This is a genomic window from Faucicola sp. SE7633 (assembly GCF_059264685.1).
Window position 1 is genome coordinate 1 of the sequence record NZ_JCADBW010000014.1, and the last position, 57671, is coordinate 57671.

42 protein-coding genes (1 of these 42 running past the window's edge) are annotated in these 57671 nt (G+C 51.7%); 11 read left to right on the forward strand and 31 right to left on the reverse strand.

Features of this window, described 5'->3' with window-relative positions; genetic code table 11:
• Positions 1-169 precede the first annotated feature (169 nt).
• The gene (locus tag AC5L4R_RS06435; RefSeq protein ID WP_494473145.1) at positions 170-454 is read left to right on the forward strand and encodes a helix-turn-helix transcriptional regulator; all 285 of its coding nucleotides are present in this window, start codon (positions 170-172) and stop codon (positions 452-454) included.
• A gap of 156 nt (positions 455-610) precedes the next feature.
• Here AC5L4R_RS06435 and AC5L4R_RS06440 read toward each other — a convergent pair whose 3' ends face one another.
• The 13 genes from AC5L4R_RS06440 to AC5L4R_RS06500 all read right to left on the reverse strand — a co-directional run bounded on the left by AC5L4R_RS06440 (position 611) and on the right by AC5L4R_RS06500 (position 18457).
• Positions 611-754 carry an AzlD domain-containing protein gene (locus AC5L4R_RS06440; RefSeq protein ID WP_494473097.1) on the reverse strand — a complete coding sequence of 48 codons (144 nt, stop codon included), beginning with the start codon at positions 752-754 and terminating at the stop codon, positions 611-613.
• Positions 755-1034: 280 nt separating this feature from the next.
• Entirely contained in the window at positions 1035-1283 is a 249-nt protein-coding gene (locus AC5L4R_RS06445) for an AzlD domain-containing protein (RefSeq protein ID WP_494473098.1), read from the reverse strand.
• Positions 1280-2023: an AzlC family ABC transporter permease gene (locus AC5L4R_RS06450; RefSeq protein WP_494473099.1), complete on the reverse strand. Its 744-nt coding sequence runs from the start codon at positions 2021-2023 to the stop codon at positions 1280-1282. The genes AC5L4R_RS06445 and AC5L4R_RS06450 overlap by 4 nt, the downstream gene beginning before the upstream one ends.
• Before the next feature lie 89 nt (positions 2024-2112).
• Positions 2113-3243, reverse strand: a complete 1131-nt coding sequence (locus AC5L4R_RS06455) for a hypothetical protein (RefSeq protein WP_494473100.1) — start codon at positions 3241-3243, stop codon at positions 2113-2115.
• Between the two features lie 13 nt (positions 3244-3256).
• Positions 3257-6166, reverse strand: a complete 2910-nt coding sequence (locus AC5L4R_RS06460) for a hypothetical protein (protein ID WP_494473101.1) — start codon at positions 6164-6166, stop codon at positions 3257-3259.
• Positions 6163-8469: an FtsW/RodA/SpoVE family cell cycle protein gene (locus AC5L4R_RS06465; RefSeq protein WP_494473102.1), complete on the reverse strand. Its 2307-nt coding sequence runs from the start codon at positions 8467-8469 to the stop codon at positions 6163-6165. The genes AC5L4R_RS06460 and AC5L4R_RS06465 overlap by 4 nt, the downstream gene beginning before the upstream one ends.
• A 42-nt stretch (positions 8470-8511) precedes the next feature.
• Positions 8512-9318, reverse strand: coding sequence for an RDD family protein (locus tag AC5L4R_RS06470; protein ID WP_494473103.1), 807 nt, complete (start codon positions 9316-9318; stop codon positions 8512-8514).
• Positions 9319-9441: 123 nt separating this feature from the next.
• The gene (locus AC5L4R_RS06475; protein WP_494473104.1) at positions 9442-11802 is read right to left on the reverse strand and encodes a hypothetical protein; all 2361 of its coding nucleotides are present in this window, start codon (positions 11800-11802) and stop codon (positions 9442-9444) included.
• A 47-nt stretch (positions 11803-11849) separates the two neighbouring features.
• The gene (locus AC5L4R_RS06480; RefSeq protein ID WP_494473105.1) at positions 11850-13637 is read right to left on the reverse strand and encodes a PP2C family serine/threonine-protein phosphatase; all 1788 of its coding nucleotides are present in this window, start codon (positions 13635-13637) and stop codon (positions 11850-11852) included.
• Positions 13637-14395: a vWA domain-containing protein gene (locus AC5L4R_RS06485; RefSeq protein WP_494473106.1), complete on the reverse strand. Its 759-nt coding sequence runs from the start codon at positions 14393-14395 to the stop codon at positions 13637-13639. The genes AC5L4R_RS06480 and AC5L4R_RS06485 overlap by 1 nt, the downstream gene beginning before the upstream one ends.
• 401 nt (positions 14396-14796) lie before the next feature.
• Complete coding sequence (locus tag AC5L4R_RS06490; protein WP_494473107.1) at positions 14797-16002, reverse strand: amino acid aminotransferase; 1206 nt, start codon at positions 16000-16002, stop codon at positions 14797-14799.
• Between the two features lie 136 nt (positions 16003-16138).
• The gene (locus AC5L4R_RS06495; RefSeq protein WP_494473108.1) at positions 16139-17344 is read right to left on the reverse strand and encodes a hypothetical protein; all 1206 of its coding nucleotides are present in this window, start codon (positions 17342-17344) and stop codon (positions 16139-16141) included.
• Between the two features lie 18 nt (positions 17345-17362).
• Positions 17363-18457, reverse strand: coding sequence for a WavE lipopolysaccharide synthesis family protein (locus AC5L4R_RS06500; RefSeq protein ID WP_494473109.1), 1095 nt, complete (start codon positions 18455-18457; stop codon positions 17363-17365).
• A 664-nt stretch (positions 18458-19121) separates the two neighbouring features.
• On the opposite strand from AC5L4R_RS06500, the gene AC5L4R_RS06505 reads away from it, so the two are divergent.
• Positions 19122-19553 (forward strand): MliC family protein, encoded by a 432-nt coding sequence (locus AC5L4R_RS06505; RefSeq protein ID WP_494473110.1) that lies wholly within the window; start codon positions 19122-19124, stop codon positions 19551-19553.
• A gap of 129 nt (positions 19554-19682) precedes the next feature.
• Here AC5L4R_RS06505 and AC5L4R_RS06510 read toward each other — a convergent pair whose 3' ends face one another.
• On the reverse strand, positions 19683-20741 hold the full coding sequence (locus AC5L4R_RS06510) for an RluA family pseudouridine synthase (protein ID WP_494473111.1): 1059 nt from the start codon (positions 20739-20741) through the stop codon (positions 19683-19685).
• 191 nt (positions 20742-20932) lie between these two features.
• On the opposite strand from AC5L4R_RS06510, the gene AC5L4R_RS06515 reads away from it, so the two are divergent.
• Positions 20933-22090, forward strand: a complete 1158-nt coding sequence (locus AC5L4R_RS06515; RefSeq protein WP_494473112.1) for an outer membrane protein assembly factor BamD — start codon at positions 20933-20935, stop codon at positions 22088-22090.
• Positions 22091-22298: 208 nt separating this feature from the next.
• Positions 22299-24521, forward strand: coding sequence for a DNA primase (locus tag AC5L4R_RS06520; protein WP_494473113.1), 2223 nt, complete (start codon positions 22299-22301; stop codon positions 24519-24521).
• Between the two features lie 2 nt (positions 24522-24523).
• On the opposite strand, the gene AC5L4R_RS06525 is transcribed toward AC5L4R_RS06520, so the two are convergent.
• The 4 genes from AC5L4R_RS06525 to AC5L4R_RS06540 are packed head-to-tail and all read right to left on the reverse strand — an operon-like array spanning position 24524 to position 29184.
• The gene (locus AC5L4R_RS06525; RefSeq protein ID WP_494473114.1) at positions 24524-25834 is read right to left on the reverse strand and encodes an ABC1 kinase family protein; all 1311 of its coding nucleotides are present in this window, start codon (positions 25832-25834) and stop codon (positions 24524-24526) included.
• 43 nt (positions 25835-25877) lie between these two features.
• Complete coding sequence (locus AC5L4R_RS06530; RefSeq protein ID WP_494473115.1) at positions 25878-26714, reverse strand: HesA/MoeB/ThiF family protein; 837 nt, start codon at positions 26712-26714, stop codon at positions 25878-25880.
• A 17-nt stretch (positions 26715-26731) separates the two neighbouring features.
• Positions 26732-27604 (reverse strand): peptide chain release factor N(5)-glutamine methyltransferase, encoded by an 873-nt coding sequence (gene prmC, locus AC5L4R_RS06535; RefSeq protein ID WP_494473116.1) that lies wholly within the window; start codon positions 27602-27604, stop codon positions 26732-26734.
• A 29-nt stretch (positions 27605-27633) separates the two neighbouring features.
• Entirely contained in the window at positions 27634-29184 is a 1551-nt protein-coding gene (locus tag AC5L4R_RS06540; protein ID WP_494473117.1) for an AmpG family muropeptide MFS transporter, read from the reverse strand.
• 236 nt (positions 29185-29420) lie between these two features.
• Between AC5L4R_RS06540 and AC5L4R_RS06545 the strand changes: the two genes are divergently transcribed.
• The 5 genes from AC5L4R_RS06545 to aroQ all read left to right on the forward strand — a co-directional run bounded on the left by AC5L4R_RS06545 (position 29421) and on the right by aroQ (position 36262).
• Positions 29421-30344, forward strand: coding sequence for a LysR substrate-binding domain-containing protein (locus AC5L4R_RS06545; RefSeq protein WP_067055205.1), 924 nt, complete (start codon positions 29421-29423; stop codon positions 30342-30344).
• A 26-nt stretch (positions 30345-30370) separates the two neighbouring features.
• A complete protein-coding gene (locus AC5L4R_RS06550) occupies positions 30371-31861 on the forward strand; it encodes a protein adenylyltransferase SelO (protein WP_494473118.1) in 1491 nt (496 codons plus the stop codon).
• A 279-nt stretch (positions 31862-32140) separates the two neighbouring features.
• Entirely contained in the window at positions 32141-34450 is a 2310-nt protein-coding gene (locus AC5L4R_RS06555; protein WP_494473119.1) for an NADP-dependent malic enzyme, read from the forward strand.
• A gap of 136 nt (positions 34451-34586) precedes the next feature.
• Positions 34587-35783, forward strand: a complete 1197-nt coding sequence (locus tag AC5L4R_RS06560) for a tRNA nucleotidyltransferase/poly(A) polymerase-related protein (RefSeq protein ID WP_494473120.1) — start codon at positions 34587-34589, stop codon at positions 35781-35783.
• A 14-nt stretch (positions 35784-35797) separates the two neighbouring features.
• Positions 35798-36262 (forward strand): type II 3-dehydroquinate dehydratase, encoded by a 465-nt coding sequence (gene aroQ / locus AC5L4R_RS06565; RefSeq protein WP_494473121.1) that lies wholly within the window; start codon positions 35798-35800, stop codon positions 36260-36262.
• Positions 36263-36272: 10 nt separating this feature from the next.
• Here the strand turns inward: aroQ and cysS are convergent, their stop codons facing one another.
• The 3 genes from cysS to AC5L4R_RS06580 form a co-directional block, all read right to left on the reverse strand.
• Positions 36273-37685 (reverse strand): cysteine--tRNA ligase, encoded by a 1413-nt coding sequence (cysS, locus tag AC5L4R_RS06570; protein WP_494473146.1) that lies wholly within the window; start codon positions 37683-37685, stop codon positions 36273-36275.
• Between the two features lie 142 nt (positions 37686-37827).
• The gene (locus AC5L4R_RS06575) at positions 37828-42564 is read right to left on the reverse strand and encodes a translocation/assembly module TamB domain-containing protein (RefSeq protein WP_494473122.1); all 4737 of its coding nucleotides are present in this window, start codon (positions 42562-42564) and stop codon (positions 37828-37830) included.
• Positions 42565-42610: 46 nt separating this feature from the next.
• The gene (locus tag AC5L4R_RS06580; protein ID WP_494473123.1) at positions 42611-45673 is read right to left on the reverse strand and encodes a BamA/TamA family outer membrane protein; all 3063 of its coding nucleotides are present in this window, start codon (positions 45671-45673) and stop codon (positions 42611-42613) included.
• Between the two features lie 373 nt (positions 45674-46046).
• On the opposite strand from AC5L4R_RS06580, the gene AC5L4R_RS06585 reads away from it, so the two are divergent.
• Entirely contained in the window at positions 46047-47408 is a 1362-nt protein-coding gene (locus AC5L4R_RS06585) for an MFS transporter (RefSeq protein WP_494473124.1), read from the forward strand.
• A 132-nt stretch (positions 47409-47540) separates the two neighbouring features.
• On the opposite strand, the gene AC5L4R_RS06590 is transcribed toward AC5L4R_RS06585, so the two are convergent.
• The 5 genes from AC5L4R_RS06590 to AC5L4R_RS06610 form a co-directional block, all read right to left on the reverse strand.
• Positions 47541-47873: a hypothetical protein gene (locus tag AC5L4R_RS06590; protein ID WP_494473125.1), complete on the reverse strand. Its 333-nt coding sequence runs from the start codon at positions 47871-47873 to the stop codon at positions 47541-47543.
• Position 47874: 1 nt separating this feature from the next.
• Entirely contained in the window at positions 47875-48516 is a 642-nt protein-coding gene (locus AC5L4R_RS06595; RefSeq protein ID WP_494473126.1) for a hypothetical protein, read from the reverse strand.
• 338 nt (positions 48517-48854) lie between these two features.
• A complete protein-coding gene (locus AC5L4R_RS06600; protein ID WP_494473127.1) occupies positions 48855-49604 on the reverse strand; it encodes a nitroreductase family protein in 750 nt (249 codons plus the stop codon).
• Positions 49605-49653: 49 nt separating this feature from the next.
• Positions 49654-50256 (reverse strand): aminotransferase class IV family protein, encoded by a 603-nt coding sequence (locus tag AC5L4R_RS06605; RefSeq protein ID WP_494473128.1) that lies wholly within the window; start codon positions 50254-50256, stop codon positions 49654-49656.
• Positions 50253-51281 carry an aminodeoxychorismate synthase component I gene (locus tag AC5L4R_RS06610; RefSeq protein ID WP_494473129.1) on the reverse strand — a complete coding sequence of 343 codons (1029 nt, stop codon included), beginning with the start codon at positions 51279-51281 and terminating at the stop codon, positions 50253-50255. The genes AC5L4R_RS06605 and AC5L4R_RS06610 overlap by 4 nt, the downstream gene beginning before the upstream one ends.
• Positions 51282-51346: 65 nt before the next feature.
• Here AC5L4R_RS06610 and AC5L4R_RS06615 point away from each other — a divergent pair, with 65 nt between their 5' ends.
• Positions 51347-51922: a glutamine amidotransferase-related protein gene (locus AC5L4R_RS06615; RefSeq protein ID WP_494473130.1), complete on the forward strand. Its 576-nt coding sequence runs from the start codon at positions 51347-51349 to the stop codon at positions 51920-51922.
• A gap of 32 nt (positions 51923-51954) precedes the next feature.
• Here the strand turns inward: AC5L4R_RS06615 and pepN are convergent, their stop codons facing one another.
• The 5 genes from pepN to lpxK all read right to left on the reverse strand — a co-directional run.
• Positions 51955-54600 carry an aminopeptidase N gene (gene pepN / locus AC5L4R_RS06620; RefSeq protein ID WP_494473147.1) on the reverse strand — a complete coding sequence of 882 codons (2646 nt, stop codon included), beginning with the start codon at positions 54598-54600 and terminating at the stop codon, positions 51955-51957.
• Positions 54601-54904: 304 nt separating this feature from the next.
• Positions 54905-55429 (reverse strand): tRNA adenosine(34) deaminase TadA, encoded by a 525-nt coding sequence (tadA, locus tag AC5L4R_RS06625; protein WP_494473131.1) that lies wholly within the window; start codon positions 55427-55429, stop codon positions 54905-54907.
• 17 nt (positions 55430-55446) lie between these two features.
• A complete protein-coding gene (ung, locus tag AC5L4R_RS06630) occupies positions 55447-56163 on the reverse strand; it encodes a uracil-DNA glycosylase (protein ID WP_494473132.1) in 717 nt (238 codons plus the stop codon).
• Between the two features lie 28 nt (positions 56164-56191).
• Positions 56192-56980 carry a 3-deoxy-manno-octulosonate cytidylyltransferase gene (kdsB, locus tag AC5L4R_RS06635; RefSeq protein WP_494473133.1) on the reverse strand — a complete coding sequence of 263 codons (789 nt, stop codon included), beginning with the start codon at positions 56978-56980 and terminating at the stop codon, positions 56192-56194.
• Between the two features lie 17 nt (positions 56981-56997).
• A protein-coding gene (lpxK, locus tag AC5L4R_RS06640; protein WP_494473134.1) for a tetraacyldisaccharide 4'-kinase crosses the window boundary here: on the reverse strand, positions 56998-57671 show its 3' portion. The gene runs 433 nt beyond the window's last position; only the last 674 of its 1107 coding nucleotides appear in the window; its start codon lies beyond the right edge, outside the window — the gene reads right to left on this strand; its stop codon occupies positions 56998-57000.

The following is a 57671-nucleotide window of genomic DNA, read 5'->3' on the forward strand; positions in this document are numbered from 1 at the left end:
GGTAAAACTAGCCAATAGACGTTAATTTACGGCAATTTAGGAGGCTTTTATGCCAATTCGGTGACTTTCTTCACTTCTTTAACACCAATTCCAGTTTTTAGTTGAGTTTGAAATTGGTGTCGAGAGATGGTCGCTGGTTTGTGCAAAGGTCTCTATTATAAAAAATGATATCAGTGCAGAACATACACTAGAGTCACTTGCAAAGGCTGCTTGTCTTAGTGAAAGCCATTTCAAAAAAGCTTTCAAGAAACAATTTGGATATACACCTAAAGTTTATATTACTGAACTTCGTATGCAAATGGCTAGAGGTCTGATTATTAATACGGATATGCCTATCGCTATTATTGCTGAGAAATGTGGCTATCAAAATCTTTCAGCATTTATCAGGCGCTTTTCTCTTTATTATCATGTGACACCCCAGAAGTTTCGAGCTAAAAGACAGTCTTTATCTTAAACGGCTGTGGTAAAAATAACAAGTTTTTCTAAATACCCGCCTAAGCCTTTGCCTAATCGAAATAGCCTCAAGTTAGCATCTTTTTCTCATGCTGTCTTTTCTTTTTTTACCTCAGCATACTTTTCAAACCACGACCAACTTGTTTCATGGGTTTAATTAGCGTAACCCTAGCTTTTGCACCAAAACCATATAAAACGCTGTCCCAATCAAAATCGACAAAAACATGTTACGTCGCCATAAATGCAGCCCCACCACCAATAGCCCTGCTAAAAACTCAACCACACCGTGATACTGACTCAAGATATCGACGTTTTTATCATTCGTTGCCGTAAACCTGCGACTTCAGGCGGTGGATATAAGGCAATTGTTAAATGCGATAAGTTTTGCTATGCTCATCTCACTATATTCAATGTCTTACATTCCACAGTTAAGTTAAGACTAAATTGCGAGTACGCAGTGACTTAACTGGTAAGACGTTTCCAAACACACACTTAAGCTAATTCGTGTCTATGACAATCCTAACGGTAGGATTAGCTTAAAATAAGAACCTAAGATGTACGGTGTGTCGTACGGGCGGTTGCTATTGTCTTAGGTTTGCGGCAGGTCTAACCGTCTTGCAGAAGGAATCCCCGAACGATAGGGAGGGGAGGAAGTCAAAGCAATAAATGACCAACATGCCAAAAACTGCAGGCGGCAACGCCCTCCCTAAATATTGGATATACAGTGGCGTGGGACGGTGCGCAGGAAAGAGCCAAAATGGCAACCAACGACAGAGCTGTAATGCCGCGATAACCACCCCCAACGTCAAAAGTTGTTGGGATAATATCATTTTAACTCCTTTAGCTTATGGCAATTATTAGCATGTGGGGGCTGAAATTTGCGCTGAATTTGCTTGCGTCGTACGGTCAAAATCAGCAAAATTATCACCATCGCAGGAAATAAGAATATTTTTTCACCAAATACCCCTAGGCACAGCAAGGTTACCAGTAAACCTATCAACGAGCTTTCATGGGATGGCTCTTTGAGCCATTGCTCCAAAAAAATCACCAAAAATAATCCTGTCATGGCAAATTCAGCACCTTTTAAGCTAAAAGGCAAATAATCGGCTACCAGGCCACCCAACGCTGCACCTGCCACCCAGTATATCTGCAACAACGCCGTGACAAAAACCATATACCAACCATCATGGACTTGGTTTTTATTTACCGCTGCGTGTTGCAAGATGGCGAACGACTCATCGGTGGTGGCTGATACCAGATAGAATTTTTTATTACCCGCTTGATGAAAGCGAGGCAATAAGGCAATGCTGTAGAAAATTTGGCGAGCACTTACCATCAGCGTAATGACAAATACATACAATGGATTAAACGCCGATAACAAAAAACTTGCCGCAATAAACTCGACCGAACCTGCATAAATCAACGTTGCCATTAAAATTGGATAAATAGCGCCAAAACCTAAGCTTCGCATATAGATACCGTAAGCCATTCCCAACACAAGATATCCCGATAGGATAGGCAGCGTATTTATAAAAGCGCGTTGCAAAGATTTTTGTAGTAAATTTTTCATCAAAAGGATTTAAATTGGATGTCAATATTTGTTCGATCCACGCAAAAGTAGCCGCCTTATCCAAACCGCCTTTCGTGTACCGTTAGAAATCAAACCACAAACTTCACGCCCAAATTCAACTGACTTGGCAACACCGTCCCCGATTGTAACGCGCTATGCTCACTTGCGCTGGCTTTCGCAGCCGTCTTAAGCCCAAACGTCATATCCTCGGCAACAGCCACCCCCATCGCCTGTAGCTTGGGCTTTAAAATCTCATACCCGTAGGATACCAAACCAATCGCATCAGCCGCGGCTTGCCCCTGCCCTTGCGCTTGACTGGCGGCGGCGTTAAAACTGGCAAACATCTGCTCAACCCATGCCAGCGTCAAGCCATCGGCAGGCTTAAGCGTGATACTGCGCACGGTTTGCCCGATGAGCTGGGTGTGTTTGCGCTCGGCTTCACGCACAATCACCTCGGTCAAATAGCCGTAATGTGGCTTGGCACTGTGGGCGATATTGGGCAGTGGTGGGCGCGGTGCACTTGGTGCAGGCGGTGACGGTTGCGGCTGGATGGATGGTTGGTGTTGTGGCGGATTTTGCTGATACGGCGGCGCGGTATAGGGATTTTGGCTAACGGGTGGATGGATGGGCGCAGGCGCGATGGGTTGTGGCGGTTTTGGTATCGGCTGTGGTTGGTACGCTGGCGGATGGGGTGATAAATGTTGGGCAGGTACGCGCGTTGGTGGTGCAGACGGGCTTGGGATGGCTGGCGCAATCGGTGGCAGGCTGGCGGCAGGTGCGCTGGGCGCAGGGTATAGCCCGTTGTCGCTGCGTTCGCCATGAAATTGGGGCAGCAGCTTGCCAAGGGTGCGCTGGTACAGGCTTGGCGTGGCAAACTCGGCATCGGTGTCCGCGTCGTCCTCGGCGATGTGCTGGATCAGCAAGGTGAGCGTGTTGGCAGGGTCGGTTGCAGGATTTTTTTGTTTGGCGATAGACAACGGCAAGATGTGCGCATCAGGTACGGTGTAGCGCACGCCTTGGATAAACTGGCGATAAGCGGCGGCAAGTTTTGTGTTGTCTTCTACGTCAAAATTGGGCGGCACGGTGAGCTGTAGGCTTAGGTGGCGTAGGTTATCGACGGTTGCGCTGTACAAGCTAAAAAAATGCGTCAGCTCGCCAAAGACATCGCTTGGGTGGTTGTCGTCAATGATAAAGTGGTGTTGGGTGGTGATATATGCCATGCTGGTGATTGCCTTATGGGTGGTCGTTTGCCAAATTTGGGTTTGTTGCGTCGTACAGTTGTTTGGCCAATAACATGCCTGCTTGTACGGCGCGGTTGATGCCGTCGCGCGGATCATCAACCACGCCTGAGGTTTGCCAGTTACGCTCAACAAGCACGGCAACGGCTTTATCCCATTTGCCGTGGCGGTCTTTGATGCCATAAATAAACCATTTGTACGGGCGACTGTAGCACGATGCAGGCAAGGTTTTGGGTGCTTTGGTGGGGTTGTTGGCGGTTTTGGGGTTGCACAGGCTGGCAACTTGGCTGGTGGTGACATTGGCGGTGTACACCGTGCGCCCGTTTTGCCGTATGGGGTAGTTAAAGCCTGGTGTGCCTGTTTTACCAATCACCACACCGCGCGTCCAAGAACAGTCACCAATGGCTTGCTGACACGCGTTATACGCTGTGCCTGCGCGTCCGCTAAGCCCCGTCCCTGCCAGCAGCGTGCCTGAAACCAAGCTTAACGCGCTGTGGGCATCGCTTTGGCTGATGCGCACGGGCAGCATGGCTAAGTGGTCGTATTGCCCTGCTGGGGCATCACCGCGCCACGCTTTAGGGCGCAGCGGTATTTGCCCCACGCCCCACACGTCATCAATGAGGTGCGCACCCCGCCGCTGGCGGTCGCCGTTGTCGGCAATCAATAGGTTGGCAAACATATCTGCCGCGCCCAATACCGACACCTTGGCATTGCCTGCGCCAAAGACTTCATTCATGCTGGCATTGAGTAAGTCGCCACCGCGCCGACAGCTGCCATTCATGCGCCCACCGTTGGCGCTGACGCAGCTTTGCACCTGTTGTGGCGTGAATTCAAGCTGTTTGGCGGCATAGTCATGTTTGCCATCGGTGAGCATCACGCCTGCAAAATAACGGCTTTGTAGCATAGGCTTGGCGTTGTACGGCTTGCCAAATAGCAGGTCTTTAAAGCCACAATTTGGGTTGTTGGCTGTGGATTGACAATTGGCACTTAGGCCGACATCGTCGCTGGCTTTTTTGAGGGCAGGCATAGCACGGCACACACCGTCTTGCCCGCGTGGGACAATCAGTTGGCTGGTGGTGGTTTGGCAATACAAGAAGTTTGCCACCCGTTCGGTCGATGAGCTTGCCATGACTTGCTTCAGATAGCGGTAGGCTGCGCTGTCGGGATTTTTAAGGACAGGATTGGCGCGTACCAATGCCAACGCTTGTACGGTTTTGACAATTGAGCCTGGGTGTACGGTTTGGTACAGGGCGTGGTTCATGAGGTTTTGGCGTGTGTAGTCGGTCGCCCACAGGGTCGGGCATTTGGTCGATTTGGCTTTACCCAAATTGCTGTTGGCCAAACCGTCGCCATTGTCCTGCCGATAACACGCCGAATCGCTGCTGGCCAATGCCAATACGCCTTGGGTTTTGACATCCAGCACCGCAATGCCAACGCTACGCGCCAGTGCGTGTTCATACATTTGATTGGCGGCTTGCTGTAGGGCTGGTGACAGCACGTTGCGGCAATCGACATCGGCATACGGACTGTTGGTAAAGCAATCGGCGATATTTTGCGCCGCGGCTTGGATGGTCGGGTCAAGCGTCAATGCCATGTTGTAGCCGATTTTGATAGGCGCGCCATCAAGCGTGATGGTATTGACGGGCGGTGCAAACCAGCGTTGCCAAAAGTGGCGTTGGTCGGTTTGGCGTTGGTAGTGCTGGTAGGCATCTAGCAGTTGGCGGTCAAAGTGGTTGGCATGAATGTTGGACAGCTCGCTATACATCGTGCCAAGGTTGGCAGGCAAGGCGATCTGCTGGCTATCGGTGGATGCAATCACAGGCGCGTCGGATGTACCAAGCGCAGGGCTTAGCTTTAAACCGTTTAAGCCTGTATTTAGTGCGCTGCCAAGCTTGTCAAGTTTGTCAAGTTTGTCAAACGCGCTATTGGGTAAGCCGTTGTCCTGTTCAGGGGTGACCGCCCTGCCCTGTGCGTCGTCAGTTGTTGGCACAGCCTTGGTATGGTATGCCGCTTGTGCGACACTTGGCGGTACAAGTTTTGGGTGGTTGCACAGCTGATTTTGCGCGCCTTGTGCCCCACCAACAAACGCATAGCCACTATCAGTCGGCGCTTTGATGTACACGCAGCCTGCCAGCCCGTACCATGGGTTGGTTTGGGTCAGCCAGTTGGGTGGCAATTCGGCGGCACTAAGCGTGCCATCGACAAGCTGACGGCGCGCGCGGTTGGGGCGCTGCTCAAGCCACTGTAGCTGCATGAGCTTGTCGGGCGTTAGGGTGTTAAAGGCAAACGTCAGCGCGTCGGTGCTCACGCCTTGTTGGCAGGCGGCTTGCCACAGTGTGGTGGGCGCGATGTGGTAATGGTTGGCAAGGCGTTTTTGGCGTTGTAAGTCGGTCAAACGCTGGTCAAGGCGTGTGATGGCGGCTTGATACGGCTGCTGATTTTTGGTTTGGCTAAACGGGCAATTTGCACCATCGGGCGCGGCATTGATCGCGTGGGCGGCGGTGTTGCTGGCTGTCGTGACAGGCTCGATACTGCCGACCACCAGCGCCAACGCGTTTTGGTACTGCTCGGCATTGTAGGTGGTGTTTTGTGCGGTCAAAGGCGACAAATACCACAGCAGCCACCCACCCAAACCTAAGATAAACAGCACCAAAATTACAGTCAGGTTGGTTAAGATGGTATTGTATAACGCTTGGCTAAGCCGAAAATTGGCAGGCGCGCGGCTGTCGTCGCGCGATTTGCTCAGCGTGGTGGATTTGGACACAGCCGTATTTACTGGCGTGTCAGCTGTATGTTGCTCTGCCAAAGCGTCATCTATAACCGCATTCGCGGACACATCTGGCGCATCGTCCAACGTGTGCGCGTTTGGCTTGTCGTTTTTTGCAGAAATTTGCTTGTCTGTCATCGGCTTGCCTTGTTGCTTGCATGGTTGGCAGGATGGGTGGCAAAATTTGCCAACATCAGTTTGGGGCTAAACAGCGTTAGGCTAAACAGCGCGGTATTAAACCACAAATTGCTTGTCCCATAGCTGATAAACGGCAGCGTCACACCCGTCAGCGGCAAGAGTCCCAAATTGCCCGAAATCGTCACCAACGCTTGAAACACCGTCACCACCACCCACAGCAAAATCAACCACGCCAACCAAAAATAGCCGCCGTGTTGTAGCTGCGCCTTGATTTGCTCATTGCCATAAGCCAGTTGCTGGCGCGCCATCAGCCACAGCCAACCAAAATACACCACCATCAGCGCGATGGCAGGCGCGACCCCAACCACCGCCATCACCGAGGTAATCGTGTAGTCACTTTGCATTTGCAGCGGCACACCTTGGCAGCCGCTGAGCCGATAGCCGCACCACGGAATATGCCCAAGCCCATAACCCAAAGGCGGCACACTTTCACGAAACCAATGCAAAATCGCCATTTGGTCATTGCTGGCGATAAACGGATTGATCCACGCATTGACACGCTCGGCCGTGCGCGCATCAAACCCACTGATATTGACCAACGCCGTCAAAAGTAGCAGCAAAATCGCCGTGCTAGACAGCACGCCAAGCACATAGCCGCGCCCACCGCGCTGAAAAATCAGATTCGACAACGCCACACCGAGCAAAAACGTCAGCATAAAGCCGATGACCAGTAGCGTGCCTTTTTCATTGGCCAACAGCAGTGCAGCCATAGGCGGCAGCAATGCCCACGCCAATAACGCTGTCATCTTGTTACGTTTTGGCAAGATTTGCCCAATCAGTTCGCGTTGGTTGATTGCCAAAAACACCGCCAAAAACACCAGCAGCCACGCTTTGGCAAGCTCAGCAACTTTGGCACTGTCTGCGCGCAGCAGCACCGCCAGCCCCAAAAACCCGACCAATGCCGCGCAAAGCCACAGCCCTGCCTTGCGTCGCTCAGGCAGGTGCGTATCCCACAGCGCGTGCAGCAAGTTGCGCGCTGCCAAATTTTGCATTGCCCACGCCACAAGGCTTGCCAACGGACGCGCAAGGCTGACCATGACAAAACACCAAAACAAATCTTTAAAATGGTTTAAAAATAAATAACGTAACGATAAATAACTGCGCGTGCTCAAATCAAACACAATCAGCAGCCCAAAACAAGTAAACCCAACAAACAACGGATACAGCCACGCACTGGTTTTAAGCTCGCGGTTATCAGGCAGCCGTAGAAGCCTGCGCTCAATCGGCGCAAATGCACCTGCCGCGCACCACGCCACCCCCACACAAAACAGCACAATACCCACCTTAAACGGTGCAACCACGCCATGGCTGATGGCAGCCATCACCACACCCCATGCCACCAGTGCTTGCCCAATTGCCAAGACAGGGTGGCTGCGCTGCGCCAACACCAACAACGCCCACGTCACCCATGACCAAAGACACACCTGCGTAAGCAGCCCCAACGCGGTGAGGTTGCCAAACAGCGGCAGCAAGGCGCGTGCCTGCGCGGCTTTGGTTTGGTTGGCGTTGGTGTCATACACGCGCGCCACATCACTGGCAGCTTGGTTGTATAGCGCGGCTTTGGCAGGGTCATCGGCAAACAATTTGGAATACACAAAACGGCGGTTACCATCCGCCACCGCAAGCCATGCCAAAGTCTGTGCCAAACTCGCACTGGCGGTCGGCTTAGCGGCCAGTAGCGTTGCCACGCTGTCTAATTGCCCATCAGCGTTGAGGTTTAGCCAATCTTGCCGACTGTGCACGCGGTCTGCGCCAAGTATCACGCCTGTTTCGTTGCGCACCAAATCGGTTTGGCGTTGGTCGCGGCGCACCGTTTGCCATGCTTGCGCCAACGCGGTTTGCACACTATTGAGCTGCTCACGCGCTTGCGCGATACTGGTTTGGCGCGTGGCGGCATCTTGTAGGCTTGGGCAGGCCTGTGCCAACGTGCTGTTTGGGTCATATCCTTGCGCCAACGCACGGGCAAGGGTGGTTAAAACCTCGTCACCGCATACCGTGGCAAGCAGTTGTGGTTTGCTCACCCCATCGGTCGCGCTGGCAAGTTCAAGCGCGTACCGCTGCGATTTGCCCGATGTGCCATCACCATAACCTGCCAGCAAAAAGCCCACCACAAGCACCAGCCACACCAGTGCCAAACACAACGCTTCTTTTACCAATTTGGCACGGGTAGCCGCCGCTGTGTGTTGAACCACAGGCAATGCATGGCGCGAACGGGCAAAATGTGGGGAGCTAGGCGTACGCACAAAGGCCCTCCTTGTTAAAAATCACGTAAACGTGCGAATCAATCAACGATCAAACAATACCACCGTGCCTGCCAGCAGGTCATGTAGCGTCTGCTTACGCGCGGTGAACCACAAAATAAACGCAAACGGCAGCAATAGCGGCTTAATCAGCTCACGCCACAGCGCGCGCAGTAGCCCAATGCGTTGCCCCTGCATATCAAACACCCAAAGCCCCATGATGATTTTGCCAATGGTGGCTTGGCGCGAAAAACACGTCAAAACCGCATGATACAACCAATAAATACCAAACCCTGCCGCCATCAAAGCCTGCTCGTTGAGCGCGCGGATTTTAAACTGTGCCAGTAGCGGCGGCAAGGCAAACTGATACGCCAGCGCAATCAACACGCCAACCATCACCCAATCAAACACCAACGCCAACGCCCGACGCATAAAACCTGCATACACCATGCGGCTGGCAAGCCGATTGGCAGGCGTGGGCAAGGTGTCGTTCGCTGCATAAGACGCAGGCATGGCAGAATACGGCGCAGGCTGCTCATACGCAGGTGGATTGGTTGGATACGTGGGCGTAACCACAGGCTCAGCGGTAGGCGCAAACGGTGGCGGATACACCGCCGTGTTGGCATAGTCATGGGTCGGTGGGTTGGTGGTTGGATACGCATGGGCAGGCGCGGACGTGGGCGCGCTGTCATAAGCTTGGCTAAATGCACGGGTTGGCGGCACGTTGGTGGTGGCAGTATGGGGGGCAAGGCTGCGATTGCCGCAATTTGGGCACATCACGGCGGTTTTGGGCAGCACTTGCTGACAGGTTGGGCAAATCAAGGTAGACATGACGGGCAATGACTCATCCATTTAAGCAGGTAAGTGAGAAACTGGCGTGGGCAATCAGGCGCAAACGCATCAAAAATCGGCATATTGTAAACCAAATTCACCCTCACGTTTAAGCCGTTCATCGCTGGGTTGGCTCAAGGCAGTTTATGACCGCGTCCACGCATACGGCGGTTGGCAATTTGACGGCAAGCGGATGGCCGTGTGCTCAGCTTGGCGATTGAGCGTATCAAGCACACGCTGCGCCACGGGCACCAAATCAGGATAGGTCTTGGGATAATTCAGCAGCGCAGCGCAGCGTTTTGCCTTGTCATCAAGCAAATAAAACTGCGCCAAAAGCGTGCCCTCAGCAAGGCGCGTATCGCCATGTTGTTGTGCCAATGCCGCCGCCAATTCCATCATGTAAGTATTGGGCACACGGTTGGCGGCGCGCGGTGTTTGCAAGGCATACATGACAAACGCGCGCGCGTTAGGGTAGTTATTTTTTGCCAAATAAAACGCCAAATTTGCGCTGTATTCGCCATGTGTCGGTTGATTTTGCACCGCATGCGCTTGTAAATACAACGCAGCAGCAGGGTCACGCTTGTTCCAGTAGGCGTTACGGGCAGCAGTGTTGAGCTGTTTAGCCAGTGATTTGCTGTTGGCACTAGTCGGTAACTGATTAAAATACGCCATATCTGCCCTGCGAAACGCCTGTTGCGCGGTTTGTTCAAGCTGTGCGATGTCCTCGGCACTGTTTAGCTTATGCGCTAAGTTGCTTAAGGTTTTTAAATCGCGCTGACCGCTATTCTCGGTTGCCAACACACGATCAAAAAACTCGCCTGATAGCCCCAACGTGTCGGTATACAATGCGCGCGCGTCACGTTGCGCCCGACGGCTTGCCAGCCAGCCCGATTCGTTGGCAGGGTGCTTTTTTGCAAAGGCGGCAAGCTCGTGGTTGATTTGGCGGCGTGCGTCGGGTAGCTGCTGATTGATGGCCGCAAAACTGCGCGCGCTGGCGGTGTTGGCAGTTTGGGCTTGGGTGGTGGGTGTGCCATGGGTGTTAGGCGATGACATGTGGCTATACGCCCACAAACCGCCCGTACCCATCACAAACGCTGTGATAAAGCCCATCAACGGCGCAAGGCGGCTTTTTTTAGCCCGTTTTTTAATCGGCTGATTTTGGCTTGGCGAAGCCGAGGTGTCGGCTTGCGGTCTTTGATCGGTCGTTATTTTTGCTGGACGTGATGATGCTGTATTTGTTGCTGTGTCATTGGTCGTATCATTTACTGGATGAATGGGCGCGCGCTTGGCAGCATTTTGCGCTTGGTTAAATTCAGGAATAATCGGCACAGGTGACGCGCTGGGCATCGTTTGATTTAAACTGGGTTGGGTTAAATGTGTTTGGCTTGGTGCAGGCGTGGCGGCTGGGCTAAATTCGCCTGCGCCCAACAAAAAACATCGATGGCACGGCTTGCCCAAAAAATGGATATGGCTGGCATCATCAGGAAATGCGCGACAGGCAACAAACTGCCGCTGACGGCTTAGTTCACGCAGATGCTGCTCCCAGTCATGCGCTGTCGGGCGGTCATCGGGGTTGGGCGTTAAAAACGCGCGGTCGAACATCTGGCGCGTGCCATCATCCCAAAACGTGTGAATACTCGCCTTAAGCGGTGCAATCTCGGGATGGCCTGCTAAGCCATAAGCATACAGGCGTTCTTTGATAAACTGGTCGGTGTTGCGCTGGGTTAAGTTGCGCAGCCGCTCAGACAACGGGATAAAATAAAACGGGTGAATGCCAAAGTTTAAAATTTTAAACAGCTCAATTGCCAACACAAAGCGGTCATGGCGTTCATCAAGGCGGCTGATGTCCTTGTGCTCGTGGTATTCAGGGCTGGTCATCTCAGGCGAAATCACAGGCGCAGGGTACACCTGCCCGTGTTCATCGGTGATGCGGTAGCTATCGCAATCGATAAACCCAACGATAAAGCCCTTGTACGCGTCATTGGCTGGCGTGCCTGCCTCGGGCATCAAGCGCAAATTTTGTTCTTTAAAATCAATAAACGCATGGCCATGCGCGTGCAAATCTGCCATCAACGCGCTGATATTGGCGCACAGTTGCACGCGGTAATTTAGGCTGTTTTGGTAGGGGGTCAGCCGCGCCGCCTCGCGCGGATACATGAATGGATTGAGCGAAATGGAGCGCTCAAAGTCCAGCTCGGGCATGGCATAGCCCATCAGCCGCCCGTCATCGGCAAACACCAAATATTGCACCCACGCAAATTGCGTGTAGCGTGTGCCGTTGATGAACTCTTGCACATGCGCAGGTGGACGCGCCAGCATGGTTTGTAGCTTGGCAAGGCTTGGGTTTTTGGGGTCATCGCGGCGTTTAAATACCTTGGCAACCAACCGCCCCGTACCAAACAAATCACCGATACGATACACCACGCCCATGCCACCTGCGCCAATTTGCTGGTTGGGCGCAAGAGACAAGGGGTAACGTTGGGCGTTGTGTAGCAAATAGGGCATGGATGGTTTGACCTTTTTAACTGGGCTGATTGAAGGACCATACAAATTTATTGTGCGACGGGCTGACTGACGGCAGCACTGGCAGGCACATTGGCTTGCGTGATATCAAACGATGGCGGTAAATACCACACGCGGCTTGTGCCAAGATAATTTGGCGTGAGCACCTCGCCCACCCCGTGTGGCAACACCAACGCGCGCGCATCACCAGCCGCGATGGCTTGGGTCGGCTGCAACATCAAGCGGCAATAGCGGCGGCGATGGTCGCTTGTGACATCGGGCAACGGCACGCCGACACGGGCAAGTGTTTGGTTTTCGGCAGGCGTGACCTCATGGCAAGCGATATCATAAGTTAGCTTAATATCGTCGTTGGACAAGCTTAACGTATGCCATGGCAAAATTTTGGCAGCAAGGCTTGGTGGCGCGGCGTTGGACGCTTGTACGGCGCTGGTGGGCTTTGGCTCAATCGCTGATTGCGCCGTTTGCCCAGCCACGGGCTGCACCGCCGATGCGCTTAGGTTTTGGTCGGTGCTATCATCGATGATAAACTGTAACGTCCATGACTGGATAATGCCGCGTTGGTGCAAGCCTTGCGGCGGCAGGGTCTGCCACATCGCCAGCGGCTGTGTCGGTGCAAAGCTTTTTGTGGCGGTGGTCATCACAGGCAATGCTGGCCTAGGCTGTGTGCTGGGGTTGCTGTTCGCTATCTTGGGGGCTACCTCATTTTGCCTGTGGTCAGCATTCCACAGCAGCGCACCCAGCCCTGCCAGCACCGCCACACTTGCCAGCACCGCCACATTGCGCCGCTGTTTGGTTGCGGCTGTTATCACAGAGTCGGCAGGCAAGGCAGACACGGGCGCGCGGTTGATGGTGCTGGCAGAGGCAGAGGGCGCGGCTGAGGTTGGCGGCGTTTTGGCAGAATTTGCCGACACCGTTGCCGATATCGGGGTGATACCGCGATAGCGTTCAGGCTGTCTTAGCAGCACGACTAAACTTTTGTCATCGCCTGTCAAACGGTAGGTGGCAGGGCTGGCAAGCGCGTCTTGTAGCATGGCCTCACCATCCGCGCGTGAGGTACTGGCGCACAGATTAAACACGACATTGCCAAAAAACGGGCGATACACCTGCGTTTGTGTGCTTGCCCCCATAAATACCAAATCACCGCAGCCGTCCGACATCAATGCCAACAAATCCACCGCGCTGATATCCAACCAGCGTAGCGTCAGCTGGTTTTGCCAATCGGCTTGGGTGATAAACTGCGTTTCATTGACATATTCACCATTCTCACCTGCCAGCACCTGTAAATCGCTAAAATAATCCACCTGCGCCGCTGGATTTTGTCCTGTATCGGTAGCACGGGGCACAAAACGGCTGGCCATCAGTGGGCTATCACCGATTTGCACCAACAGTGCGGTATCGGCAACCAACAACACAGCGGTGAGCGTGGTATGAAAATCACGCAAACTCTGTCCTGCTACCATCTGCTGCGCCAGTTGGTCGCGAATGTGACTGAGGCGTTCTAGCACAGTTTGACTGACCGCTTGGCGTGCCTGTGCAGCGTTGTTATCGACCAAACCCTGCCCGATGGCAAACAACGCTTGCCCCACCGCTTGGCAAAAATAATCCGCGCCCTGCTCACTGTGCTGCGCCGAGCCCGCCCCGTCACACACCACCGCCACCGTCACGCGCGTATCCTGCCACACGCCTGCGCGGTCTTGGTTAGGTAGGCCGCTGTCGATATGCGCCTTGCCGATGCTACTGGCAACAAACGCCTGCCAAACACGGTGTTTTATGGTCGCATCCTCTGTGGTCTTGGGGTGTTTAAAAGCGGTGGTCATCAGTTTTGTATCGTTGCCCAAGGCGAGATGCTACCAAGCTGCACGGTTTCGCCGGGTGCAGATTGCGACATGGTTTTGAGGCTTGCCGACAGCCACACAAAAAACTCAACAAACTTCACCGAATTGAGCGGCATCGGTGGGGTCAGCGTTGATAACTGGCGCAACGTGTTAAGCTCTTGCGTGCCTGCGTCAATGGCAATCGGATAAATGATACACTGCCCGTTTTGCTCAGCGGCTTGGCATTGCTGCGCCGCCGCTTGCCACACGTCGCGGTTATCGGTCGGTAGCCCGTCGGTCATGGCAATAATCCACGGGCGCGTGTAGCTGATGCCATTGTCGCGCAAATTGGCGCGTTCATCTTCAATCAAATTTAATGCCAATAACATCCCCTGCCCGAGCGGTGTCATACCGTTTTGGCGAAACACAATCGGCATAAAATCCACCGCATCTGTCCACGTCATCATCAATTCTGCCGTGTCATTGGGGCCGCCAACGATCACAATCGCCAGTCGCACGCGGTTACGCGCCGTTTCATCGGTCATCAGGTCATGATAAAACGCGGCAATGCCTTCGTTGAGCATATCAATACGCCGTTTGCCATTGCCTGCCGCGATTTCCATTGACCCCGACAAATCCAGCACCAACACACACAACGTGCGCTGGGCGACGTTGTTGCCGTAGTCAATCGGACGAAACTGGCTATTGCCTTGGGGGGCGTGGGTTTGTGACGGGTAAGGGTTGGCAGGCGTGGGCTGCATACGGATGCTCCTTGTTTGCAATTTAGGCTTGGGCGTTTAGTGTAGCAAAGTTGGCAAGCAGGCGGCGGTTGGGTGGAAGCAATTTGGCTAAATTTTTTTAAATCATCAACAAAGTATGGACCATGCAAACACCGCCTCTACCCAATGGCCATACTAAAAGCAGCTAAAAAACGGGTGAATGACAAAACGCTCATCATAGCCAACCTATGTACAAGCAATTTTGCTGCTATGGCTGACTTTGGTAAACCAACCACACTCACCCAGATAAAGCCGCGCCACTAAGCCACCAAACAAGCCACCAAACAAGCCACAAAATCAACCGACAATCACGCATAGACAAATCCCCCTACACACACGCGTAAGGGGATTGTTGATTCACGAACACTGCGCCTATCGGACGATTAGGCCTGCTCATCTGCCAATACCGCCGCCATGGCGTTGGCGATATAATCGATGTTGCGTGAATTCAAGCCTGCCACACACATCCGACCGTTGCCTACCATATACACGGCAAAATCATCTTGCAAGCGTTGGACTTGCTCAGGTGTAAGGCCTGTGAAGCTAAACATACCGTTTTGCTTGGTGAGGTATTCAAAGCTGCGCCCTGGGACTTTTTGCTCAAGCACGTCGCGTAGCTGTGCACGCATGGCGCGGATGCGGTCACGCATGGCGTATACCTCGCCAACCCACTGCTCAAACAGCGCGTCATCATTCATCACGATATCGACCACATGCCCACCGTGTGACGCTGGGCTTGAGTAGATGCGGCGGATGGTGTATTTAAGCTGTCCATGCACCAACTGCGCTTGTGCCGCATCTTGGCACACCACCGACAAGCCGCCCACGCGCTCGCCATACAGCGATAGGTTTTTAGAAAATGAATTGCTAACAAAAAAGCTTAGCCCCATATCCACCGCGCGGCGAATGGCGTACGCATCGGCGTCCATATCCTCGCCAAAGCCTTGATACGCGATATCCATAAACGCAAGCAGACGTTTGTTTTTGATGACCTCAAGCACCTTGTCCCATTGTTCGCGCGTCAAATCCACGCCCGTTGGGTTGTGGCAGCAAGGGTGCAACAATACCACATCATTGGGGTTTAGATTATCCAAAAACGCCAGCATATCATCCATGCGTACGCCGTTGGTGGCAGGGTCATAGTACGGATATTTGCCAACCTCAAAACCTGAGCCCTCAAAAATCCCGATATGGTTGCCCCATGTTGGGTCACTGACATAGCATTTGGCTTCAGGAAACCACGCATGGATAAAATCCGCACCGACTTTAAGCGCACCTGAACCACCAATCGTTGCTACGGTTGCCACGCGGCCATCTTTGACCACTTGCGCATCTTTGCCAAATAGCAAACGCTGGCACGCCGCCCGATAGCCTGGCAAGCCATCCATCGGCAAATACGGACGCGGCTTGATGGGGTTAGCAATGCGTGCTTCGGCTTGTTTGACCGACTCAAGCACTGGCAAGCGTCCATCGTCGTCGTAGTACACGCCCACGCCCAGATTGACCTTATCTCCGCGCAAATCTTCGTCATGCTTTTGCATCAAGCCCAAAATCGGGTCACCAGCATACGCCGTTAAATGGCTAAACATGTTAGCTCCTTGTGGTGGTTAGTAAAGGTTGTTTATCGTCATGCCAAATCTTAAAAAATGGGCATAGCATAGCACTTTGTCAGCCAAACATAAAGCCTAGACCAAATTTTGCCAAAAACCTCAAGGCACGCGGCCTTTAACGAATGGCCACCCAACTGTAATTTTTGAGCATTCTGCCCAAGCCGTTTTTCCAACCGCGCGCGCTTGGCATATAGGCTTGGGCGTGGTGTAATTCAAAGCCGTATGCCTGATTGCCATACGCCATCAAAAATTCGCCATCCAAAAAGCCTGACTGCCCGATGACAAAACCGCTGCCTTGATTAAACTTAGCCTGCGCGGCATTGCCAAGTAGGGTGGCATTGATGACCGTATAGCCATGACCTGCATTGTGATTGGCGGTTGCCTTGGTGATGTCAATGCTGGCATGATGACGGGCAAAAAAACCGCCCAAAGTATTTTCATTGGCCATACAGCGATTGGCAAGGATGCGTCCGCCATTGTCGGCAAAAAAACCATAACCAAAGTTTTGATACGCATTGGTGCGCCGATTGATACTGTTGGCACTTAACACGCCATTGTGCAATGCCAAATAGCCATAGCGGTTGTCATTGGCACTGCTGTCATGACACCACAACGAACCATTGGTAAGCGCGTAAAAGCCTGCCTTGTGGTTATGCGCCGCGTTGCTACAATCAGCATTGATAAATCCGCCCGATTCCGCGCAAAACCCAAAACCCAAATCCTCAACCAAATGCGCGCAATGATACGCCTCACAATGCTGGGCATCCATCGAGCCTGCATACGCAAAAAATCCAACATCGCCAGCAAATTGCACAATCACCCCAGGCTCACAGCGGACACTTGCGCCATACCGCGCCGCAACCCCATAATAAAAATGATTGACGCGTACCTTTGAGCCGACCAGCAACTGGCTATTATAAGCGCACATAATACCTGCGCCATAGCTTTCGTCTTGCCAATGCCCGTAGCCCAAAAACCCCCCATGCCCATTGATGGTCACGCCATCGATTTTATAAATCCCATTACCGCGCTGCAGCAAAAACCCACAGCGATTGTGCAAACTGCTAAAATGTAACTGTACATTTTCTGGCTGGTTGATATTGCCGATAATCTCAACCTTGTCACTAAAAAAATCAATCTCAATTTGGTCGAAATAATACTCACCATCGGCGATTTTGATTTGAAAAAAGCGTTCATCGCCATAATCGGTAATTTGGCGTTTGCAATAACTGAGCGCATCAGCAATACTGGCAAATCGACTGGGAACGGCGAGTATCTGAAAGTCTGGCTGACCAAAACTTAACTGCTGAAAACGTGCCATAAGCCTGACCGCGCCTATCTAAGGATACAGCCGCGCCAAAACATTATGCCGCTTGGGTGGGTGTTCGCGCTCAAACGCCACACGCGCCGCGCGTTTTTGCCGCGCCCTTGCCTGCGCGTGGGTCAGCCTTGCCGTATCGGGATTGGGCAGTTGCCAATAGTCACAAAATATCTGATACCAATCATCATGGCTGATACAATTAAGCCGCATAAATTCATCGCTATACGCCCAGCCGTATTTTGGCAACGCCAGCCCAAACTCTGCCGTATCAAGTACAATGACATGACGCGCCAAAAAATCTTGGTGCGCTTGCAAAATCCTTGGCGTGATTTGGTTATAATACGCTGGCGTGACAAACCCCTGTGCATGGGCATAATGCGTGGCAATGTGCTGCTCTACCGCCAGCCGCGTACGAAACGCATCGTTGCCGTAGCTTGCCTCTATGTCATGCGCATGATACTCAAAATAACGCGCATCCGCCTCACGCATCAGCGGCACCGACCAATACGCCTGCAACGCCGCCGTGGTAGCAAACTGTGCCCAATCGCTGATATGATACGCCATGTGCTCATACACATTCGGGTCAATGGTGAACAAATGCGGCACGACAATCGGCTCATACGGTGGCGTTGGGCTTGCGTGGATGGGGGTAGACGCGTGTTGGGGGTTGGCCAAGGTTTGACTGGCTAAGTGACTGGCTAAGACGCGTTGCTGATAGTCTTGATAGTAGCCAAGTAGGTGATCGCAGGTTAAATAGCTATCTGTACGCAGCTTGATGGCATATGGCGTGGTTACTGCCTGTAGCCCTGCTGCGGTGGACACAATTTGCCGATTGACATTGTTGGGTGCATGATAACCAAATTTGATATTTGGCAACCCACCGGGGTCAGGCGAGCGCACGATGGCATCAATACCCAGTTGTTCCGCGGTTGCCAAATCAGCGGGCAGTGCCACATTTTGCCACGTTGATAAGATGATTTTGGCGTGTGGATAAGCGGCTTTGGTACGCGCCACATTGTATAAAAAATCGCTGCCATCATCCCTGTTTGTGCCAAGGTGTCGCGTATTGACCCCACCTTGAAAAATAATACTAACTTGATTGCTCTCTAGCATTACAGTGTTCCAAACCTTTGACTTCCTGCCCTCGCTAACCAAAGGCTGGGGATTTTTTACAAGACGGTCAGACCTGCCGCAGGCCTTAGCCCGTGGCAACCGCCCGTGCAACACACCGTACACCTAAGGCTCTTATGTTAAGTTGGTGCGACCGTGAGGGTGGTTGTATGGATAGCGCAGCAGACACAAAACCCACTTAAGGGTGTTTGCTAACGGTTACCCGTTAAGTGACGGCATCTGCGTAATCTGGTCTTAATCTAACGGTTGTTTGTCAGACATGGTATAGTGTGTAACGAGTATAGCAGCACGGATGGTATTTAACAAATTTTTGTATACCAGCCCTATGCCCCTAACGCAGCGTGCGTAATCTTCCGTCCAAATTAAGGGTTATTGGGCGAGATGTTAGCCGCATTGTGTGGTATCATGACGACAAAGGTTGTCGTCAATGTAAAAACCAAACATTGATGACGCCCAATCTGTTTTGCTGACGCGCTAAGATTTAGTGCTGCGTAAAACTCTCCCCATGCCAATAGCATTTAGCGATGGTGGCATGGCACGCGGTGGCAACCTCTCACGTTGCCATCGGTCGCAAAAACCTCCCCACTAGACCTAAGGCTGTTGGGGGAAATAGGTCAAGTCATTTTAGCTTTTGAAGGACAAAACGATGAAAACATTGCTACATATCACCACCGTAACTGCCTTAAGCGCAGCGGCTTTGGTTGGCTGTAACTCAACCGCCCCCAATAACGCCAAAACCACCACCGCGGTGCAAACCACAACCACCACCCAAAATGTAACCCAAACCGTCGCTCAGCCTGTCGTCGTGCAAACCACCCAAGCTGCCACGCGTACCTTCCGCTGCCAAAACGGCTTTATGCCCAAAATCACCTATCTAAACACCAACCAAGCACAAATCAGCGTGCAAGGTAAATCTCAGGTGCTAAACATCGCCACGTCAGGGTCTGGCGCGCGCTATGTTGCAACCACAGGCTTGTGGGGCACAGGGGCAGAATGGCACGAAAAAGGCAACGAAGCCATATTTAACTTTAGAGGTACAGACGGCTCAACCGTAGAAACCGCTTGCCAAGCGCTATAATGGGTTCAGGTGTTTAGCCAACGGGATTAATCAAGTTTAGATTAATCCTTTACGCATCATCTTTGCCACTTAATGGTTTGAAAACCTTGAAAACAAAGTTATTCCAGCAAAAATTTTTATAAATTGGCGTCACGATAAACCATTGACCAACACCTGCATATCCGCTGCCAGTGGTGCTTGCACGCGCACCGCCTGCCCAGTGACGGGATGGACAAAGCCCAGCTCATACGCGTGCAACGCTTGGCGCGCAAAACCATGGATCAATGCCTGCTGTGCTGCGTCAAGATTTTTTAGCAACGCTGCCGTTTGGCGTGCCGAGCCATAGACAGGGTCGCCCAATAGCGGACAGCCAATATGCGCCAAATGCACGCGAATTTGGTGCGTGCGGCCTGTTTCTAGGCGTAAATCTGCCAACACCAGCCCATCGGTGATGGCGGTTAGCTTGTCAATATGCGTTCGCGCAGGCTTACCGCTGGATGTCACCGCCATCTTGGTGCGCTGACTGGTGTGCCGTCCGATGGGCGCATCAATCGTGCGCGGTAGGCTGGCAAGCGCGGCGGTATCAGTCAATACCAATGCTTGATAACGGCGGTACACGGTTTTGTCTTTGAGCTGCGCTATCAGTGCCAGCTGGGTTTTGTGGTCTTTGGCGATGATTAACAGCCCTGTGGTGTCTTTGTCAATCCGATGCACCAACCCTGCGCGCGGCAACAGGCGACTATCAGGGTAGTGGTACAACAGCGCATTGACCAGTGTACCTGTCCAGTTGCCTGCCCCTGGATGCACCACCAGCCCTGCAGGTTTGTTAATCACGAGTAAATACGCATCTTCAAAGACGATGTCTAAAGGAATGTTTTCGGGCAAATCCGTTTGCGCGGCGTGCAATGTCGCATGAAGTGCAATCACGTCACCTGCCTTGACACGGTATTTGGGTTTTTGTGCGGTGCTATTGACGGTCAAATCACCGTCGCTCAACCAGTTTTTGACCTGCTCACGCGAAAAATCTGCCAACCAATGGCTTGCAACCTTGTCAATGCGTTCACCTGCTTGTGCGTCATCCACTGTCATGGACTGCTGCAACCGCTGCGCCATCTGGGGCACGGCAGTCGTAAGTGTGGGCGCAAGCGCGTCGCTGTCGTCATCAAATTCGGTTTTGCTATCGTCAAAGGCGGTTAAATCGGTGGTCATGGTACGCTACTTGGCTAGACGGGGCTAAAGTGGTCATTATAGCATGGTTATGGGTGTTGAAATTTCACTACAGCCCTGCCGCCAAAATATGCTAGACTTAGCAGAATTTTTTACGGTTCATTGTTGCGGTTGTTTGCAGTTTTTTTAGACAAAGGGCGTGAGCAAAACGCGCCAAACAAGAGGTTGTCGCCATGCGGTTAGGTCAAGTTAATGTCATCTCAGTACGCTTGCTGGCGTTGGTGCTGGCGTGTTCGGTTGTCACCACAGGCTGTCAGACGGTCAAGGGCGTATTTGGCACAGGCAAAAAAGACGACATCCCAGCCACCCAAGCGCGTACCACCCAACAAGGCTACTACAGCGAGGCACAAAACTACCTTGCCAAAGGTAGCTACGCGCGCGCCATCGCCACCTTAAAGGATTTGCGCACGTTTTATCCTGCAGGCGAGTACGCCGAGCAAGCCTTACTTGACCAAATGTATGCCGAATTTCAACATGGCGACTATCTAGACGCGGTGGCAAGTGCCGAGCGTTTTATCCAATCTTACCCAAGCAATCCGCAAATCGCGTATGCCTACTACGTGCGCGGCGTGGCCAACATGCAGGTTGCCAATGATGGTTTTTCTAAATACACCAACCTAAACCCTGCCCACCAAGACATGGGCTATTACCGTGTTGCGTTTGCCAATTTGCAAGAGCTGATTGCACGCTATCCCAATAGCCAGTACGCACCCGATGCCGCGCTACGCCTGCGCTATTTGTACAACCTTTTTGCTGAGCATGAAATGAACGCCGCGCGTTGGTACATCAAGCGTCAGGCGTACGTCGCCTCTGCCAACCGCGCCAAATGGGTGTTTCAATACTACCCACAAAGCGAGGCCATCCCTGAAGCCATCGCAACCCTTGCCTACAGCTACCAACAACTGGGCATGACCGACACCGCGCGGCAATACCAACAGCTGCTTGCCATCAACTACCCACAGCTACTTGACCGCAACGGCAACGTACGCCTAGAAGAAGCGCGTACAGGCTCAAACTGGCTCAACAAAGCCACGTTGGGCTTACTTGGGCAAAGCGCGACCAACCGCGACCTATCAACGGCCCAACCTGTGACCACAGGCGCGACCAAAACGCAAGTCATCCAACCGTCTTTGCAGCAACAAGCCGCCATTCAGCAAGCGGCAGGGCTGCGTCTAGCCGACACCACCAACACCGTGCCGAATGTACCCACCACCGCGCCGCGTGCAACTGTACCAACTGCGCCAGAGGCTGACCCTGCTGCCACCAATCCCTTGGACAATATCAACTTTGGCTTAGGTCTGCCGCCTGATAATACCAGCCCTGTCAAATAAGTCTTTGTAAAAAACGCCACGACCCCCATTTAAGTTCATCCAGCTTGTGCCCAGCGCGTTTGTGTCATTGACAGATACAGACGCGCGGCTTTTTGTCTTTAAAATTCTTTGTGCTTAAAATATGGTCTAAGCTAAACTGTTTGTTGATAACAACGTTATCATAACGCGTCATTTTCACTTATCGCCATCTGTCATCGCCCAATCAACCATGAGCCATCCCATCATCGAGCAAATTCTTGCCAATGCCGATATCGTGCAAATCATCGGCAAGCATGTCGAATTAAAACGCTCAGGCAATGAGTACAAAGGCTGCTGCCCGTTTCATGGCGAAAAAACCCCGTCATTTTTTGTCAATCCACAAAAAAATCTCTACAACTGCTTTGGCTGTGGTGCAAAAGGCAACGCGCTCACCTTTTTAAAAGAGTACGAAAACCTAACCGCAGGCGAGGCGTTGCAAGTCCTGTCACGCCAAACAGGCATCGAGCTACCTAAGGACAAACCCAAAAACGTATCGTATCCGCGTAAGCCCATCCCACCTGCGCCTGTGGCATCGACCAATCACGTGCCGCCGCCTGCCCCAACGCCTGCGCCGCATTCATCGCCCAACGGGCAAACGCCTGTTGGTGCTACCGCGTTTAGCGTGGCTGATGACAATTGGACAAATCAAGACCCTGCTGGGCAAATATATACGCCATCTTTGCCCGATGATTTTGCGCCCAATCGTTTAGCGGAGCAAGCCTTAGCCCAACCCAATGACACCCAAGGTGATTTATACAAACTGCTAGAGGCGGTTTGTCAGTTTTATCAAACTGCCTTGCAGCATAGCGCCATCGCCCAGCAGTATTTTGCCAAACGCGGCTTGACTGCCGACACCGTCGCCACATTTGCGCTGGGCTATGCGCCGCCTGATTGGCATCATTTGGAACAAGCCTTTCCCCGTGATATCGAGGGCTTACGCGTTTTGGGACTGGTGCGCCAGTCAGAAAAAACGGGCAATTCCTACACCCTGCTGCGCCATCGGGTGATTTTTCCGATTCGCGACAACCAAGGGCAAGTGGTAGGTTTTGCAGGGCGCGCGCTGTCTGATGATGACAAGCCCAAATACATCAACTCCAGCGATTCGCCCGTATTTCATAAGCAGCATTTACTGTATGGCTTGTACGAGGCACGTAAGGCAAAAGCCAATAACTGGTTGGTGGTTGAAGGCTACATGGATGTCATCAGCTTGTACCAAGCGGGCGTGTACGGCGCGGTTGCCAGCATGGGTACAGCGATTGGCGCGGCACAAATTGAGCGTCTGCTACAGCTAAACCCTGTTTTGACACTCAGCTTTGATGGTGATGAAGCAGGACAAAAAGCAGCATGGCGCGCGATGGAAACAGGCTTACCTGCGCTTAGCGATGGCAAAGAGCTGCGTTTTTTGACTCTACCCGACCAGCACGACCCTGACAGCTTTGTCAAAGCCCATAGCGCAGATGCCATGCGCGCGCAAATCCGCCAAGCCGTGCCGCTGTCACAATATTTATTCTCAATTTTAAGCCGTCGCTATGATATTACCAGTGCTGAAGATCGCAGCAGAATTTTACGCCAAGTTGGTACGCTGACCCAAAAACTACCCAAAGGCAGCTATGGTTGGTTGTTGCGTGAGGACATCCGCACACGGTTGGGACTTGGTCGGCGACAACAGGCGCGACAAGCCCAAGATGCCCTGATTAACTTTGCCAGTAAAGTCACCGCACAAATCCAACTTCAGCTGTGTTTTTTGTATCATCCCGAATTGCTGGGCGTAAACGTCGATGGTGCCCTCAACCAAACGCTGCTGACCCAAATCTATCACGATAGCCGCGCGTATCGGGCGTTTATTTTACCGCCGCGTTTGGCAAAAAAATTCGCCAATACCGCTGACCATCGCGTATTTGCTCAACTAAAATTTTTGCCGACCAGCCCACCAAACCACCGCGCACCGTATGCGTTTGGGCACAACGCACACGCGGTCAATCGGCTGTTGTTTCGGCATTATCAGCCGCATTATTTGTCATGGCAAAGCATCGCAGATGATGAGCTGCTACGCCTGATTGCGCGTATTCAGCAAGTGCAGCCCAACCTTAGCACGATAAACGATGACGATACGCTCACCACCAACGAACGCACAGACGCAAAAGCCTATTTTATTTTGGCAGGGTTACCGCCCGAGCAGCAGCTGGTACTGCTGCCGCATTGGCTAAATTTTGCCGCTGACTTAGAGGCGCGTATGGTGGATGATTTGACCGTGATGGTCAATGAAATCGTACTAAACTTGATGGTCAATGCGCTAGAAGAACAAAGCAAAACCATCCCCAAAAGCCAACTGCTCACCGCGCAAACCCATCGCAATCATTTGACCGCAATCACCGAATGGCAGCGCGCATACCACCGCCTATTGCTGCAATAATATCAGCGTTGCGTCATCTGGATACGCGCATCTTGAAACATATCCATCTCAGGCGCAAGCACCTTCATAAAGCGATCAAAATACAACATCTGCTTGGTCAGCAGGGCAAAATCGCGCGGAAAATGAATCCCATGCCGCTTGCCTACCTCCACCATCTCAAGCAGCATTTGGTTAATCTCCTCGGCATGGTCTTTAAGCTGCGTTGGGTCATGTTGGTCAATGGTTTTACCAATAAACAAGCTATCTTCTGCCAAAATCTGCCGCATGACGTGGCGCAAATCTGCCGCCAGCGTATCGACATCAACCGCCCCGTGCTCATGCGTCATGCCCATATCAATCATGTGTTTTGCCATACCGTGATAGTCTTCTGCGGCAAAACTTGTCATCATACCAACGCACGCTTGCCACGCCTCAGGCTTGAGCCGCCCGACAATGCCAAAATCAATAAACCCAATCCGCCCGTCCGCTAGCAACATCAAGTTGCCTGCGTGCAAATCGGCGTGAAAACTCTTGCTTAGCATAAGACTAGCAAACCATGTGTTCAGCGTTGTCGCCATCACATCGGCAGGATTGGCACAGTAGCGGCGCATAGCAGCTTCATCAATCATCGACACACCAAATAACCGCTGCATGGTCAGCACTTTTTGGGTAGATAACTCGTGATACACACGCGGCGCGACCACACGTTGATTGTCGGTACGCTGCAAAAATTCTTGAAATTCATCAATATTTTGTGCTTCTTCGATAAAATTGGTTTCTGCCAGCATACGCAAACGAATTTCATCAATAATCGGCGCAAGACTGGCAAATTTTAATGACGGCGTGAGTGCCTCAAGCAGCTTACTTGCCCCATACAATACGCCCAAATCGGTATCAATCGTGGTAGCAACATCGGGCTTTTGTACTTTAAGCACAACCTTATCACCATTTTTTAGCACAGCAGCGTGTACTTGCGCAATTGATGCCGAAGCCAGCGGTGTCTTATCAATACTGGCGAAAATATCATCTAGCGTTTGGCCATCGCTTTCAAGCTCATCGCGTAACACGCCCTCAATATAATCAAATGGCAAGGGTGTGGTTTGATCCAAGCAGCCTTGAAACGCCTCAACGTATTCACGCGGAAACAATGATGGCGTACTGGCAATAAACTGTCCGATTTTGATATACGTGGTACCCAACTGCTCAAAACTTTGGCGCAATAATTGGGGGCTCATTTTTTCGCCACGCGCAAGGTGCAAGCCCGTTTTTGCCGCCACATTGGCCGTCTGTCCGATACGTTGGGCAACGTTGAGTGATTTTTTGATAAAATTCATAAGTGTTTGGCTAAAAAATGCATGATGGTTTAGTTTAGCATATTTATTGGACTCGTAGTGTGCTATGGGCTTGGTTAGGTTGTGCGCAAACCGGGCATTGTGGATCTTGCTGATAGCGCAATTTGCGTAAGTTCATAGTTTGTCCTTGCCACAGTAACAGCTGGCTTGCGATGGAATTTTTTTGCAAGCCTAAAAAAGCCAGTGCCGCTTGCGCTTGTAGATTTGCCATGATTTGGGTGGTACTGGCAAGTACGCCGCTGGTCGCGCAGTTGCGGGTATCCTCTTGCGTGCCTGTATCAGGAAAGACGCACTGATAACAGCCTGTGCCCAAATATGCCTCGTATAATGCCAGTTGCCCCTCTTGCGCAATCGCTGATGCGCTAAGTAACGGCAGTTGGTATTTGACGGCAAGGCGGTTAAGGTGGTTTCTTGTGCTGAAATTGTCTGTGCAGTCGCAGATTAATTTACTTAGGCTATTTTGATTAAACTGCTTAAATATATCATCGGCATTGGTCTCATCAAGGCGCGTGTGGTAGGCAGTCACTTGACAAAATTCATTGATCGCCTGTAAACGCTCACGCGCGACCAGTGCTTTGGGCTGCCCGACATCACGGGGCAAAAACAGGCTTTGACGCTGCAGGTTACTGACATCTATCACATCGTCATCCAGTAAGGTGATGTGTCCAATGCCTGCTCGCGCCAGTGTCTCTGCCAGTGGACAACCCAGCCCACCCACACCGACAATTAACACGCCACTGGTTTTTAGGCGCTGCTGTGCGTCGATATCCCATTCATCAAGCAGGATTTGGCGTGCATAGCGCATCAGCTCGGCATCGCTTAGGGTGTGATTCAAGTTGTTATCGTCTGCTATGGTGTTCATATGATTTAAAAATGTATCTAACTGTTGTTGTCGGCAGTGCCAAACGTCACGCGCTCATTGCCGCCATAATCGCGCACGGTTTGGATAGCATGAAAACCTGAATTCGCCAGTAGTTCACGCACGGCCCTGCCCTGCTGATAGCCGTGTTCAAACGCCAGCAGCCCTTGTGGGTTTAAAAACGCGCGACTTTGTGTGACAATCTGCGCGATATCTGCCAGACCATCGTCCGCGGCTACCAGCGCGCCAAGTGGCTCAGCGTGTAGTTGCGGTAAATGTGGGTCATCGGCGGCGATATACGGTGGATTGCTGATAATCACGTCAAACTGTGGGCGTGGCTGCATGTTAGCAAACGCCGCCAGCCAGCTGCCCTGCACCAACGTGACGTTATTTGCGCCCAGTGCGGTTACGTTTTGCTGCGCCATGTGCAGCGCATCGGCAGAAATATCCACTGCAGTGATGTGCCAATTTGGCAATTCTAATGCTAGACTAATAGCCAGACAACCGCTACCTGTGCCCAAATCTAGCAGTTGCTTTGGTGAGTTTGTGTTTGATTTACTTAGGCTATTTTTAGCGTTATTTATCCATTTAAGCACGGTTTCAACCAAACGCTCACTGTCGGGGCGCGGTATTAAGGTGTGGGCATTGACCAAAAATTCATGCCGCCAAAATGCTTGCCGCCCGATAACATACGCCAGCGGCACGCCTTGGGCAAGTTTTTTTAATCCTGCGTGGTATTGCGCCAAGACTGCCTCGCCAACTGCCTCATCACCGTGGCTAATCAGATAACCAAGCGGCTGGTTGAGACAGTATAGCAGCCATTGCTGCCGGGTATGGCGTTCAACGGGGCTATCTTCGGCTAATAGTTGCTTGATGGTTGTTGGATTTTGCATTTACTTAGGCTATTTTATGTTTTAACGAACTATTTTACCGCTGTCGGGTCATCAGATTTTGCCATCACGGTTTTATCCACCCAATAAATCAATGCCAAAATCGGCAAACCCAGCAATGTGGTAAAGGTAAAAAACCACGCATAGCCCATGTTATCAACAATCGTGCCTGAATAGCCGCCCAATACCTTGGGAATCAGCGTCATCAGTGAGCTAAAAATCGCATATTGCACAGCGGTAAAGCGAATACTGGTCAATGATGACAAAAACGCGATAAACACCGCACCTGCCAGCCCCGAGGCAAGGTTATCCATGATAACCGCCAAGTACATCACCAACGGATTGTGCCCAACACTTGCCAGCCACACAAACATCAAGTTGGTCAGACACGCCAACACACCGCCAATCATCATCGCCTGCATGATACGAAAACGCTGCGCGACGATACCGCCAACAAAGCCGCCAACAATCACCATAATCACGCCATATAGCTTGACTGCCGTGGCAATCTCAGACTTGCTAAAGCCCATGTCTTCATAAAACACGTTGGAGATGACCCCTGCGACGATATCTGAAATACGATACAACCCTATCAGCAGCAGCAGCAAAAACGCGCTTTTGCCATAACGGCGAAAAAAGTCTAAAATCGGCTCAACCCACGTGGTCACCGCGACCTGTTTTTGCACCACGCCTGCTTGTACCAGTGCCGTGCCCACGCCCAAGGCTGCCGTCAATGACGCAACCAGTGTCACCGCCTCCAACAAAAAACCCGCCAACACGCCCTCAACCTCAGGCAACACCTTGCCCAGACCTGCAAAACAAGCGACAAATGCCGACACCGCACACACAAATACCAACACCAACCGCGCATAATCACCCACAGGACGCTCAGACGGTGCCCGATTGACCGCAGGTTCACGAATCAGCAGCGTCGTTGCCACACCCACGCCCATCACCGCCGCCATCACCCAATAGGTATTGCGCCACGCTTCATAAACATACGCGTCTTTGACTGAGCCAAAATACTCTGCCAAAAACAACGCCCCTGCCCCTGCAACAATCATCCCAATGCGGTAGCCTGCGTTGTAAGTGGCAGATAACACAGACTGCATTTGGGTATCAGCAAGTTCAATGCGGTAGGCGTCAATCACAATGTCTTGCGTCGCTGACGAAAACCCAAGCCACACCGCTCCCACCGCCATGGCAAACAGCTGCGCACCGTTGGCAGGATTGACGCTTGCCATCCACAAAATCGCGCCAATCACCATCAGCTGCGCCACCAACAGCCAACCACGCCGCCGCCCAAGCGCGCGCGTCAAAACAGGCAACGGCAAGGCATCAATCAGCGGTGCCCAAATAAACTTAAATGAATAGCCCAACGCCGCCCAGCTAAACATCGTCACCGTGCTACGATCTACCCCTGCCTCGCGCAGCCATAGCGACAGACTTGAGAAAATCAGCAAAATCGGAATGCCTGCTGAAAAGCCCAACAAGGCCATAATGCCTGCACGTTTATCGGCATACGCGGCAAGCGCCTGATGCCATGATGTTTGGCGTTTGGGGGAAGCAGATTGGCGAGCCATGCAAAATACCTAAATTGTGTTGTTTAACGAAGAAAAAAACGCGCGTGCTGTGCTAAATCTTGAGCAAAAACCGTGCTATTGTAACCTGTTTGCCGCGCTGCACAAGCACAAATTTTGCCTTAGGCTGTGTTATACTGCAGGTTGGCTTTATATTGGCTCGGTGGTGTTTTTTTGCTTAGGCTATTATAGTATAGCCAAGTCTTTAGCCCAAATTTTGTATCTCAACAAGGACATCTATGGCGATTCAGGTGGTTATCAATCAGCGGCATTTACAAATTCAGCTCAAACAGCTTGAAACCGTGTGGCAAACGGTCATCAACGATTATAACCTCAGCCAAGCCGCTAAGGTGCTACACACCAGCCAATCAAGCCTGAGTAAGCACATTGCCGCGCTAGAAAATCAGCTCAAAGCCGATGTGTTTATCCGCCAAGGCAAGCGGCTCGTTGGGTTATCGCCGATTGGCGAGCAGCTGTTGCCGCATATTGAGAAAATTTTTGTTGAAATTCGTACGATTGAAAATTTAACATTGGATTTTCAAAACCCTGACACAGGCGAGCTGGCGATTGCCACGACGCACACGCAAGCACGCTACGTGCTGCCGTGGGTGGTCAAGCGGTTTCGCGAGCGTTACCCCAATGTGCGCTTGATTTTAAGCCAAGCTGATCCTGAGTCCATTGCACATATGGTGGCACAAGGGCAAGCGGATATCGGCATTGCTACCGAGTCACTTTTAACCAAAGACAATTTGCAATGCACGCGCTATTATGACTGGTATCATCACATCATTGTGCCTGAGGGTCATGCGTTGGCGGCGCAAGACAGCGTGGATATCGCTACTTTGGCGCAGTATCCGCTGATCACCTATCACGGCGGCTTTACGGGGCGTGGGGCGATTGATGCGGCGTTTGCGCGCGCAGGTTTGCAGCCCAATATTGTTTTGACAGCACTGGATGCCGATGTGATTAGCACGTATGTTGCGCTTGGCATGGGGGTGGGTACGATTGCCGAGATGGCGTATGCACCCAATGCGCGTGGGCTGGTAAAAATCCCCACCCAGCTGTTTGGCAAACATGTGACGTGGATTGCGACACGCGCCGATAGTGATTTGCGCCATTTTGCCAAGGATTTTATTGTTATTTGTCAGCAGCAGTTTGCTTAGTTTTGCCACCACCATGAGAATTGCCCATGTTACGTTTTCATAATACCTACGCAACCTTAGATGCGCGGCTCTACCATAAGCAGCCGCCAACCGCGCTTGCCAATCCGCAAGCAGGGCATTTTAATCGTAAGCTAGCCGCTAGGTTGGGTTGGTTGGATGATGATTTTTTGATGACCAATTGGGTCGCCATCATTGGTGGCAAGATTGTGCCAAACGGCTTTGCACCACTGGCGATGGCGTATGCAGGGCATCAGTTTGGGCAATGGGCAGGGCAATTGGGCGACGGGCGCGGCTTGTTGATGGCGCAGGTGTTGGACACCGATGGGCGTTTGACGGATTTACACCTTAAAGGCGCAGGACTCACGCCGTATTCGCGCATGGGTGATGGACGCGCGGTGATTCGCAGCGTGGTGCGTGAATATTTGGCTGGGCACGCGCTCAATGCGTTGGGTATTCGCGCAAGCAATGCACTGGGGTTTGTCATCAGCGACACACCCGTGCGCCGCGAGCGAATGGAGCGTGGCGCAGCGTTGTTGCGTACGGCTGATAGCCACATACGCTTTGGGCATGTTGAATGGATTGCTGCGTTCGCGCCTGATTTGCTGTTGCCGTTTACGCGCTATGTCATTGCGACTTATTTTGACGAGTGCTTGGCGATGAATATGCCTATCACAGCGTTTTTGCAAGCGGTGGTCGATGCCACCGCACAGACGCTAGCGGCGTGGCAGCTGGTCGGTTTTGCCCACGGCGTGATGAATACCGATAATTTATCCATCACAGGCGCGACGCTGGATTTTGGTCCATTTGGCATGATGGAGCGTTTTAACCCGATGTGGATTAACAACCATTCAGACTACAACGCGCGTTATGTGTATCAAAATCAGCCATCGATCGCGCTGTGGAACTTATCACGCTTAATTACCCATTTTTTACGCCTTGATGGGTTGGCACTTAGTGAACAACACGCGCGTGAGGACTTAAGCCGCGAGGTTTTGACCGATATTTTAGACAGCTTTGGCGAGCGTTTTTATGCCGCGTATGAGCGCGGTTTGTGCCAAAAATTCGGCTTGCCTGTCAGCGCAGCTAACGCGGCGGTGGCATTGCGTTATTTGGACATCATGCAGCAACATCGCTTGGATTATACCAACAGCCTGCGCGCATTATTGGCGATCGCAAGCGATGAGGCAGGCTTGCATGAACAGGCACTGCTAGCAACCTTAAACAACGAGCTGGCAGCAACACCTGATGGGTTGGCGGCATGGAGGGCGTGGCAAGCCGATTATCGCGCGCTCAACCCCGACGCGGCGCAAATTTCGCAGTATAATCCTGTGTATGTGCTACGCAACAGCATGGCGCAAGCGGCGATTGAACGCGCCGAACAAGGTGACATGCGTGAGGTGGCGCGGTTGTTTGAGCTACTGACCAATCCGTATGCGGTTTCACCCCTTGCTCGCGCCGAAGATACGCTACCACCTGCGCCCGATGCGGCAGAAATTTGTGTCAGTTGTTCTTCTTAAATGGTTGCGTGGTTTTGTCTGGCGGTCAAAAATTTTTTGTCAAGCCATTGACCACCGTCATCCCATGCCCTGTGCCATGGTCAGTCAGCCAACAATCATCCCAACGGTCATTTTCATCTATTTACAGCGGCAAAATTGGTGTTAGAATACCACAAACGCGAGTATTTATTTTTGTTATGCCAACGTATTCGCGTATTTGCTGACGTTATAAAGCTGCTAGTAAGCCGAACATCATAAGCAATCATACCTTTGGATATTTTAACATCATCAGGAACTCTCATGGAAAATACCAAAACCGCGCCCACCGCGACAGAAAAGGAACAGTTTGAACAAGCCGCCCTCCACTACCACGCCAACGGTCGCCCTGGCAAAATCTCAGTCACCCCGACCAAAGCCCTTGCCAACCAACGCGATTTGGCACTGGCGTATTCGCCAGGGGTGGCAATTCCGTGCTTAGAAATCGAAAAAGACCCCAAAAAAGCCGCGCTATATACCGCACGCAACAACTTGGTTGGCGTGGTCACCAACGGCACAGCGGTGCTAGGGCTTGGCAATATCGGGCCGCTTGCCTCAAAGCCTGTCATGGAAGGCAAAGGCGTATTGTTCAAAAAATTTGCAGGCATTGATGTGTTTGATATCGAGGTGGCGCAAAATGACCCCGATAAATTCATTGAAGCGGTTGCCGCGCTTGAGCCGACCTTTGGCGGTATCAACCTTGAAGACATCAAAGCGCCCGAGTGTTTTTATATCGAACGCGAATTGCGCAAACGCATGAATATTCCCGTGTTTCATGATGACCAACACGGCACAGCCATTATCGTCGGCGCAGCATTGCTCAACGCCTTACTCATCAATGGCAAAAAAATCGAAGATATTCGCGTGGTGTGCTCAGGTGCAGGGGCGGCGGCGATTTCTTGCCTTGATTTGATTTGCGCCTTGGGGGTGAACAAAGACAACATCGTGGTGGCAGATTCCAAAGGCATCATCTCAACCAGCCGCAGCAATTTGGATGAATCCAAACAGCGTTATGCACGCGACACCGATGCCAAAGTATTGGCAGATGTGATGGCAGGCGCGGATATGTTTTTAGGCTTGTCGGCGGCAGGTATGCTGACGCCCGACATGGTCAAGCAAATGGCGGACAACCCCATTATTTTTGCGTTGGCCAACCCAAATCCCGAGATTTTGCCTGAAGATGCCAAAGCCGCCCGTTCTGATGTCATCATCGCCACGGGGCGTTCAGACTACCCAAACCAAGTTAATAACGCGCTGTGCTTCCCCTATATTTTCCGCGGTGCGCTTGATGTGGGCGCGACCACGGTCAATGAAGACATGAAAATCGCCTGCGTACGTGCGATTGCCGCGATGGCACACGTTGAGGCCACGCCTGTTGCTGGGCAAAAGGCGATTGATGAAAGCAAACGCTTTGGGCGCGATTACCTGATTCCCGGCCCGCTTGAGCCAAACTTGATCATTGAAATTGCACCTGCTGTTGCCAAAGCTGCGATGGACACAGGTGTTGCTACCCTACCTATTCATGATATGCGCGCCTATCGCCAAAAATTGTCTGAGTTTGTTTATAATTCAGCGTTTTTGATGAAGCCAATTTTTGCCAAAGCGCAAAAAGACCCCAAACGTATCGTATACTGTGAAGGCGAGGACGAAAACGTACTACGCGCGGTGCAAGTGGTGGTTGATGAAGGCTTGGCAAAACCAATTTTGGTCGGGCGACCTGCCATTGTTGAGCGTCAAATCAAGCTATTGGGCTTGCGCTTGACGGCAGGCACGGATTTTGAGCTGGTCAATCCTGAAAGCGACCCACGCTACAAAGACTACTGGCAATTTTATTACCAAAAAAATCAACGCCGTGGCGTCACCGTCGAGCTTGCGCGCCGTGATGTGCGCCGCAAAACCTCATTGATTGGCGCGTTGTTGGTTGAATTGGGCGCGGCAGACGGCATGATTTGCGGTACATTTGGCTCATACCACTTGCATTTACGCTATGTGCAGCAAGTCATTGATAAAGCAGAGCATGTCAAAGATTTTTACGCACTAAATGCCTTGCTCATTCAGGGGCGCAACCTGTTCATCGCCGACACCTATGTGCAAGAAAACCCAACACCTGAGCAATTGGCAGAAATGACAATCTTGGCAGCACAAGCGGTGCGTAACTTTGGTATCACACCGCGTGTGGCATTACTGTCGCATTCAAATTTTGGCTCGATGGACACCGAAAGCGCGCGCAAAATGCGCCGTGCGCGTGAGATTCTCGCTGAGATGGATGTGGATTTTGAATTTGATGGCGAAATGCACGGCGATACCGCGCTCGATGAGCGTATCCGTAAAGCCAACTACGACTTTACCACGTTGACAGGTTCGGCAAACTTGCTGATTATGCCTGATTTAGACGCGGCAAACATCGCCTTTAACTTGCTAAAAACTGCGACCAACAGCGTGACGGTCGGTCCGATTTTGTTGGGTGCAAGCCGTCCTGTGCATATTTTGACCACATCAGCAACTGCGCGCCGTATCGTCAATATGACCGCCGTTGCCGTTACACAGGCACAACAAGCGACAAAAACATTTTAAGTATTTTTTATTTTAAAAATTCTTAAAAAAATGTAAAAAATCGTGTATCAATAGGGGTTGGCGGTTTGCATTACGCTGACCCATTTTTATATAAAATTTATGACGCTGTATTTACAAGCCAAAAGGAAATCGGCCCATGCAGGTGTATTTGGTTGGTGGGGCGGTGCGTGACCGCTTGCTGGGTGTGACGAACCATGAGCGTGATTTTGTCGTGGTCGGCGCACTACCCGAAGATTTGACCACGCTCGGCTTTAGCCAAGTGGGTGCAGATTTTCCCGTGTTTTTGCATCCCGATACCCACGAAGAATACGCGCTGGCGCGCACCGAACGCAAGTTTGGGCATGGTTATTTGGGCTTTCATGTGTATGCTGACCCAACGGTGACGCTAGCGCAGGATTTGCAGCGCCGTGATTTGACCATCAACGCGATGGCATTGCCCGTTGCAGGTTTGTTTGATAGCACGATTACAGACCACACGGTGATCGACCCATACGGTGGGCAAGCGGATTTGGCAGCACGCCAGCTGCGCCATGTATCAGCGGCATTCACCGAAGATCCCGTGCGTGTGCTGCGCTTGGCGCGATTTGGTGCGCGCTTTGACGCGTTAGGGTTTACAGTTGCTGAAGACACGCGTGCACTGGTGCAAACCATGCAGGCGACAGGTGAATTGGCGCATTTGGTTGCCGAGCGTGTATGGCTTGAGACGCACAAGGCATTGCGCGAGGCGCGCGCTGATACGTTTTTCACGCGTTTGCAGGACTTGGGGGTGTTGGTAGATATCATGCCCGATTTTGCCGCTGCTTTGACGCAGGCACAGGCGCGCGGCGATTGGCAAACGCTTGCAGCAGCGTTTCGGCTTTACCAGCAAACGCGCTATCATACTGACATTAACACGGTGGCAGGTTTGGCGATTGTATCGCTGATTTTTTTAACACCCAGTGTTACACAGGCGACAGATTTTGCCGCGCAACGCTTTAAGCAATTTGCGCAAGGCTTAAAACTGCCCAAAGCCTATCGGCAGTTTGCCATGCTGCTACTAAGCCAATGGCAATATTTGTTAAACTTTGACAGCTTGACCGCAGCGGATCGGTTGGCGTTATTCAAGCGTTTCAATGCGCCCAAAAATTCCGATGGTTTACGGCAGGCATTACAAATTGTGAATTTATGGCACATGGCACGCCAGCAAATGGCATTAGATGCGCAATTAGCCGCAGTCGAGTGTGTCAGCATGGCAGATATCGCACCCAATCTGACAGGTGCAGCGATTGGGCATGCGTTGGATGCGGTGCGTGTGGCACGATTGGCGCAAATCAATTCTAAACATCAATTTTGAGGATAAGGGCAACCATGAGCAAGCATATTTTGGTTATCAATGGCGCAAACCTCAACTTACTGGGCAAACGTGAGCCCGAAATCTACGGTACGCAGACGCTCGCGGATATTGAGGCGGACTTACGCCAACAAGCCGATGCAGCAGGTGCGCGTGTGACGTTTGTGCAATCTAACAGCGAGGCGGTACTGATTGATACCATTCAGCACCACGGTTTGCTTGCTGAGCGCGACGCCTTGATTGACGCGGTGGTTATCAACCCTGCCGCGTTTACCCACACGTCAGTCGCGCTGCGTGACGCATTACTGGCAGTTGATAAGCCGTTTGTAGAGGTGCATTTGTCGAACATTCACCGCCGTGAGCCGTTTCGCCACCATTCGTATTTTAGCGACAAGGCATTGGCGGTGATTTGTGGTTTGGGCGCGCAGGGTTATCAAGCGGCGTTGGCGTTTTTGCTCCAACAATTTGACCAAAACGCCTAATGTTAGACCGTCAAATTCTGCGCCACGTCGTGCCGTCCTTGCCATCCGCCAATTCAATGCCTTGGGCGTGTAAGTCTTGGCGGATTTGGTCGGCGCGCGCGTAGTCTTTGGCAGCTTTGGCGGCTTGGCGCTCAGCAATAGCTTGCACAATATCAGCCTCAGATAGCCCTGCCTCGCCAATCACGGCTTGCAAGAATTCTTGTGGCGCGCGCTGCAAGATATTCAGCGGTGCTGCCAACGTTTTGAGCTGATTTGCCAATGCCGCAGCTTGCGCGCTGTCGTGGTTTTGGCACGCCTTGTTGACCTCACGCGCTAGGCTAAATAGCACGCCCAATGCCTCAGAGGTGTTAAAGTCATCGCACATCGCGCGGCTAAACTGCTCCTCAAATGTATTCACAGGTGCGGACGCTTGCAGGCTGGCTGTATTGGTGGTTAGCTGTTCAGCGTTGTGCAAGGCTTGGTATAACCGCGTCAAACTGGCGTGCGCCTCTTGCAAAGCGATATCAGAAAAGTTAATGGGGCTGCGATAATGGCTAGCTAAAATGAACAAGCGCAGTGTTTCGGGGTGAAAGCGTGCCAGCACGTCACGAATGGTGAAAAAATTGTTCAACGATTTGGACATTTTTTCACCATCAACATTGACAAAACCGACGTGCAGCCAGTTGTTGGCGTAAGTCTGCCCTGTTGCGCCCTCAGATTGGGCGATTTCGTTTTCATGGTGGGGAAATTGTAAGTCATGGCCGCCGCCGTGAATGTCAAACGTTTTGCCCAGACAGCAGCCGCTCATGGCAGAGCATTCAATATGCCAACCAGGGCGACCGTCACCCCATGCCGAAGCCCAGTGCGGCTCGTCGGGTTTGGCAGCTTTCCACAGCACAAAGTCATACGGAGCGCGTTTGTCATCGGCCGTGGCCACGCGCGCGCCTGCCTGTAAATCGCTGAGCTTGCGCTTGGACAATTTGCCATAATCGGGGAATTTGTCCACAGCATAGTACACATCGCCATCGTTGCCTTGATAGGCAAAGCCTTTGTCGGCAAGCGTACCAATCAACGCTTGCATTGCGTCAATGTAGTCGGTGGCGCGTGGCTCAAGTGTTGGGCGCAAGCAGCCAAGTGCGTCGGCATCCTCATGCATGGCGGCAATAAAACGTGCGGTCAATTCGCCAATGGTTTCGCCACGTTGCTGCGCACGGTCAATGATTTTGTCATCAATGTCGGTGATGTTGCGCACATAGGTGACTGTATAGCCGATGGCAGCGAGCCAGCGCACAATGACATCAAACGCGACCATCACGCGCGCATGCCCGATGTGGCAATAGTCATACACCGTCATGCCGCAAACATACATACCGACTTTGCCTGCCTCACGCGGCACAAAGGTGCGCTTTTGTCCGCTTAGGGTGTCAAACAGTTGTAACGACATGGGTTGGTGGGTGTCAGCTGGTTGATGGGTGGCGGTTTGGCTCACGGTGTCCCCTATATGGTTCAAAAATCATCTAAATCAAAGTCAATCGCTTATCATACGCAAGTTTTGCCAAACTGGCTAGTGGCTTCCTGTCAATCCATCAATACCGCCAGTTATAAATCAAATCAACTGAGTTGTTGGTCGCCGCTTTTGCCTCGACATACAAACGGCGGGTGAGCTGGTAGCGCATACTAAGCGCGGTATTGGCATTGAACACGCCAACGCCATAGCGGATGTATAAGTCAGGCGTGATATAGCCAATCAAGCCGACCTCTGTGTCGCTGCTCGTGCCGACTGCATCAAGCCTTAGACTTTGTAACCCAAACGCCCGCCCAATTTGGTTGGTCAGCCCACGCGTGCTGCTTAAGCCATAGCTCAAGCCTGCCGCCGCCAAGGCATTATTGACGCGATTGACAAACTCTTGGCTACTGGTGTTCTGCCCTGTTGTGTTGTTGATACTCCCCGTCACCAGCGCGTTCATGGCTTGTTGCTCGGTCAGGCCACCGTCGTTGAACACGTTGATTTCAGGCTTGCTGGCTGTGCCGCGCACCTTGACACCGACTTGAGTGCCTTGCACGGTTTTGACAGCCTCGATATTGAGCGCAGGGTTTTTGACATCACCATCAAAACGTACTTGGGCAAAATTAATCGTCAGGCTTTGCCCAAAGATATCCGCGCGTGAGCGTTTGGCGACCTGCACCACGCCTTGCGCTTTCATGCTGCCTTGTCCGCGTTGGGTCAGGTGTAGTGCGCCTGCCAACGGCAACGTTGTGCCAAAGCCACGAAAAATCACCCGACTGCCCAAATCCACGCCAATATCGGCATTGATGGACCAAGGCTGGGTCACGCGCAGCACCTCATCCACCTGCGCGGCAAGGCGGCGGTCAATGACATTGACATCGGGCGATTTGGTGACAACGTCTGCACTTTGCTCGGGCATTTGGATGATGGCGCGCGGCACATCAATCGCGCCGATGATATTGACATAACGTTGGCTTGGGCGCACGGTGACATCAAACGTTGGGTTGATTTGGGCGGCAAGTGTCGGCGGTTGGCTGACCGATAGGTTTTTGCCTTGTAGCTTTACGCGTGCTTGTAGCTGGTTTTGCCAGTCAATTAAGCCTGTGATAGTACCTGTGCCGTCACCTGCTTGAAACTGCCCATCAAGGTTGGCACGGCTACCGTCGATGTGCGCTAGCATATTGATGTTGCTAAACTTCATCGGCACGCCTGTGATGGCAAGCCCTGCGTCTTGTGCCTCAATATCACCGACAAATTTGGGTTGGTTGAGTGTGCCGCTGATTTTACCTGCCACCAGTCCATTGCCCGTTAGGCGTTCAAACGATGGGAAAAACGGCTTAAAGATGGCCAAATTCACGTCTTGGAACACCAACGTGCCAGCAATCGGCTTGTTGGCTTGGTAGGGGTTGATGGTGGCATCAAGATAGCCCACACCGCCACTGCCTGAGGTTTTTAAATCACCGCGCAGTTTTAGCCCCTCTGCGGTCGAGCGCGCGATGACACTCACGCGGTCATAGGCGATGGTGGTGGCTTCGTCTTCAGGGGTTTGCGGACTGGTGCCAATCACACCGTTGTCAGAATACAAGCTGGCATTGACGGTGGGGTGTTGCCCGCGTTGCCAATTGACCAATGCGCTGCCGTTGAGCGTGCCTGACCACGCGATGTCTTTTGGCATAAATACCGACAACGCTTGGCTATCAATTTGCTGAATGGCAAGATTGACCTGCCCTTGGTCACGCGACGCGGTGAGGTTATTTTTAAAGCACAAATGCCCGTTTTTACCGACCATCTGCCAGCAATGCGCGGCCAGCTCAAGGCGCGGTTTTTGCCAATCAAGCACCAGTTGGGCAGGCTGCATTTGCTGCAAGGTGGCATAGCGGCTGCCGATTTGGGCGTTACCAAGCGCGCCCGACCATTGTTTTTTGTCCAAATCAACCTGCCCTTTGAGCAAGCCTTGCACCTGGCCGCGTGTGCTATCAGCCTTAAAGCCGATGTTGTGGCTGGCTTGAGTGCCATCAAAACGCAGCTGCAATGCGCGCAGCGGCTGATTGGCAACGTTGATACCGCGTGCGCTTAGCTGCAGCTGGCTGGGCGATTTGGCAAGATTGACCAGTTTACCGACCAGTTTGGCATCGCTGACCGCAAAATTTGGCAAGGCAATGCCGCTACCAACCAAATCAACCAGCACATCAGGCAGGGTTTGCGCGGCGGTTTGGGTGGCTATCACGCTGCCTTTGAGCCGTCCTTTGAGTGATGACACCAGCTCATGCAGGGTGCTGACATCCACTTGGGCATTGAGCTGGTTTTGGTTGCCGTTGGCAGTCAAGCGGTTGTTGCCCCATTGCACTTGCACGTTATTGGCGTTTAGCTGCTCAACGATGCGCCGCGTTTGGTTGACGATTTGCTCACTGTTGTTGGTTTTAAAGGCTTGGGCAAATTTTTTGCTATCGCTTGGCAGGTGTAGGCGCGCGGTCAGCTGGCCACGGGTAGATAGCGGTTTATTTTTTAATTGACCTGACAAATCCATATCGCTGATATGCACAAATTGCGCGTCTTTGCGCCAAAAGCCATCGGTGTTGATTTTACCTGTGATTTGGCTTGGCAAATGCGGCACAAAATAACTGGCATCAAAGCGGTTCATGTCGGCAGCTAGCTGCCAGCCAACGCCTTGGGTCAAATCAAGCTTGCCACGCGCGCTGATGTTGCCGTCTGTGCCACGATGCTCAAAGCGGTTGATTTGTAGCTGCTTGCTGCTGCCTGCGATGTCGATGTTAAGTGCGCCTTGCGGAAGGTTTGGTGCGTTGAGGTTGCCGTCAAACTTGACCGCCAAATAGTCAAGGGTATTTTTGCCCCTGTTGTCGGCTAAATCGACTTTGACCTGCCCTGCGCCTGCCAGCACCAGATGTTTTTTGCTGTTTTGCGCGCCCAGCAAATCGCCTGCCATATTGACGCGGCGGATGTGGATATCATGCTGGCTTAGACGCGCACCCTGCGCTTGGCGGATGGTGCGCAAAGTGCCGTTGGCTTGTAGTGTACCTGTCAGGTTTTGTAGCGGTGCGCTGTCGATGACGCGCTTGGCGTTGAACTGGTTGGTGGTGGCGTTGATTTGCCATGCCAACGGCTGCCCTGCCCGTGCCAGGGTGATTGCACCCGTACCGTCAAGCTTGCCTGCACCGCCTTGGTAATTCAGCTGTGCGATGTCGATACGTTCATTGCGTTTTTTGACATCAAATTGATAATCACCTGCTGGCGCGATGTTAAGCTTGACTATCTGGGCATTGCCTTGCGCGGACAAGGCATTGCTGTTTAGGTAGCTGACCTGCGCGCGTCCGCTTGGGCTGTTAAAATCACCGATGTTGGGCAAATTGCGCCGCGTGACGTTGCGCCAATTCGCGCCAATCATGTACGGTTGCGGCTGCGGTGAGTTGGGCTTGACGGCTTGCTCAATTGTGGCATTTATCAGCTCGCCATCGTCCTGCTGTAGGCTTAGCTGATAATGCCGTGGCTGATTGTCGGTTGCGGCATCAAAGTTAAAAAACAGCTTACCCGTCAAGGTGGCAGGGGCGTATGGCGCGACCGATTCGGGCAGCAGTTTACGAATGGCAAAACCCTGCCCGCTGTTGGTTAGGCTGATATGCGTGCGGTCTTGCCAGTTAATGCTGCCTTTGCTGACCAGCTCCCCTTCAGCAAGCTGCATGTGTAGGCGTTCAATATCAAGCTGCTTGCCTGCCACGCGCCCTGTGCCTGTGTAGCGTCCGTTTGGGATGTCTTTGGCGGTCAAATCGGTGTCAAGCTTTAGCCGAATATCGCTGGTAATCCCTGAGGCAATCAGCGTGCCGTTTTTGAGGCGAATATTTTGTGATTTGGCATACGGCAACAGCGCGTCCTGCCATTGCAATTTGGCATCAAACGGCGCGTGGTCTTCCATCGGGTGGGCGCGTAGATGCCCCGTGACATCGGCGTTGTTGTAGCGGCTTTGGATATCCGCCGACAAATCCTTTAGGCTGCCTGTGACCTTGGTGTGCAAGGTGTCAAAATAGGCTTTGCTTAAGGCATTGACCACCAAGTCACCGTGCGCATTGATGGGATAATCGCCGCTAAAATTCATACCGCCTTGCAAATTGGCAATTGACAGCAGCGCGTTGTAGGCAAACGCACCGCTTTCCACCGTCATTTGCGTGCCTTGCCACGTGAAGTTTTTGACCTTGGCTTGTTTAAAATCCATCGGCTCGCGCGTGACTTGCTGATAACGCACCAGATCAGCAGTGGTATCGTCCAAAATCACGTTCATTGTCAAATTGACTGTCGGATAGCCAAATGGCTGATTATTCGGCGGTTTTAGGTTGGTTATTTTGAGCGTGCCGATGTGAGCCTCGCGCAAATGCACGTTTTTATGCAAAAGTAGCGCGCGCCAGCCGACTTTAATGTAGGCTTTATCGGCATCAATCTGGATATTGCTCTTGGGCGGACTGGCAGGGATATGTAGGTCATAAATCCACAGCCCGTCGCGTAGGTTACCCTCGCCTGTCTTAAGGCGAATACCCGTGCGGTCAGCAACGGTTTGAATGATCAAGCGCGTGCCCCACGGCGTGCCGACCACATAATAACCTGCCGCCACCAACACCAATAGCACGACCGCCAACCAAAACACCACCCGTCCGATCAATGACAGCGGATACCATGCGCGCAGCCAGTTGGATTTTTTGGTTAAGCTGGCAGGTGTGTCGGTTTTTTCTGCTGTCATCGGCTCAACGTTGTTGCCGTCGTGCGTCTTGGCGTGGTCTTTGGGGTCTGTCGGGGGCGTGTGTTCGGTCATGGCACTATCATGCTAAGTATCAGTTACAACATACAACAAGCCGACATCACAGCGGTGAGCCGATAAAAAAGTGTACTTTAAAGCCATCGTTGTCGCTCGTCAAGCCATGCGCGACATCAAGGCGCACAGGCCCAATCGGCGATGCCCAGCGAATACCCGTACCAACGCTGACTTTGGTTGAGTTGTTCTCATCGCCTTTGATATCATAGGCGTTACCAAAATCGGTGAACACGGCAGCGCGCAGCCCATCACGAAATTGATAGTTGTACTCAAACGAACCCACCGCCAGCGCGTCACCGCCGATTAAAAATTTATCGTTTTTATAACGCGGACCTAGGCTGTCGTTGCTATAGCCGCGGATGCTTTGGTCACCGCCTGCAAAAAAGCGCAGCCGATACGGCACTTGATAAAAATCATCGCTATAAATATAACCCAAATCAGCACGTGCCAACACTTGATGTTTGAAATTCGCACCAAAAGTATAAATCCCTGCCAAGCCTGCGCGCGCAATGACAAACGAAGTATCTGATAACACGTCTTTGACCGCGCCTTCGATGGAATAGCGCTGGCTGTAGCCTTTGGTGGGATTGAGCGAGTTGTTGGTGATAACGCGCGAAATACCATAGCCAAATAACAACGCTTGTTGGTTGGCATCTGATGCCGTGTTGTTAAACGGCGGCGGTAATTCTTCAATGTCGTACACGCCGTCATTAAGGTTGAGCTTATCCATACGATAGCGCAATGAATAGGTACGATTCCAGCCTGTTTCACGGCGCACGTTGCGTGCGATATTGGCATACACCGAATCAGTCTCAAAGCTGTCGCTAAAATCATCGTCTTTTTTGTGCTGATAACCGATGGACGCGGTCAGCTTGTCATTGATCGGGTGCTTGTATGGATGACTGGCGGTGAATTCAAGCAGTTGGTCTTTTTTTGACAGCGATGTGTTGATTCCTGCTTGCAAGCCACTGCGATTGACCAAGTTGTTATTGACCTTGCCCACAAGGCGCACGCCAACGTCGGTTTCATAACCGATACCAACTTGCGCTTCATGCGGCTTGTTGGCATCTAGCACCACGTACGTTGGCACGCGCTTGTCGGTATACACTTGCTCAGGGGTGGACTTGGCGATGATATCTTGCTGACTGGCTTGGGCAAGGCGCGTTGGCGTATCGTCGCGGTCAATTTTTTTGGCAATTTTGCTGATGGTATTGGCGATGGTTGCCAATGGTCCCCAACCTGTGCGCTCATCGGCAGCCAGTTGGATATCCTCAGGCGCGTTGAGCAGGTTTTGGGCTTTGTTTGAAATCGCGTTTAGCCGCTCACGCAACGTGTCATCTTGGCTAAATTGTAGTGGTGCGTAGTCCTCAGGATTTTGCACACGCGTCTCAGGCGTGGTGGTTTGGGCAGCGGGATCGGTATTTGGGTCAGGATTTTGCGCCTTGTCAAACGCCAAATCGGCATTGCCTGCGTCATCGGGCGGTAGCACCACATCGACATCCACGCCATTAAAATAGCGCGTTGCGGTCAGATTATTGCTAAATGCGGTAACAAACGGCTGATAGTACGGATCACCCGACTGGTATGTCATCAACTGATCCAGCAGCTTGGGCGAAATTGGCATTTTGTCGGGATTGTCGGTCAAATTGCCGTCTTTGTCGATGCTATACACCTTGATGTCGCCAAACTGATAACGCGATTGGGTGTCATAAATCAAGTCAATATCGGCGGTATTGTCAGGCAAAATCACGTCAGCAGAGTGGCTGAGCCAACGCGCATCAAAAAAGCCATTGGTACGCGCCACGTTTTGGATGGTAGCTTTGGCCTGCTCATACACGCCATGATTGAGCACATCGCCAACCTTAGGCGCAATTTCTTGCTCGATTGCCTCATACACAGGTAGCGCATTATCGCCCTCGCCGCCTTCGCCACGGATATCAACAAAGCGCGATTTGACGATGACAGGCTCACCAACTTGGCTGACAATCACCTCAATATAGTCATCTGCTAATTGGCGAAACGCTACTTTGGTGTCATAATATCCGACCGCTTGCGCGGCATCGGTGGCAATTTGGCGCAGCCGCCCTGCACTGGCAGGAAAATCCTCAACCGACTCGGCAGTGATGCGCTCTAATGCCGCTTTGATGTTTTTGGCAGGCTCTTGTTCGGGATCAGCGTTGGTGATTTTGGCTTCTAGATAGGTCACACCTGGGTCACGGCGCAATACACGATTGACCAGCTGTTTGAACGGATTTTTTTTGCGGCGCACATGCATAGGTTGGGTGGTGGTAGCTTGCTGTGCGGTGGCTTGCTGCTGATAGGTAGGCAAATAGTCATCGGGGTCGATGGTGTCATCCACGCCGATGTTGGTGGCTTGGCTCGCCGCTTGCTGCGTGGTTTGGTTGGTTCGATTTTGCGCCTCGCTGACGGCAGGCGCGTTGTCGGTGGTATTGGTCGCACCTGCGGTGATGTCTTGCTGCAGCTCGTCTGCCACTTTGGTGGCGGCTTGGGCTTGCTGAGCGTTGCTCATTTGCGCATTTGGCGCGGTGGTGTCGTTTTGGATTTGTGTCTGTACTTGCTGATGCGCTTGTTTGATGGTTTGTGTGGACGCGGTGGCAGCTAGCTGGCTGTCACTACCGTCACTACCGTGGCTGTTGTTGTGGTTATTGAGGCTTGGGTCATAACCAATGGTTGGGCGGCTTTGGGCTAGGCTGGCAACAGGCTGGTTAAAGTTGTTAAAATCGCCCAAGGGTAGGTTTTGCAGTTGGTTTAAAATGCCTTGCGGCGTGGTGGCAGGCACAAACTCACTGGGCGGCAAACTATCATCTGCCCGATTGACGTTTGCCGCTGTATTGGTTTGTTGATTGGCATTGTCTTGCGTTTGGGGGGCTTGCTCACCACTGATAGCCTGCGCGCCGCTTGGGATGATGGCGTCTAAGTCTTTGAGTGGCGATGCTTGGTTGGCATCGGTCGGCTGGGTGGTAGGCGCGTCGCCCACGGTTGCCGCGTGGGTCATCATCGGCAAGGCCGCCAACGGCAACAAGACGCACGGTGCGACGGTTTTGGCAGTACAAAGGCGAACAGGGCGATACCAGCGGTTTTTTTTCATCAAGCGTTCCTCGCCTGTTCTCTCTAGCGGTGCGATGGCAGCGTAACAGTTTCATAACAAAAACAGCGTCGATTGTAGCATATTGCGTTTTGTTGCCCAATGGCTTGCCAAAATTTTTGTGGTTAAATCGTTGTATGGCGGCGGTTTGTTTAACTTGGCTACATGTTTAGGTGGTTATGTTGATGGCAGCTTGATGGCACACGATTGATAGCACAAGCTTGGCTTAAATATCACGCCATAAATTCGCCCATCATCCGCCAAAGTTTGCTAAGATAACACTTTGATTTGCACACGCTTTTACTATGTATGGCGCATACGTTTTTAACGTTTTTTCATTTATTTAAATCAATCACGATTTTAGCGAACAATAACAATGCCAACGTCGATCAATTCTAGTAACCAATCGTCTGATTCTACCGCCAATAGCAGTCAGTTTGCGCTATTTAGCAAGCGCCGTTTTACACCGATGTTTATCACCCAGTTTTTGGGCGCGTTCAATGACAATTTGTTTAAGCAAGGGCTGATTTTGGTCTTGACCTTTGTTGCGGCAAGCAAGTTGGGTGTCAGCTTAAGTCTGCTCAATAACCTTGCGGCGATGTTGTTTGTGTTGCCGTTTTTTATGTTTTCTGCGCTGGCAGGACAACTGGCGGATAAATACGACAAGGCCAAGCTTAGCCGTCTGATTAAGCTGTTGGAGATTGCCATTATGGCATTGGCGGCGGTTGGGTTTGTGTTTGAGCTGTATTGGCTGCTGTTTATTGCGCTGTTTTTGATGGGGACGCATTCGACATTTTTTGGTCCGATTAAATACGCTTATTTGCCGCAAGCCATGCAGCCTGATGAGCTAGTCGGCGCAAATGGGCTGTTTCAGATGGGTACGTCATTGGCGATTTTGACGGGGATGATTGCGGCAGGGATTTTGACCCAACAGACGCATATGATGTGGTGGTTGTCGGGGTTTGTGTTGGCAGTAGCCTGCTTAGGCTATTTGGCGGCGCGTTTTATTCCGCCGCTGCCTGCGCCAGAGCCTGATTTGGCTGTGGATTGGAATATTGCGCGCACCAGTTGGCAAACGATTGTGTATTTATACCGCTTGCCGATTATGTGGTTTACCATCATGGGCAACAGTTGGTTTTGGTTTTATGGTGCGACGTTTTTGACGCAAGTGCCTGAGTTTAGTAAGACGCTGCTGCACGGCGATGAGAGCGTGATTATTTTTATGCTGATGTTGTTTTCAGTGGGTACGGCGACAGGCTCGCTGTTGTGCAAACGTTTGACCAAAAACCAAGTCAGCCTTAAGCTGTTGCCGTTTGGCATTGCAGGTTTGTCAATTTTTGCCATTGATTTGTATTTTGCGCTGTCGGGTTTGCTGATAGATGCGCCTGCCGATGTTACGTTTGGTATTCGCCAGTTGTGGGATGTGGCAGGCGTGTGGCGCGTGTTTGTGGATTTGTTTTTGCTGGGGTTTGCTGGTGGGATTTATATTGTACCGCTGTATGCCTTTATGCAGGCGTATTCACCCGACAGCCACCGCGCGCGCGTGATTGGCGCGAACAATATTTTTAACGCGCTGTTTATGGTCGGCTCGGCAATTTTCTCCATTATTTGTTTGACGGTTGTTAAGATGCCGCTGCCGATGTTGTTTGCGGTGGTTGGGGCTATCAATATTTTGGTTGGTGGCTGGGCGTATGTCAATCTTAAGCGTGAGCAAAAAAACTTGCCACCACAGGCGTAAGTGCAAGGATTTCAGTGGGTTAGATAGGCAAAACTTTTTAAACGCTTAGGCGGCGTTTTAAACGGGTTTTAAACGCATTAAAAAAGCCCACTTGGGTAAGTGGGCTTGACGTTTGGATGACGTGAGTAAAAATTAAGCGTGTTCAGGCTCAAATCGGGGGTCAGCCTCTAAGCTTTTTTGAAGCTCTTTAGCAAATGGCTTGAGTTCATCATGATTGATATTGCGCATAATCACATCATACGCTACCCAAAACGCCTCATCGGTTAAATCACTTAAATCAATGTGACCGATAGTGTTGTACATGTGCTCAAAACCTGCTCCCCAATCAGTTTCTTTCTGTGTCATGAGGTGAGTAAGTGGTTTTTTTAACGCAGAAAATAGTGCATCACAGGCGGATTGGTTTAAATCCACCCCGATGATATGGGGTTGTGTCCAGTCGCCATCAAAACTAATAATCAAGCTCATTTTATTGACCTGTGATGAATACGATTTTTTGTTGATATTCTTTTGGCAATGATAACACATAGCCAATAATTTTTGTAGATACTCTATAGGTTAAATGACGCATATCCATCGGAACAATGTCGGCTTTTTGACAATGATCGTCAATGGTTTGGGTAACCTTGTCCCATGCATCTTTGTCTTTTTTCCTGACACTTTCAAATAATTGATAATCCATTCTTTCTGCTGCTGTTTTATGCATGGCAAATAAAAAGTCAAGCGTGGTTAGCTCTTGGGGTGATTTGCCCACCTCAACCATCACATAATCTGCGGATTTACCTTTGACCAAAATATGGTGGATGGCAGCGTCAAAGCGTTCTAGAATAACGTTATTTTTTTGTTGCCATTGGTCGGCTACCTCGCCTTCAAACGGGCTGAGCGTACCGTTTAGCTCTTTTTCTAAGCGAGCCACTTCACTTGCTGCTGCCACAATACCTGTAAAATCACTAACTGCCACATGACCTTGTTTGACCGCATAATCTAGCATGTTACTCAGTAGTTTTCCCCGTAACCGCTCAGTAAAATCCGTTCCATGCTTATCATTGGCAAGTTTAAGTAAAGCCGTCAATCGGTCAAAGTTATGATTAAAACTTGGGTCAATCCCCACAGGCACATCCGACGTTTGCCCCGTTTTGGGATTGGTATATTTTTCGGTTTCAAGGGGCGTTTCGTCACTAATGCTCACTCTCTCGGCTTGGCGGCGGGTCAATTGCTTCACCCAGCATTTACAGCCCCAGCCATTGGGTGGCATGATGGATTGCCAAATCGGATCATCGACAGGGCGGCAAACACCGTACCCTCTACGGGCAGGTTATCAACGCCTCCTACGCCATTCACTAAGCCCTATCCAAAAACCACTCCATCCTTACCCATAAAAAAGGCAGCCACACGGACTGCCTTGCCATCTTTCGGCCTTTAAACACTATTTTTGGTTTTAACGCTTTGTTACTTATCCAAAAATCCTTGCGATTTTAGCCACGCCTCGCCCTCGGCCACATACGGCTTGGTGTAAAACTGGGCAAATTTTTGCCGATAAGGCAGTTTTTCGCGCGCTTCACCAAACTCAAGCATGGTCTGCTCGTATTGCGCCAACCGTTTGGGCAAATCATCCGTTTGGTAGCGGTTGTCAAAAAACACCGCGTCCATTGGCAGGCGCGGTTTGATGGGCATATCCAGCGCAGGCTTACCAATGCATAGCCCAAAAATCGGGTAGGTGTATTTGGGCAACGCAAGCAAATCAATCAACGGTTTGGCCGCTTGACGCAAGCCGCCAATCGGGCAGGTGGCATAGCCCAGACTCTCTGCCGCCAAGGTGGCGTTTTGTGCGGCCATTGCGGCATCGGTCGTCAAGGTAATCAGCGTGTCTGCATCGGCAAAGCCTGCAAAGCTCAACGGCGCATTTTGCCCTTGGTTGTGGCTTTGATTGGCCAAAAATGCACGGTAGCCGTCAATGACAAACACCAAAAACACGCTGCACTGCTCGATTTGCGGATTTTTGGGTTGCCATTCAACAATCGCTTGCCGCTGGGCAGGGTCACTGACGTTGATGATGCTGTAATGCTGCCCATTCATCCAGCTGGGTGCGCGTTGGGCGGCATGAATGATGGCGGTCAAATCCGCGTCGCTGACGGTGGCATTGGGGTCAAATTCACGAAATACGCGGTGTTGGTCGATTAGGTCAAGCGTTGGGTTCATAAGCGTTCCTTGTTGGTCGAATTAAAGTTCATGTGACAGGTTGGGTTGGTTAATCCAATGGATTGAGCGCATTAATCAGGCGTATTTCTTCATAACGTTCAATATCACTTAGCCAGATTGGCCGCGCTTGGATGCGCTGCTCTGCCAGAAGTTTTGCGCGCTGTGTGCCTTGCAGCAATGGCGTGCTGGGTGTGTACCAGTGGTTATTTTTTCTAAACACCAAATTGCCAATCGTGCAGTCTGTGACCAAGCCTTGTTTGATGATGATGACCTCGTCACACTCACCGCGTTGTTGGCGCAGGGCGTTGAGTGGGTGGCGGTTGGTGAATTTGAGTGAATAATCAATATCATCACAAATCACAGGGCAAAACGTCATAGCGCGTTTACGCTGATAGGCTGCCAATGTCATCGCCATATCGCTGGCATGATAATCCACCCGACAGCGCATGAGGTCATGGGTGGGTGGATTTTTTGCCAAAAAATTTTGTAAAACATCCGCCAAATCAAACACATGATAGGGCGTGTTGGGATAAAATTTTGCCAAACTACACGCGTAGCGATGCTGATGGTAGGCAAGGTTTTGCGGCTTGCCGTGGACAATGGCAATGGTTTCAAACAAATCAAAAGCGCGCAGCTTATTGGGTTGTGTCATGGCATAGCACGGTTGGTTGGTGAACGGTTGATTGACGGCGTGGCGATAGGCAAATAGACCTTTTTTAGCAGCTCGTCGTATTCTTGTTTGGCATCGCTTAAAGCGGTGATACCGCCGCCGCTACGAAAATACAACTGTTTGCCTTGTTGCTCAATGTAGCGAATTGCCACCGCACTGGTCAATGCCTCGCCCAAAAACAGCCCAAACACGCCTGTATAATAGCCGCGTGGCTGCCCCTCGGCTTGGCGGATGATTTCGACGGTTTTTTGTTTGGGCGCGCCGCAAATTGAGCCAGCAGGCAGCAGTGTTGCCAATAGCGTACCAATCTGTGCTTGCCAGTTTTCGGCCAGTTTGCCTCGAATGTGGGAGCTGGTTTGTAAAATACCGCCGTGGTGGGTCACCACCTTATCCACATAGCGAAATCTCTCAACCTTGATTTGTGTGGCCACCATGGCTAGGTCATTTCTTAGCAAATCAACGATGGTGTAATGCTCTTGTTGTTCTTTGACATCGGCAAGCAGTTGCTGCTCGGCATGGCTGATATTGGCAGATATTGTGCCTTTGATGGGATACGTATGAATGTGTTGGTCTTTGATTTCAATAAAGCACTCGGGCGAAAAACACACAAAATTGTCTTTGAGCCAAATTTTATAATCAGCTTGCCCTTGATAAAATAATGGCTCAAAACCTGTGTTAAGCGTGATTGGTGTGGGCATGGTTAAATTTAGCAAATACGTATTGCCACGTTGCAACGCGCGCTGCACATGGTCAAATGCTTGGCGATACTGGCTAAAGCTTGGCGGCTCGGCGTGCAGCGTGATTGCGCCAAGCGGTATGCTAGCGGTCGCCTCAAAATTGCGCAAGCGTTGATGGCCAAACGTGATATCATACCGCACGCCTGCCGCCTCGGCTTGCTCAAGTGGCACAAGCACGGGCTTTTGTTGTTCAAAATCAATGATAAACACAAACGGCACGCGCTGTTTGCCAAATGTATTGGCGTGTTGGATAAATTGCTCAAACGTCATGGCAGGGTATCATCCTAAGTCATGCCTGTAGCTTGCTAAAAACCACGGTGAATTGCAAAGAAAAAATGACCAACAAAATTGTACTGATTGACAATAACGATTCATTTACCTATAACTTAGTTGAGCTGCTACGCCAGTTATCCTGCGACTTTGTGGTCATCAATATTGCGGACTTGGTGCTTGCTGACTTGGCAAGATTTTCGCATATCATCATCTCGCCTGGCCCTGATATACCACGCGCTTATCCCAAAATCTATGACATGCTAAGCCTTTATGCGCCAACAAAAACCATCCTTGGCGTGTGCTTAGGCCACCAAATCATCGGAGAATTTTTTGGTGCGACGACTTACAATTTGGCATCCCCACGGCATGGCTTGGCAGGCACGCTGACGCTTGATCCCACCCACACCAGCCCAATTTTTGCCCATCTTGCGCCCCGTTTTCGCGTGGGTTTGTACCACTCTTGGGCGATAAGCCGCCAATACGTACCCACCTGCCTGCGCATCACCGCCACTTGCCAAGATGGGGTCATCATGGCGCTTGAGCATACAAGTTTGCCGATTTTTGGCGTGCAGTTTCACCCTGAGTCTTATATCTCGGCGTTTGGCGAACAAATCATGGCTAACTTTGTCCGCCTGTGACCCACCCATCTTGGCAATCGTGGTGCGATGGCTTAGGCCAGCATATTTGCCAAAGTTTCTTTGACATTTTTTGAGCTGATTTTTTTGCCAAAGTCTTGCAGCTCGGCTTGCATATGCGATTTGGTCGGCTCAATCAACGCCTGCCAGTTTGACAAGCCTTGCAGCAAGCGCGACGCAAGCAGTGGGTTACGCGCATCTAGGGTCACAATCACCGCCAAAAACTCGCGCACACCATCTGCTGTCCACAGTTTGGTTGGTTGGGACAACAACCCACCGATAACCGCGCGCACGCGGTTGGGCGTATTGATGTCAAAGTCTGCGTGCAACATCAGTTTAAAGATATCCAACACGCTACTATGGCGGCTATTGGCTTGCGCGCTAAACCACAAATCCATCACCAGCGCGTCATGATGGAAGCGTTGATAAAAGTCTGCCAATAGCTGATCTTTGCTTGGTAAATCATGCTCAATCGCCGCCAATAACGCGCCTAAACGCTCAGTCATGCACGCCGCCGAATCATACTGTGTTTGCGCCCAATCTGCCGCTTGCGCCACACCTGCGGTCAATGCCATCTCTAACACCACATTGCGCCACGCGCGCACGCCCATCGCTGCTGCCGAGTCCTCATACTGGCCTTGCGGCAACTGGGCAAAGGTGGCTTGATAAAAGTCCGCCCAATCATCGCGCAAGCTATCAGCCACTTGCTGCTTAATTTCACGATGCCGCGCTGCCACACGCTCTGGGTCATAATGGTGCGTCATGCCGCTTGCCAATTCACGCTCGCTTGGCATATCCAGCAGCCGCGCCGCCAACATCGGGTCAGTCTTGGCAAGGCTTGGCAAACTGGCGCGCAATGCGGCGATATAGGCGGTAGGCTCATGGTACTGCAACAAAATGCGATTGACCAAAATCTGAGCCGCTTGCCAGCGGTTAAAACCGTTGGTCTCATGCTGCATCAAAAATGCCAAATCCTCGGCACTGTAGGCAAAGTTCAGCTGCACAGGGGCAGAAAAATCGCGCAACAATGACACGACAACATCGCCTGTGATGTCAGCAAAATAAAATTCTTGTTTGGCTTGGGTCAAATACAACAAGTCTTCAACCAGCACTTTGCCCGTGGCACGATCAAAAATCGCCATCTTCACGGGAATTGGCAATGGACGGGCGGTAGGATAATTGGGCACTTGACGCACGGCTTGGGTCAGCTCAAGCGTCAGACCTGCGTTATCTTGTCCTGCATCGTTTTGGCGCACCTCGCCTGCCAGCACAGGCGTGCCTGCCTGCGTGTACCAAGCCAAAAAGTCATGCACCTTGTCATCGGCGGTTGCCAATGCTGACAGCAGATCTTCTACCGTTACCGCTTGCCCATCAAAGCGTTCAAAATACGCATCCGTACCTTGACGAAACTTGTCTTTGCCCAACAAATTGGCAATCATGCGCACAATTTCCGCGCCTTTTTCGTACACGGTTGCGGTATAAAAGTTATTAATCTCAACAAAATGGTCGGGGCGCGGTGGGTGCGCCAATGGACCTGCATCCTCGGGAAATTGAAACGCGCGCAACGTGGCGACATCGTCAATGCGTTGTACGGCAGGCGAATGCAAAGTAGCCGAGAATGACTGGTCACGAAACACGGTAAAGCCTTCTTTAAGGCACAGCTGAAACCAATCGCGGCAAGTAATGCGGTTGCCCGTCCAGTTGTGAAAATATTCGTGCGAAATCACTGACTTGACGTTAAAATTGCGGCGGTCGGTGGTGGTCTCTGGGCTCGATAGCACACACGCGGTATTAAAGATATTCAAGCCCTTGTTTTCCATTGCGCCCATGTTAAATTGGCTGACCGCAACAATCATATAACGGTCAAGGTCATACGCGCGCCCGTAGTTGTCTTCATCCCAACGCATGGCATCTTTAAGGGCCTGCATAGCAACGTGGCATTGCTCGATGTTCTCGGGCTTGGCATACACCTCCAGTAGTACCTCGCGCCCTTCACTGGTTGTGTAATGGTCGGTTAGCGTCGCCAAATCCGCCATCACACAAGCAAACAAATAGCTGGGTTTTTTGGTTGGGTCTTGCCACACAGCAAAATGGCGGTTTTCGTTGAGCTCACCGCTGTCAATCAAATTCCCGTTTGCCAGCAGCGTCGGGTAGCGGTTATCCGCCTCAATACGCGTGGTAAATGTTGCCAATACGTCGGGGCGGTCGGGGTAAAAGGTGATTTTACGAAAACCTTCAGGCTCACATTGGGTGACAAACATGGTGTCGCTGCCCTCGCCTGCTTGGTACAGCCCCTCAAGGCTGGTGTTGGTCTGCGGCACGATGGTGACAACGGTATCAAGACGGCACGTGTCAGGCGCGTCGGTAATCACCAACCGCTCGCTGTCTAGCTGATACTCTGCCGCGCTCAATGCCTGCCCGTTTAGGCTGATGGATTGCAAGGTCAAATCGCGCCCAAACAGCACCAAATCGCCTGCGGTTTTGCGCTGCATGGTTAGGCTTGCCGATACACGCGCATGGTCGTCAAACAGTTGAATGGTCAAATCGATATGTTTTACACCAAACGCAGGCGGCGTATAATCTTTAAGATAGATTTTTTGCGGGGCGTTGTCGGGTGTGGTGGCGGTTTTTTGTGCCGTTTCGTCCTCGGGGGTGGGTAGGTGCGCAGGTACGTCGGGCATTTCGGGGTTGATAAGCTCGGGGGCGGTGACTTGGTCAGTTAAGGTATTGGTCATGGTGTTCTCAGTGTTGTCTAAATGGTCACAAAGTTTTAAAAAAAGTTAAATATACCAGCTTTTTATCAATACGGGACTTGATGTAGATGATAAGGGCGTGGCTCAAACTTATCAATGATGCGGGCTTCGTACCGATTTGGCAAATGCGATGTGTAAATATAGTCACAAAAATCATACGCTTGCCTGTATAAGTGCGCGCCTAGCATTTTTGCCAATGTGTATCGCACAAAATTTATTGGCATAACGCGCCTTAAACCCGTGCGGTTTTACCCTGTTTTTTGGCAGCGCGGCGCTTACGAAAAAAATCTTGCAACAAAGCGCGGCTTTGCTCCGCCAATAGCCCTTGTGCCACCTGCACTTGATGGTTATAAAACGTCTGCTGGCATATATCCTGCTGGCTGACAATCATACCTGCTTTAGGCTCGGTCGCGGCAAATACCAACCGCGCCACACGGGCATGAATCAGCGCACCCAAGCACATCGTGCATGGCTCAAGCGTGACATACAGCGTGCAGGCAGGCGGTAGACGATAATTGTTCAGCCGTGCACACGCCTGCCGAATCGCCACCACCTCAGCATGCGCGGTCGCATCATGGCGTAAAATCGGCTGATTAAACCCCGTGGCAAGTATGCGCTGATCATATACCAACACCGCGCCCACAGGCACTTCGCCCAAGCTACCGCCGTATGCTGCACACGCCAGCGCGATGGTCATAAAACTGCTGTCTAAATCGCTAAAAACTGGCGGCTCTAAGCGCACATCATTACAGATCATGGCACAATCGCGGCATGTTACTGCGGCAACTGCCAGTCAATCGGCGTTTTGCCATGCGCCTTGAGATAATCATTGGCTTTAGAAAAAGGGCGCGTGCCAAAAAATCCGCCTTGATTCGCGCTTAGCGGCGACGGGTGCTTGGCGGTTAAAACCAAATGGCGGCTTGGGTCAATAAAGCGTCCCTTTTTTTGCGCATAGCTGCCCCACAAGATAAACACGCAATGCTGACATCGTTCATTGACCGCGGCAATCACCGCATCGGTGAATTGCTCCCAACCTTTGCCACGATGGCTGCCGGCATTGCCTGCTTGCACGGATAGCATACTGTTGAGCAGCAACACGCCCTGCGCCGCCCAATACGTCAAATCGCCGTGCCGTGACGGTGTCACGCCCATATCTTGCGCCAGTTCAAGCAAAATATTGTTAAGACTTGGCGGAATGCGCACGCCTTTGGGAACGGAAAACGACAAGCCCATGGCTTGGTTAGCACCGTGATACGGGTCTTGCCCCAAAATCACCACCTTAACTTGCGACAATGGCGTAAGGTCAAACGCGGCAAACATCTTGCTGGCAGGTGGGTATAAGGTTATACCTGCGTCATACTCGGCGCGCAAAAACTGGCGCAGATTTGCCATATTCTCGCTAAGCAGTTCGTCTGCCAGCGCGGCTTTCCAGTCATCGGGTAGCTTGACGTTGTCTAAAATTGCTTGTTGTTCGGGGGTGTAGGTTGGCATATTGGTATTTTTTGCTTAAAACGCTATCTTAGCCCAAAAACTGCGCCAAATCCATCGCGTTTAGGCGGTCTAAATCGGCAGGTGTATCAACCCCTGCAGGCAACGCGACGCAAGCCACGTCGATGGCGATTTTGCCACCATGCTCCAAAATCCGCAGCTGCTCTAGGCTTTCGATTTGCTCAAGCGTGCCCTGCGACCAGCCGCTAAACACTTGCAGTAAGCTGACACGATAGGCATACAAACCCAGATGGCGCAAGGCATTGGGCGGTAAGCTGATAGGCGCGGCAGGGTCAGCGTTGCGCTGGTGCGGAATCGGCGCTCGGCTAAAGTACAACGCTTGCTGATTCGGCGACATCACCACTTTGACCACCGACGGGCGCAAAAATTCATCGAGCGCGCCAATTGGCTCGGCAAGCGTCGCCATGACACACTCAGGATGTGCGCGTAGCAACGCGCTGACCTGCTCAATCAACGCCACAGGCACCAGCGGCTCATCGCCTTGCATATTGATGACGATATCATCGGCGTGCCAGCCAAGCTGTTGGGCAACTTCACCAAGTCTGTCCGTGCCTGAAGGGTGATTGGGGTTGGTCAGGACAACCTTTGCACCATACTGGCGGCACAAATCAGCGATGGTATTGTCATCGGTTGCCACCCACACATCATCGGCAACACCTGCACGCTGCACGGCTTGCGCACGGTCAATCACCCATAAAATCATCGCCTTGCCATGAATCAGCGCCAACGGCTTATTGGGCAGACGCGTGCTTTTGAGGCGCGCAGGGATGACAATATGGGTTTTGGACGGCGTGTTCATGGCAAACCTATAGCTAATTAAACGTTAAACATATTCCACGCGGCTAATTGCTCATCTAAGGTGGCAAACACCGCAGGCGATAACACAGCTTCAACGGGCAGCACCCACAGCCGTGCGCGTAAATTTTGCGCGGTGGGGTGCGTACGGTTGGCCAACAGTGGACGGATTTTGACCGCGTCTTTGGCCGTTATCACAATCGGCAGTTGTGCCAAATCTGCCGCCTGCATGGGCGCAAAATCCGCCAGCACAAACGCGTGGTGGTCATCAAACGCAAACGGCACAATCCCAAAACCCAGCCGCTGCACACTGGCAAAAAACCGTGGTGGGTAGCCAATGCCCGTCATGGCAATGAGGTGTGGTGCATTTTGCGGCATTAGGGTTTGAGTGGTCGCGCCCTCGGCAAATAAGCGCACCAACGGCTGCTCGCTTAAGCGCATCAACAAATTCGCGCGTTGCCCTGCTTGCAACAAACGCTCACGCAAAGCAGGCAGCGGCGGTTGTTGCCAATCTTGGCAATGCAATATCACCGTGGCAGTTGGCGCAAGCAATCGCTTGATTGGCTGGCGCAAAAAGCCTGTCGGCAACCGCTGTTGATTGCCAAAACCGCGCTCAGCATCGACAACAATCCAGTCAGCATCGCGGTCAAGCGCGTAATGCTGCAAACCATCATCGGCTAATATCAGCTGAATGT

Coding starts and splice junctions, on each gene's coding strand:
- AC5L4R_RS06445 (WP_494473098.1), bottom strand. CDS start 1,283: ATGATATTATCCCAACAACTTTTGACGTTGGGGGTGGTTATCGCGGCA.
- AC5L4R_RS06450 (WP_494473099.1), bottom strand. CDS start 2,023: ATGAAAAATTTACTACAAAAATCTTTGCAACGCGCTTTTATAAATACG.
- AC5L4R_RS06455 (WP_494473100.1), bottom strand. CDS start 3,243: ATGGCATATATCACCACCCAACACCACTTTATCATTGACGACAACCAC.
- AC5L4R_RS06460 (WP_494473101.1), bottom strand. CDS start 6,166: ATGACAGACAAGCAAATTTCTGCAAAAAACGACAAGCCAAACGCGCAC.
- AC5L4R_RS06470 (WP_494473103.1), bottom strand. CDS start 9,318: ATGGATGAGTCATTGCCCGTCATGTCTACCTTGATTTGCCCAACCTGT.
- AC5L4R_RS06475 (WP_494473104.1), bottom strand. CDS start 11,802: ATGCCCTATTTGCTACACAACGCCCAACGTTACCCCTTGTCTCTTGCG.
- AC5L4R_RS06480 (WP_494473105.1), bottom strand. CDS start 13,637: ATGACCACCGCTTTTAAACACCCCAAGACCACAGAGGATGCGACCATA.
- AC5L4R_RS06485 (WP_494473106.1), bottom strand. CDS start 14,395: ATGCAGCCCACGCCTGCCAACCCTTACCCGTCACAAACCCACGCCCCC.
- AC5L4R_RS06490 (WP_494473107.1), bottom strand. CDS start 16,002: ATGTTTAGCCATTTAACGGCGTATGCTGGTGACCCGATTTTGGGCTTG.
- AC5L4R_RS06495 (WP_494473108.1), bottom strand. CDS start 17,344: ATGGCACGTTTTCAGCAGTTAAGTTTTGGTCAGCCAGACTTTCAGATA.
- AC5L4R_RS06500 (WP_494473109.1), bottom strand. CDS start 18,457: ATGCTAGAGAGCAATCAAGTTAGTATTATTTTTCAAGGTGGGGTCAAT.
- AC5L4R_RS06505 (WP_494473110.1), top strand. CDS start 19,122: ATGAAAACATTGCTACATATCACCACCGTAACTGCCTTAAGCGCAGCG.
- AC5L4R_RS06510 (WP_494473111.1), bottom strand. CDS start 20,741: ATGACCACCGATTTAACCGCCTTTGACGATAGCAAAACCGAATTTGAT.
- AC5L4R_RS06515 (WP_494473112.1), top strand. CDS start 20,933: ATGCGGTTAGGTCAAGTTAATGTCATCTCAGTACGCTTGCTGGCGTTG.
- AC5L4R_RS06520 (WP_494473113.1), top strand. CDS start 22,299: ATGAGCCATCCCATCATCGAGCAAATTCTTGCCAATGCCGATATCGTG.
- AC5L4R_RS06525 (WP_494473114.1), bottom strand. CDS start 25,834: ATGAATTTTATCAAAAAATCACTCAACGTTGCCCAACGTATCGGACAG.
- AC5L4R_RS06530 (WP_494473115.1), bottom strand. CDS start 26,714: ATGAACACCATAGCAGACGATAACAACTTGAATCACACCCTAAGCGAT.
- prmC (WP_494473116.1), bottom strand. CDS start 27,604: ATGCAAAATCCAACAACCATCAAGCAACTATTAGCCGAAGATAGCCCC.
- AC5L4R_RS06540 (WP_494473117.1), bottom strand. CDS start 29,184: ATGGCTCGCCAATCTGCTTCCCCCAAACGCCAAACATCATGGCATCAG.
- AC5L4R_RS06545 (WP_067055205.1), top strand. CDS start 29,421: ATGGCGATTCAGGTGGTTATCAATCAGCGGCATTTACAAATTCAGCTC.
- AC5L4R_RS06550 (WP_494473118.1), top strand. CDS start 30,371: ATGTTACGTTTTCATAATACCTACGCAACCTTAGATGCGCGGCTCTAC.
- AC5L4R_RS06555 (WP_494473119.1), top strand. CDS start 32,141: ATGGAAAATACCAAAACCGCGCCCACCGCGACAGAAAAGGAACAGTTT.
- AC5L4R_RS06560 (WP_494473120.1), top strand. CDS start 34,587: ATGCAGGTGTATTTGGTTGGTGGGGCGGTGCGTGACCGCTTGCTGGGT.
- aroQ (WP_494473121.1), top strand. CDS start 35,798: ATGAGCAAGCATATTTTGGTTATCAATGGCGCAAACCTCAACTTACTG.
- cysS (WP_494473146.1), bottom strand. CDS start 37,685: ATGTCGTTACAACTGTTTGACACCCTAAGCGGACAAAAGCGCACCTTT.
- AC5L4R_RS06575 (WP_494473122.1), bottom strand. CDS start 42,564: ATGACCGAACACACGCCCCCGACAGACCCCAAAGACCACGCCAAGACG.
- AC5L4R_RS06580 (WP_494473123.1), bottom strand. CDS start 45,673: ATGAAAAAAAACCGCTGGTATCGCCCTGTTCGCCTTTGTACTGCCAAA.
- AC5L4R_RS06585 (WP_494473124.1), top strand. CDS start 46,047: ATGCCAACGTCGATCAATTCTAGTAACCAATCGTCTGATTCTACCGCC.
- AC5L4R_RS06590 (WP_494473125.1), bottom strand. CDS start 47,873: ATGAGCTTGATTATTAGTTTTGATGGCGACTGGACACAACCCCATATC.
- AC5L4R_RS06600 (WP_494473127.1), bottom strand. CDS start 49,604: ATGAACCCAACGCTTGACCTAATCGACCAACACCGCGTATTTCGTGAA.
- AC5L4R_RS06605 (WP_494473128.1), bottom strand. CDS start 50,256: ATGACACAACCCAATAAGCTGCGCGCTTTTGATTTGTTTGAAACCATT.
- AC5L4R_RS06610 (WP_494473129.1), bottom strand. CDS start 51,281: ATGACGTTTGAGCAATTTATCCAACACGCCAATACATTTGGCAAACAG.
- AC5L4R_RS06615 (WP_494473130.1), top strand. CDS start 51,347: ATGACCAACAAAATTGTACTGATTGACAATAACGATTCATTTACCTAT.
- pepN (WP_494473147.1), bottom strand. CDS start 54,600: ATGCCCGACGTACCTGCGCACCTACCCACCCCCGAGGACGAAACGGCA.
- tadA (WP_494473131.1), bottom strand. CDS start 55,429: ATGATCTGTAATGATGTGCGCTTAGAGCCGCCAGTTTTTAGCGATTTA.
- ung (WP_494473132.1), bottom strand. CDS start 56,163: ATGCCAACCTACACCCCCGAACAACAAGCAATTTTAGACAACGTCAAG.
- kdsB (WP_494473133.1), bottom strand. CDS start 56,980: ATGAACACGCCGTCCAAAACCCATATTGTCATCCCTGCGCGCCTCAAA.